This is a genomic window from Rhizobium sp. AN6A (assembly GCF_900215635.1).
In the GTDB taxonomy this organism is placed as follows: Bacteria; Pseudomonadota; Alphaproteobacteria; order Rhizobiales; family Rhizobiaceae; genus Agrobacterium; species Agrobacterium tumefaciens.
Genome location: NZ_OCNC01000003.1, coordinates 112,486 through 170,156 on the forward strand (window position 1 = coordinate 112,486; position 57,671 = coordinate 170,156).

At 59.4% G+C, this 57,671-nt stretch carries 48 protein-coding genes and 1 pseudogene (2 of these 49 only partly in view); 19 read left to right on the forward strand and 30 right to left on the reverse strand.

The features are described from left to right. Positions 1 to 977: the 3' portion of an Ldh family oxidoreductase gene (locus CRO62_RS04475; protein ID WP_097099367.1), read on the forward strand. 61 nt of this gene lie to the left of the window's left edge; the window shows 977 of its 1,038 coding nt (coding positions 62–1,038); the start codon falls outside the window, past its left edge; the stop codon is at positions 975 to 977. A 112-nt stretch (positions 978 to 1,089) separates the two neighbouring features. On the opposite strand, the gene CRO62_RS04480 is transcribed toward CRO62_RS04475, so the two are convergent. The 3 genes from CRO62_RS04480 to ftsZ form a co-directional block, all read right to left on the reverse strand. Next, entirely contained in the window at positions 1,090 to 2,055 is a 966-nt protein-coding gene (locus CRO62_RS04480; RefSeq protein ID WP_013761087.1) for a dihydrodipicolinate synthase family protein, read from the reverse strand. A gap of 108 nt (positions 2,056 to 2,163) precedes the next feature. Beyond that, positions 2,164 to 2,862 carry a GntR family transcriptional regulator gene (locus CRO62_RS04485; protein ID WP_004431295.1) on the reverse strand — a complete coding sequence of 233 codons (699 nt, stop codon included), beginning with the start codon at positions 2,860 to 2,862 and terminating at the stop codon, positions 2,164 to 2,166. Positions 2,863 to 3,067: 205 nt separating this feature from the next. Beyond that, entirely contained in the window at positions 3,068 to 4,030 is a 963-nt protein-coding gene (gene ftsZ / locus CRO62_RS04490) for a cell division protein FtsZ (protein ID WP_019566702.1), read from the reverse strand. 377 nt (positions 4,031 to 4,407) lie between these two features. On the opposite strand from ftsZ, the gene CRO62_RS04495 reads away from it, so the two are divergent. Continuing rightward, entirely contained in the window at positions 4,408 to 4,851 is a 444-nt protein-coding gene (locus tag CRO62_RS04495) for a response regulator (RefSeq protein WP_004431292.1), read from the forward strand. A 442-nt stretch (positions 4,852 to 5,293) separates the two neighbouring features. Here CRO62_RS04495 and CRO62_RS04500 read toward each other — a convergent pair whose 3' ends face one another. From CRO62_RS04500 to CRO62_RS04535, 8 genes are all read right to left on the reverse strand, one after another. Next, positions 5,294 to 5,440 (reverse strand): DUF1127 domain-containing protein, encoded by a 147-nt coding sequence (locus CRO62_RS04500; RefSeq protein WP_097099368.1) that lies wholly within the window; start codon positions 5,438 to 5,440, stop codon positions 5,294 to 5,296. A 213-nt stretch (positions 5,441 to 5,653) separates the two neighbouring features. Further along, positions 5,654 to 6,256: a hypothetical protein gene (locus CRO62_RS04505; protein ID WP_179783989.1), complete on the reverse strand. Its 603-nt coding sequence runs from the start codon at positions 6,254 to 6,256 to the stop codon at positions 5,654 to 5,656. A gap of 213 nt (positions 6,257 to 6,469) precedes the next feature. Beyond that, positions 6,470 to 7,843 (reverse strand): alpha-glucosidase/alpha-galactosidase, encoded by a 1,374-nt coding sequence (locus CRO62_RS04510; protein ID WP_097100382.1) that lies wholly within the window; start codon positions 7,841 to 7,843, stop codon positions 6,470 to 6,472. 21 nt (positions 7,844 to 7,864) lie between these two features. Continuing rightward, positions 7,865 to 9,529: an ABC transporter ATP-binding protein gene (locus CRO62_RS04515; RefSeq protein WP_097099369.1), complete on the reverse strand. Its 1,665-nt coding sequence runs from the start codon at positions 9,527 to 9,529 to the stop codon at positions 7,865 to 7,867. Positions 9,530 to 9,541: 12 nt separating this feature from the next. Then, entirely contained in the window at positions 9,542 to 10,678 is a 1,137-nt protein-coding gene (locus CRO62_RS04520; protein WP_004431275.1) for an ABC transporter permease, read from the reverse strand. 1 nt (position 10,679) lies between these two features. Then, positions 10,680 to 11,687 (reverse strand): ABC transporter permease, encoded by a 1,008-nt coding sequence (locus tag CRO62_RS04525; RefSeq protein WP_004431273.1) that lies wholly within the window; start codon positions 11,685 to 11,687, stop codon positions 10,680 to 10,682. Positions 11,688 to 11,774: 87 nt separating this feature from the next. Further along, entirely contained in the window at positions 11,775 to 13,862 is a 2,088-nt protein-coding gene (locus tag CRO62_RS04530) for an ABC transporter substrate-binding protein (protein ID WP_097099370.1), read from the reverse strand. Positions 13,863 to 13,970: 108 nt separating this feature from the next. Beyond that, positions 13,971 to 15,437: an alpha-glucosidase/alpha-galactosidase gene (locus CRO62_RS04535; protein ID WP_013761095.1), complete on the reverse strand. Its 1,467-nt coding sequence runs from the start codon at positions 15,435 to 15,437 to the stop codon at positions 13,971 to 13,973. 197 nt (positions 15,438 to 15,634) lie between these two features. Between CRO62_RS04535 and CRO62_RS04540 the strand changes: the two genes are divergently transcribed. Together CRO62_RS04540 and CRO62_RS04545 are read left to right on the forward strand one after the other, a co-directional pair. Then, positions 15,635 to 16,528 (forward strand): AraC family transcriptional regulator, encoded by an 894-nt coding sequence (locus CRO62_RS04540; RefSeq protein WP_097099371.1) that lies wholly within the window; start codon positions 15,635 to 15,637, stop codon positions 16,526 to 16,528. A 73-nt stretch (positions 16,529 to 16,601) separates the two neighbouring features. Further along, the gene (locus CRO62_RS04545) at positions 16,602 to 17,069 is read left to right on the forward strand and encodes a hypothetical protein (RefSeq protein WP_179784456.1); all 468 of its coding nucleotides are present in this window, start codon (positions 16,602 to 16,604) and stop codon (positions 17,067 to 17,069) included. 12 nt (positions 17,070 to 17,081) lie between these two features. Here CRO62_RS04545 and CRO62_RS04550 read toward each other — a convergent pair whose 3' ends face one another. From CRO62_RS04550 to CRO62_RS04560, 3 genes are read right to left on the reverse strand one after another with little or no spacing between them, the layout of a single operon-like run. Then, the gene (locus CRO62_RS04550; protein ID WP_097099373.1) at positions 17,082 to 17,993 is read right to left on the reverse strand and encodes a DMT family transporter; all 912 of its coding nucleotides are present in this window, start codon (positions 17,991 to 17,993) and stop codon (positions 17,082 to 17,084) included. After that, the gene (locus tag CRO62_RS04555; protein WP_097099374.1) at positions 17,990 to 20,392 is read right to left on the reverse strand and encodes a PIG-L family deacetylase; all 2,403 of its coding nucleotides are present in this window, start codon (positions 20,390 to 20,392) and stop codon (positions 17,990 to 17,992) included. Before CRO62_RS04555 ends, CRO62_RS04550 begins: the two co-directional genes overlap by 4 nt. Before the next feature lie 19 nt (positions 20,393 to 20,411). After that, positions 20,412 to 21,638, reverse strand: coding sequence for an ROK family transcriptional regulator (locus tag CRO62_RS04560; protein WP_097099375.1), 1,227 nt, complete (start codon positions 21,636 to 21,638; stop codon positions 20,412 to 20,414). A gap of 244 nt (positions 21,639 to 21,882) precedes the next feature. Between CRO62_RS04560 and CRO62_RS04565 the strand changes: the two genes are divergently transcribed. Genes CRO62_RS04565 through CRO62_RS04590 form a run of 6 tightly spaced genes read left to right on the forward strand, consistent with a single transcriptional unit; the run spans position 21,883 to position 28,400 of the window. Then, positions 21,883 to 23,148 (forward strand): extracellular solute-binding protein, encoded by a 1,266-nt coding sequence (locus tag CRO62_RS04565; protein WP_097099376.1) that lies wholly within the window; start codon positions 21,883 to 21,885, stop codon positions 23,146 to 23,148. Positions 23,149 to 23,164: 16 nt separating this feature from the next. Then, a complete protein-coding gene (locus CRO62_RS04570; RefSeq protein ID WP_004431252.1) occupies positions 23,165 to 24,106 on the forward strand; it encodes a carbohydrate ABC transporter permease in 942 nt (313 codons plus the stop codon). Continuing rightward, a complete protein-coding gene (locus CRO62_RS04575) occupies positions 24,103 to 24,945 on the forward strand; it encodes a carbohydrate ABC transporter permease (protein ID WP_097099377.1) in 843 nt (280 codons plus the stop codon). Before CRO62_RS04570 ends, CRO62_RS04575 begins: the two co-directional genes overlap by 4 nt. Positions 24,946 to 24,949: 4 nt before the next feature. After that, entirely contained in the window at positions 24,950 to 26,464 is a 1,515-nt protein-coding gene (argH, locus tag CRO62_RS04580) for an argininosuccinate lyase (protein ID WP_097099378.1), read from the forward strand. Then, entirely contained in the window at positions 26,464 to 27,504 is a 1,041-nt protein-coding gene (locus CRO62_RS04585) for an ABC transporter ATP-binding protein (RefSeq protein ID WP_097099379.1), read from the forward strand. Before argH ends, CRO62_RS04585 begins: the two co-directional genes overlap by 1 nt. Continuing rightward, the gene (locus CRO62_RS04590; RefSeq protein WP_097099380.1) at positions 27,501 to 28,400 is read left to right on the forward strand and encodes a carbohydrate kinase family protein; all 900 of its coding nucleotides are present in this window, start codon (positions 27,501 to 27,503) and stop codon (positions 28,398 to 28,400) included. Before CRO62_RS04585 ends, CRO62_RS04590 begins: the two co-directional genes overlap by 4 nt. A gap of 13 nt (positions 28,401 to 28,413) precedes the next feature. Here CRO62_RS04590 and betC read toward each other — a convergent pair whose 3' ends face one another. Next, entirely contained in the window at positions 28,414 to 29,928 is a 1,515-nt protein-coding gene (gene betC / locus CRO62_RS04595; protein ID WP_097099381.1) for a choline-sulfatase, read from the reverse strand. Between the two features lie 14 nt (positions 29,929 to 29,942). Continuing rightward, a complete protein-coding gene (gene choX / locus CRO62_RS04600; RefSeq protein WP_097099382.1) occupies positions 29,943 to 30,896 on the reverse strand; it encodes a choline ABC transporter substrate-binding protein in 954 nt (317 codons plus the stop codon). A gap of 94 nt (positions 30,897 to 30,990) precedes the next feature. On the opposite strand from choX, the gene CRO62_RS04605 reads away from it, so the two are divergent. Beyond that, positions 30,991 to 31,887 (forward strand): choline sulfate utilization transcriptional regulator, encoded by an 897-nt coding sequence (locus CRO62_RS04605; RefSeq protein ID WP_097099383.1) that lies wholly within the window; start codon positions 30,991 to 30,993, stop codon positions 31,885 to 31,887. 30 nt (positions 31,888 to 31,917) lie between these two features. Here the strand turns inward: CRO62_RS04605 and CRO62_RS04610 are convergent. The 5 genes and pseudogenes from CRO62_RS04610 to CRO62_RS04630 form a co-directional block, all read right to left on the reverse strand. Further along, positions 31,918 to 32,103: pseudogene (locus CRO62_RS04610) on the reverse strand (aldehyde dehydrogenase family protein); the annotation flags it as partial. 48 nt (positions 32,104 to 32,151) lie between these two features. Further along, the gene (locus CRO62_RS04615) at positions 32,152 to 32,964 is read right to left on the reverse strand and encodes an ABC transporter ATP-binding protein (protein WP_097099384.1); all 813 of its coding nucleotides are present in this window, start codon (positions 32,962 to 32,964) and stop codon (positions 32,152 to 32,154) included. Further along, positions 32,961 to 33,995 (reverse strand): FecCD family ABC transporter permease, encoded by a 1,035-nt coding sequence (locus CRO62_RS04620; protein WP_097099385.1) that lies wholly within the window; start codon positions 33,993 to 33,995, stop codon positions 32,961 to 32,963. Before CRO62_RS04620 ends, CRO62_RS04615 begins: the two co-directional genes overlap by 4 nt. 2 nt (positions 33,996 to 33,997) lie before the next feature. Continuing rightward, positions 33,998 to 35,041 carry a FecCD family ABC transporter permease gene (locus CRO62_RS04625; RefSeq protein WP_097099386.1) on the reverse strand — a complete coding sequence of 348 codons (1,044 nt, stop codon included), beginning with the start codon at positions 35,039 to 35,041 and terminating at the stop codon, positions 33,998 to 34,000. Next, positions 35,038 to 36,048 (reverse strand): iron-siderophore ABC transporter substrate-binding protein, encoded by a 1,011-nt coding sequence (locus CRO62_RS04630; protein ID WP_097099387.1) that lies wholly within the window; start codon positions 36,046 to 36,048, stop codon positions 35,038 to 35,040. The genes CRO62_RS04625 and CRO62_RS04630 overlap by 4 nt, the downstream gene beginning before the upstream one ends. 222 nt (positions 36,049 to 36,270) lie before the next feature. Here CRO62_RS04630 and CRO62_RS04635 point away from each other — a divergent pair, with 222 nt between their 5' ends. Next, positions 36,271 to 38,391, forward strand: a complete 2,121-nt coding sequence (locus CRO62_RS04635; protein WP_097099388.1) for a TonB-dependent siderophore receptor — start codon at positions 36,271 to 36,273, stop codon at positions 38,389 to 38,391. A gap of 131 nt (positions 38,392 to 38,522) precedes the next feature. On the opposite strand, the gene CRO62_RS04640 is transcribed toward CRO62_RS04635, so the two are convergent. Further along, on the reverse strand, positions 38,523 to 39,416 hold the full coding sequence (locus CRO62_RS04640) for a helix-turn-helix domain-containing protein (RefSeq protein ID WP_210201852.1): 894 nt from the start codon (positions 39,414 to 39,416) through the stop codon (positions 38,523 to 38,525). A 252-nt stretch (positions 39,417 to 39,668) separates the two neighbouring features. On the opposite strand from CRO62_RS04640, the gene CRO62_RS04645 reads away from it, so the two are divergent. Beyond that, positions 39,669 to 39,845 (forward strand): hypothetical protein, encoded by a 177-nt coding sequence (locus CRO62_RS04645; protein ID WP_097099390.1) that lies wholly within the window; start codon positions 39,669 to 39,671, stop codon positions 39,843 to 39,845. A 55-nt stretch (positions 39,846 to 39,900) separates the two neighbouring features. On the opposite strand, the gene katG is transcribed toward CRO62_RS04645, so the two are convergent. Further along, a complete protein-coding gene (gene katG / locus CRO62_RS04650) occupies positions 39,901 to 42,072 on the reverse strand; it encodes a catalase/peroxidase HPI (protein ID WP_097099391.1) in 2,172 nt (723 codons plus the stop codon). A 216-nt stretch (positions 42,073 to 42,288) separates the two neighbouring features. Here katG and CRO62_RS04655 point away from each other — a divergent pair, with 216 nt between their 5' ends. Then, positions 42,289 to 43,209 carry a hydrogen peroxide-inducible genes activator gene (locus CRO62_RS04655; protein ID WP_025594953.1) on the forward strand — a complete coding sequence of 307 codons (921 nt, stop codon included), beginning with the start codon at positions 42,289 to 42,291 and terminating at the stop codon, positions 43,207 to 43,209. A 31-nt stretch (positions 43,210 to 43,240) separates the two neighbouring features. Here CRO62_RS04655 and CRO62_RS04660 read toward each other — a convergent pair whose 3' ends face one another. The 3 genes from CRO62_RS04660 to CRO62_RS04670 all read right to left on the reverse strand — a co-directional run bounded on the left by CRO62_RS04660 (position 43,241) and on the right by CRO62_RS04670 (position 46,552). Continuing rightward, positions 43,241 to 44,221, reverse strand: a complete 981-nt coding sequence (locus CRO62_RS04660; RefSeq protein ID WP_097099392.1) for a DUF535 family protein — start codon at positions 44,219 to 44,221, stop codon at positions 43,241 to 43,243. Positions 44,222 to 44,546: 325 nt separating this feature from the next. Beyond that, complete coding sequence (locus CRO62_RS04665; RefSeq protein WP_097099393.1) at positions 44,547 to 45,881, reverse strand: sensor histidine kinase; 1,335 nt, start codon at positions 45,879 to 45,881, stop codon at positions 44,547 to 44,549. Continuing rightward, entirely contained in the window at positions 45,878 to 46,552 is a 675-nt protein-coding gene (locus tag CRO62_RS04670) for a response regulator transcription factor (RefSeq protein ID WP_097100383.1), read from the reverse strand. Before CRO62_RS04670 ends, CRO62_RS04665 begins: the two co-directional genes overlap by 4 nt. Positions 46,553 to 46,741: 189 nt before the next feature. Between CRO62_RS04670 and CRO62_RS04675 the strand changes: the two genes are divergently transcribed. Both CRO62_RS04675 and CRO62_RS04680 read left to right on the forward strand, forming a co-directional pair. After that, positions 46,742 to 47,890, forward strand: coding sequence for an efflux RND transporter periplasmic adaptor subunit (locus CRO62_RS04675; RefSeq protein ID WP_097099394.1), 1,149 nt, complete (start codon positions 46,742 to 46,744; stop codon positions 47,888 to 47,890). Between the two features lies 1 nt (position 47,891). Beyond that, complete coding sequence (locus CRO62_RS04680) at positions 47,892 to 51,038, forward strand: efflux RND transporter permease subunit (RefSeq protein WP_097099395.1); 3,147 nt, start codon at positions 47,892 to 47,894, stop codon at positions 51,036 to 51,038. Positions 51,039 to 51,059: 21 nt separating this feature from the next. Here the strand turns inward: CRO62_RS04680 and CRO62_RS04685 are convergent, their stop codons facing one another. Continuing rightward, a complete protein-coding gene (locus CRO62_RS04685) occupies positions 51,060 to 51,602 on the reverse strand; it encodes an NUDIX hydrolase (RefSeq protein WP_038495316.1) in 543 nt (180 codons plus the stop codon). A gap of 113 nt (positions 51,603 to 51,715) precedes the next feature. On the opposite strand from CRO62_RS04685, the gene CRO62_RS04690 reads away from it, so the two are divergent. From CRO62_RS04690 to CRO62_RS04700, 3 genes are all read left to right on the forward strand, one after another. Further along, the gene (locus CRO62_RS04690; protein ID WP_097099396.1) at positions 51,716 to 52,360 is read left to right on the forward strand and encodes a DUF47 domain-containing protein; all 645 of its coding nucleotides are present in this window, start codon (positions 51,716 to 51,718) and stop codon (positions 52,358 to 52,360) included. Then, on the forward strand, positions 52,360 to 53,364 hold the full coding sequence (locus CRO62_RS04695; RefSeq protein WP_004431194.1) for an inorganic phosphate transporter: 1,005 nt from the start codon (positions 52,360 to 52,362) through the stop codon (positions 53,362 to 53,364). Before CRO62_RS04690 ends, CRO62_RS04695 begins: the two co-directional genes overlap by 1 nt. A 97-nt stretch (positions 53,365 to 53,461) precedes the next feature. Continuing rightward, positions 53,462 to 54,253, forward strand: coding sequence for a Ku protein (locus CRO62_RS04700; protein WP_097099397.1), 792 nt, complete (start codon positions 53,462 to 53,464; stop codon positions 54,251 to 54,253). 3 nt (positions 54,254 to 54,256) lie between these two features. Here CRO62_RS04700 and ligD read toward each other — a convergent pair whose 3' ends face one another. The 3 genes in view from ligD to CRO62_RS04715 are tightly spaced (at most 3 nt apart) and all read right to left on the reverse strand, a layout consistent with a single transcriptional unit that may run on beyond the window. Next, entirely contained in the window at positions 54,257 to 56,749 is a 2,493-nt protein-coding gene (ligD, locus tag CRO62_RS04705; protein ID WP_097099398.1) for a DNA ligase D, read from the reverse strand. A gap of 3 nt (positions 56,750 to 56,752) precedes the next feature. Continuing rightward, positions 56,753 to 57,583 (reverse strand): Ku protein, encoded by an 831-nt coding sequence (locus CRO62_RS04710; protein ID WP_097099399.1) that lies wholly within the window; start codon positions 57,581 to 57,583, stop codon positions 56,753 to 56,755. Further along, positions 57,580 to 57,671: the end of a hypothetical protein gene (locus CRO62_RS04715; protein ID WP_097099400.1), read on the reverse strand. The gene runs 193 nt beyond the window's last position; the window shows 92 of its 285 coding nt (coding positions 194–285); its start codon lies off the right edge, out of view; its stop codon occupies positions 57,580 to 57,582. The genes CRO62_RS04710 and CRO62_RS04715 overlap by 4 nt, the downstream gene beginning before the upstream one ends.

Below are 57,671 nucleotides of genomic sequence, written 5' to 3' on the forward strand. Positions count from 1 at the left end.
GCAAGGCGGGGCTCAATGCCGTGCAGGCGGGAGCGCTTGCACGGGTTATTGTTGCCGGTGAGCGTGACGCCTGCAAATCGCACGGCATCTACCGCATCGAAGGCGCCCTGCGCACCGTCAAGGCAGGCAAGGTTAAGCCCGATGCGATGCCGGAGGTGGCCGCAGACGACGGCACGGCGATCGTGAAAGTCAGTGCCAATGGCGGTTTTGCCAACCCCGCTTTCGAGCTTGGCCTGCCTGTTCTGGTGGAGCGGGCGAAACGCACCGGCATCGCCGCGCTCGTCATCAATGATTGCACGCATTTCTCGGCGCTCTGGCCGGAAGTCGAGGGGCTGACCGCGAACGGTCTAGCGGGTCTGGTCATGTGCCCGAGCTATTCCACCGTCGCCCCCACTGGCGGAACCAAGCCGCTGCTCGGCACCAACCCCTTCGCCTTCGGCTGGCCCCGTAAGAACACTTCACCCTATGTCTTTGATTTCGCGACATCTGTTGCGGCGCGTGGCGAGATAGAACTGCACCGTCGCGCGGGCAAATCTTTGCCTGAAGGCTGGGCCGTGGATGCCGACGGAAATCCGACGACCGACCCCGAGGCTGCGCTTGCCGGCGCCATGCTTCCGTTCGGCGGCCACAAAGGTTCGGCCATCGGCACCATGATCGAGCTTCTCGCGGGTATCATGATTGGTGACCTGACCAGCCCAGAGGTGCTGGAGTATCTCGGCACCACAACGCTTGCGCCCTTCCATGGCGAGCTGATCGTCGCCTTTTCCCCGGAAACCTTCGCCAAGGGCCGTCCGGGCGATCCTTTCCAGCGGGCTGAAATCCTGTTCGACGCCATTATCGGCCAGGGAGCCCGCCTGCCCTCCGGCCGCCGCTTCACTGCACGCGCTAAATCGGAAAGCGAAGGCATCACCTTGACCGCCGCCGAAATCGCCGGCCTCGACCGGCTGCTGGAACAGGGGATGGACGCCGTCTCCTGACATCACACCTTCGTCATGCCGAACCCAATCAGGCATGACGAAGGATAGCTATCGAACCTCATAAAACGAAAAAAGGCCCGCAAATGCGGGCCTTTTTCACTGCAGAAAGTAATCAGGCAGCCTTGCAGGCCTGAACCGCACCCGGAAGCTTGCTCCAGTCGGCGTACCAGCTGTTGAACAGCTTGAACTGCGCCTCGACATAACCGCGCTGGCTGTCGCTGAGGGCATCGGTCTCGTTGAAGTGCAGCGTATATTCCTTGTCGCCCTTCAGCACCATCATGTGCTTGAAGTAGAGAACCAGATCCGGGCCTTCATCGAAGGAGGAGAGGACGGCGAGCGCCTGCTCCAGTTCCAGCGCGCGGGCGCGGGCATCCGCATCGCCCTTGGCGGCGGCCTGCGACAGCTTGCAGAGATGGATGACTTCCTTCGGCAGGACATTGCCGATGCCCGTGATCGCACCGGTTGCGCCGCAATTGACGAAGCCGTGGACAACGGCGGTATCGACGCCGATCATCAGGGTGACTTCATCATCGCGGCTGGTGATGTTTTCAGCAGCGTAACGCATATCCGCCGGACCACCGAATTCCTTGAAGCCGACGAGGTTCTTGTGTTCCGCACGCAGCGCGAAGAAGAGATCGGCGCGGGTGGCGAAACCGTAATAGGGGCTGTTGTAGATGACAGCGGGCGTTTCGGGAGCGGCCGCGAGGATGGCCTTGAAATGCGCCTTCTGGGCAGCGATGACCGAACCGCGCGAAAGAACACGCGGAATGACCATCAGGCCCTTTGCGCCAACCTTCTGGGCATGGGCGGCGTGCGCAACGGCGGATGCGGTGTTGACTGCGCCGGTGCCGACGATGACGGGAATGCCGGCTTTCACCAGACGTTCCACGCCTTCCATGCGCTGCTCATCGGAAAGAAGCGGCCAGTCGCCCATGGAACCGCAATAGACGACGGCGGACATGCCATCGGCGATCAGCTCCTTGCCCTTGCGGACAAGCGCGTCGAAATCGGGGGTACGATCATCCTTGCAGGGGGTCATCAAGGCGGGAATCACGCCGGAAAAAATGCTGGCCGTCATTACTAGCTCCTAAGGGACAGTTTTTCGGGAATGGACGCACCTCCGCGCCACCCTTTCAACGAGCACATTACAATCTTGTATTTTATTTGTCGACAAGAAATCGACAAGCTACAGATTTATTTCCAGCCGCTCATTGCGCACCAGCAATTTCTGCACCTGCTGCACGATCTGTTCAGCATGCTCGCGGGCCAGTTTCTCGGACAGAACGGTGTCGCGCGCGGCAATCGCCGCTATGATCGCATCGTGATCGTCGACGAAACGTTTCGGCAGGCGATCATCGTAGGACTGGTAATACAGCCGCAAGATGCGCCGTCCCTCATCCAGCAGACGCTTGAACAGACTGGTGAAATAGGGGTTGCGCCCGGCTTCGGCGATGGAAAGGTGCAGGGCGGCATTGGTGGAAATCATCGCCAGCGCGTCCTGCTCTTCCACCGCAATGGCAAATTCCGCATTATGGGCGCGGATGCCGGCCAGATCTTCCGGACGGTGATATTGGGCGGCAAGCTGGGTCGTCACCCGGTACATCAGCACCAGCGCATCGAAATAGGTATGCATATTGAGGAAATCGATGTTCGACACCATGGTCGAACGGTTCGGCAGCGTATCGATCAGCCCCTCGCCCGAGAGCCGCACCAGCGCTTCGCGAATGGGCGTGCGCGACATCTTGAACCGTTCGGCAAGCTGCACCTCATCGATTGGACTACCCGGCGGCAGAACCAGATCGAGAATCTCGTCGCGCAGCAGATCGTAGACCATCTTCACGCCGGAGCCACGCTTACGCTCGGCAGAAGCAATTATATCCGTCATAACCAAATCCCTCTTGTCGACATAAAGAGTACTATTATATTTTTTCCATATCAACGCCGCGTTGCAGCACCTGCTCTTCGAATGGCGGAATAATTGTTCAAAAACAACAAAAAGCCGTCACGAAAATTACCCGCGACGGCTTCAATAATTCAATTTGTGACATAGCTGCTTTTTTTTTACAAAGCACCGCTTCGAGGTCGGGACCTCAGTTACGCAGGCCAGTGGCCACGACGGAAATCTTGAAAGCGCCGTCCAGCGTCGGATCGAAGGACGCGCCCATCACAACATCGGTCTCTTCGCTGACTGCCTCGCGCACAAGCGTCATCGCCTCGTCGATCTCGTAAAGCGTCAGGTCGTTGCCGCCGGAAATCGACACCAGCGCGCCGCGGGCCTCCTTCAGCGACGGTTCGCCGAGCAGCGGGTTGGCGATGGCGGCTGCTGCCGCCTCCGAAGCGCGTTTTGGACCCTTGGCCTGCGCCGTGCCCATAAGCGCGCGTCCGCCATTCTTCATGACGTAACGCACATCGGCGAAGTCGAGATTGACCAGGCCTTCGCGCAGGATGAGATCGGTAATGCAGCGCACGCCGAGGGACAGGACCTTGTCCGCCGTCTTCAGGGCACTTTCAAAGGTAGTGCCGGCATCCGCAATACGCAGCAGGTTCTGGTTGGGAATGACGATGACGGTATCAGCGGTATTAAGCAGATTGGCGAAACCATATTCGGCAGCACGCATGCGGCGCGCGCCCTCGAAGCTGAACGGCAGGGTGACGACGCCGACGGTCAAGATATTCTTCGCACGGCACGCTTCCGCGATGACGGGTGCAGCACCGGTGCCGGTACCGCCGCCCATACCGGCGGTGATGAAGCACATGTCGTAACCGTTGAGGTGATCCATGATCTCGTCAAGCGAATCGATTGCCGCCTGCCGGCCTACCTCCGGATCGGCCCCGGCACCCAGCCCGCCTGTAAGTTCGGAGCTGAGTTGCACGAGCCTTGGCGCGTTGGTTTTCTTCAGCGCCTGCGCATCCGTATTGGCGGCGATGAAATCAACGCCGCCGATGCCCTCGTCGATCATGTTGTTGATCGCGTTTCCGCCGCCGCCACCGACGCCGATAACAGCGATATTGGGCGTGTTGCGGGCGATTGGAGCGCGCGGAGACTGGGTCATCGTCTTATTCTCTTTCTAAACTCATAGGGTCTCGCGCCGTTTTTTAACCGCGGCACGCGAATGATCGGCAACGTTCCTGCATTTCCTTCCTGGCGCGTGAAGGATGCTGTAACGCTTTGAATTTGCATGCAAGCCTTTGCCCCGCTTGCGGCTAAGGCTTGTGCTCCAGGGGCGAAAGATGCGCTACGGCGACTGTCTCCGACCCCTTCCCCGGATGAAAACCAAACCGAATCAACTGCTTCGCTATTTAGAGGTGATAGCCGAAAAGCCGGTCCGTTTACACTGTATTCACCATGTTTATCTCACTTTGGAACGAGTTGCTTCGGCAGGTGTTTGCCTTCCGACCGCGCTAAAGCGCATGGAATGGAGGCAGTCATATGTCCGCATACATCTTGCAAAACGAACCGGGTTTCCGCACGGAACAACCGCGTGTGCTGATCGTGGAGGACGAATTTCTCATCGCCATGGATATCGAGGACTCCATTATGCAGGCGGAAGAGGAAGCTGACGTCATCGGCATCGCCAACCGCCTGGATCAGGCCGTGGCGCTCGGCAGCCGCGCAGATATTGCCTTTGTCGACGTCAATCTAGCCGACGGCCAGACCGGCCCGGAGATCGGGAGGCGGCTTTCGCAGGATCACGGCGTCGTGGTGATCTTCATGACGGCAAATCCGGAAGTGGTGGTCAATCTCGGTATCGGCGCAGGCGTTATCGTAAAACCTGTGCCGCAGGACGCTGTGGAACAGTGCCTTTCCTACGCACTTGCCAAGCGCGCAGGCACGCGGGCCGTTACGCCCATCGGCATGATGGCTTTCGACTGAACCATTCTCGTGGAGATAAAAAGCGGGTCGCCTGAAAATGGCACTCGACGCTGAAAACAAAAAAGCCTGCCGCGGGAGGAGGTGCGGCAGGCTTTTTAAAAGATTGAACAGCGATATGGGAGGAGGAAACCGCTGTCCCCGGGGTAATCCTTGGGAGGAGGAGTAGGATCACCCGCATTACCGAAAGGATGTGGGAGGAGGTACATCCGTTTCGATGATCTGAAGATATCATTTTTTTCTGCATTTCACAGACACAAGCTTGCACCCCAGACATGCATCAAACGCATGGCGATTTTTCCAACCCGAAACATCGATGCAACAGGCTGATTTTCACCTTTGCATGCCATGTCCCGTGGGAGACACAAGGGTCGACGGTTCGCCAAAAACAAAAACGCCCGCGAAGCGGGCGTTTAGGCATTCAAAAGCGGCAATAGCTGCCTGATTACTTGCCGACGGCGGCGCGGGCGACGCTGTTGATCTGGCTACGGTCGATACCGAGATCGTGCAGTTCGCGGCTGCTCATGCGGCCCAGTTCGGTGACGGTCTGACGATACTTGCGCCAGTTATTAAAGCTGCGTGCTACGTTCATGACATAACCCTTTCAAGGTGTTGGCGACGTCAGTAACGTTTCGTTCCGGCGTCCTTTGATGTCCCTTATATGCGCCTTGTCGGGACCAAAGAACAGACAGAATAAGGCAGGCCACCCATGCGCTGAATGCACGGGTCATCCTCCGAGCGACGCAGAAAAACAGAAGTGTGGCGTAAATTCAGTCATATCTTGGCCGCTACTGGCACCACGTCGTCAGAACTTGTAGCGGACGCCAAACACATTGGCATTCGTCGCGCCCTTCATATTGCCCAGCGTCTTGCCGCCGCCGGAACGGTGGTGAAGCCGCCAGAAGAACTCCGTCGAGGATTCTTCGCTAAAGGAAACGTTGATTTCCGGGCCGAGGTAAAACAGGACATTGGCGTTGCCGTTGTCCTTGATTTCTTCTTGCCGTTCCCGCCCCGGCTGCGCATCCGAGACGAGGCTCAGGCCCGCCGTGAAACTCGGCGAAACGAACAGCCGTTCCCCGAGCCTGATCCTGTCATATCGCGCAACCGGCCCCGCCCAGACTTCACCGGTGAAACCCTTGCCAAACCTGACGGCAACGCCGATTTCACCGCCCAGCTTCACATTGCCGATACGATAGGGATAGAACTGATAACCGCCACCCAGAATGGCGTTCTTCTCATAGTCGACCGGAATGAGTGCTGCGCTTTTCAGCATGTCTTCCGTGGTGAGGGCGCCGCCAAAACCGAATATCGCTTCGCTTGTTTCCGAGCCCATATCCTCCGAAGAAAGAGACGGTGTCGCGACCAGGGCAATCATGGCTGCCAGTGACAGACTTGGTGCGATATTCATTTTGCTACTCCTGAACATGGCCTCTTTTATCCACCCTCATAAGGGTATTCACGTAAGGCGAACATACCCTTACCGAACACAATTAATTTAACACATTCGGAAATGGGCGAGAAAAACCGTCCACCGCTGCCGTCGTGGGGGCATAGGTGAAACCGAAAAAGGCCGTGGATGAAACCCACGGCCTTTTGCATTCTGCAGTCCGGCGAAGCGAGCTTACACCGCGCGAGCGCGCTTCACCTCCACCTGCGTCCATTCCGGCAACCAGTCCCGGTGTGCGACAAGGAGATCATCCACCAGCGACCAGATCTGGTCGAGGTCCAGTTCCGCTGCCGTATGCGGGTCCATCATCGCCGCGTGGAAGATATGCTCGCGGTTTTCGCTCATCAGCGCCCGCACCGTCAGCTCCTGCACGTTGATGTTTGTGCGCATCAGCGCGGTCAGCTGCGGCGGCAATTCTCCGATGAAGGTTGGTTGCACGCCGTTATGGTCGACAAGGCAAGGCACTTCCGCAGCGCAATCTGATGGCAGCGAGGTGATGCAACCATTATTGCGCTGGTTGCCGTAGATGACAGACGGTTCGCCGGTCCAGACCGAGTTGATGATGGAGGAGGCATATTCCTTGGATTGCTTGACCTCGATCTTCTCGGCTGAGCGATAGGCCGCCGCCTGCCCCTTCCAGCGCTCGATCTGCTCGATGCAGCGCTTGGGATATTCATCGAGCGGAATACCGAATTTCTCGATCAGGTCTTCTCGCCCTTCCTTGATGAAATAGGGCGTGTATTCGGCGAAATGCTCGGAGCTTTCGGTGACGAAGTAGCCGAGCCGCGTCAGCATCTCGTACCGCACTTTGTTGGGGCAGCGCGGGTTCCAGCCGGGCTTCGGCGCACGGCCTTCGCGGTAGCCGCGCACGAGATCGGGATAGAGGTTCCTGTAGCTGCCATCAGGCTGGCGGTGCTCGAATTCCAGGAAAAACGCCATGTGGTTGATGCCGGCCGAACGATAGCGGATTTCCTCATAGGGAATATCGAGATCATGGGCGAGTTCCATGGCCGTGCCCTGCACCGAATGGCAGAGCCCTACCTGGCGGATTGTCGGGTATTTCTCCGCAATTGCCCAGGTGTTGATCGCCATCGGGTTGACATATTGCAGCATGATCGCATTGGGGCAGACGGCGAGCATATCCTCGCAGATCTTCCACAAATGCGGCACGGTGCGCAGGCCCCGCATGATGCCGCCGACACCAAGCGTATCGGCAATGGTCTGGCGCAGGCCATATTTGCGCGGCACCTCGAAATCGGTGACTGTGCAGGGCTCGTATCCGCCGATCTGGAAGGCGACGACGACGAAATCGGCACCGGCGAGCGCCTTTTTCTGGTCTGTAAAAGTCTCGGCTTTCGCCTTTGCCCCCAGCGTCGAAATCAGCTTGTTGACGACGATAGCGCTTTCTTCCAGCCTTTCCCGGTTGATGTCCATCAGCGCGATCGTTGCGCCGGAAAGGGCCGGACGTTGCAGCACGTCGCCGATGATGTTCTTCATGAACACCGTGGAACCTGCGCCGATAAATGTGATCTTGGGATCTCGTGCCATATTTGCCTCCGGCATCTTGAACTATGCGATTTCAAAGGCGGCCCGGACGAGCCGCTGGGTATATTCGGTTTTCGGACGGTTCAGCACCTCCTCGACGGGGCCTTCCTCCACGATCCTGCCGCGCTGCATAACGATGACGCGGTGGCAGAGAGCCCGAACGACCTTCAGGTCGTGTGAGATGAACAGGTAGCTTAAGCCCCGCTCGTCCTGCAGCTTGCGGAGCAGGTCGATGATCTGCGCCTGAACGGAAAGGTCGAGCGCCGAGGTTGGCTCATCGAGCAGGATGAATTCCGGCTCCAGCGCGACTGCACGCGCAATGGCGATGCGCTGGCGCTGGCCGCCGGAGAACTCGTGCGGGAAACGCGAGAGGATGTTGCCGGGCATGCCTGCCGCCTCCAGCGCGTCGCGCACCCGCTCCAGCCTTTCGGCCTTGGTTTTACCAAGCCCGTTGATAACCAGCCCTTCCTCGATGATCTGGCCGATGGTCATGCGTGGATTGAGCGAGGCGAAAGGGTCCTGAAAGACGACCTGCATGCGTGAGCGCAGAGGCCGCATTTGAGACCGGGTGCGGCCGTCGACCCTCTCGCCATCGAAAATCACCTCCCCTGCCACCGGCTCGTTCAGCCGCAATAGGGATTGGCCAAAGGTCGTTTTGCCGGAACCGGATTCTCCGACAATCCCCAGCGTCTCATGGCGCTTGAGGGTAAGACCAAGATCGTCGACGGCAACAAGTTCCTTCAATTCCGGCTTGAACAGGCCACCGTAGCGCATCATGAACGACACCCGCACGCCATTCGCCGTCAGCAGCACGCCGGAATTTTCCGGCAGTGGTTTGGCCGTGCCATGCGGCTCGGAAGCAAGCAGCTTTCGGGTATAGGGGTGGTTCGGCGCTGCAAACAACCGCTCAGTGGTGTTGTGCTCACGCATCTCGCCATGCTGCATGACGTAGACGTAATCGGAAAACTGCTTCACGATCGTCAGGTCATGGGTGATGAGTACCACGGCCATGCCGCGCTTCTTCTGCAGATCGCGTATGAGGTTGAGGATCTGCGCCTGGACTGTCACATCCAGTGCTGTGGTGGGTTCGTCGGCGATCAGCACATCCGGATCGTTGGAGAGCGCCATGGCGATCATGACACGCTGCCGTTGACCGCCGGAAAGCTGGTGCGGATATTGCTTCAGCCGCGCCTCGGGTTCCGGAATCTGCACCTGCCGCAAAAGATCGAGCGCCCTCGCCTCGGCCTGCTTCCTGCTCAGCTTCGAGTGGACGCGGATCGCCTCGACGATCTGGCTGCCGATCGTATAGATCGGGTTCAGCGAACTCATCGGCTCCTGAAAGATCATCGAGATACGATTGCCGCGCAACGCCCGCCGCTGGCGGCTTGAAAACTTCAGGATGTCGTCACCGTTGAAGCGCACGGTCGCGGTTTTCGAAACCGAGGCCCGCTTCGTCAAAAGCCCCATGATGGTGCGGGCGGTCACCGATTTTCCCGAACCGGATTCGCCAACAATGGCGATCGTCTCCCCCCGGTAAAGCTGGAAGGAAATGTCCTTCACTGCCTCCACCGTGCCGTGCTCAACCTTGAAAGTCACGGCAATATTGCGTGCATCGATGATGGCCTGTTCGTTTCGATCATCGGCATCGAAGCGGATGGCAGGGGCGTAGGTGTTCTGTGCAGCAACCATGTTCCGCTCCTCTCAATAGGGATCGACAGCATCGCGAAGGCCATCGCCCAGCGCGTTGAAGGCAAAAACGGTGACCAGCACAAAGCCGACCGGCGCAAGGATCCATGGATAGGAACCAATGACGGAATAGGTAGCCGTGTCCTGCAGCATCAGCCCCCAGGAGATCAGCGGCGGCTTGACCGCGAAACCGAGAAAGCCAAGGAAGGATTCGAGCAGCACGACGCTTGGAATATGCAGCGTGACGGCAACGATCACGTGGCTCATCACATTCGGCAGGATGTGCTGGAAGATAATGCGCCGGTCGGTGGCGCCGACGGCGATCGCCGCGCGGACATAATCGATACGCGCCAGCGCCAGCGTCTTGCCGCGCACCTCGCGAGACATCTGCGCCCAGCCGAGCGCCGACATGACGCCGACCACGAACAGGAGGAAAACAGTCGTCGGCGCGGTGACCGGGATGAGCGACGTCAAGGCGAGATAGAGCGGCAATTGTGGAAAGGCCAGAACCACTTCCACGAAACGCTGCACCCATGCATCCAGCGGCCCGCCGAAATATCCTGAGATCAACCCGACGCTGGTGCCGATGACGGTAACGATGGTGACGACACTGAGCGCGATGGCAAGCGAGATGCGCGAGCCATAAATGGCGCGCGACAGCACATCGCGTCCGAACTTGTCGGTTCCTAGAAAATGCACTGGCTGCCCGTCCGTGGTGCCGAAGAAGTGCCGGTTTGCCGGGATGAGGCCGAATAGCCGATATTCCGCGCCTTTCACGAAAAAGCCGAGATAAAGCGGATTGTCGTAATCCGGGCCGACGATAGGCTGGAAGGTCACCGGATCGAGCTCGTCCGTTTCAGCGGTAGCATAGACCCGAGGGAACAGGCTGATATTGCCGTCCTTGTCGGAAAACCGCACCACCTGCGGCGGGGAAAAACTGTCATTGGTTTCAAGCGGGTTCATCGGCGCGAAGAAATCGGCGAAGACTGAGATCGTGATCAGCAGCACCACCAGCACCAGCCCCACCATGCCGGTGAAAGAGCGTCTTAGGCGCCGCCATACCAGAGCGAGATAGGTCTCGTTACCCTGAACACCCCGCTCAGGCTTCGGAGCGGCAGCCGATTCATTCTTGAGTTCGTCAACGGCCACCATCTCAAGCCCTCCCGAATTCGCGCACGCGCGGGTCGAGCATGGCGAGCAGCATGTCGGCGATGATGTTGCCGATGATGAGCGTGGCGGCCAGCACCATCATGAAGGTTGCGGTGACATAGACATCGCCGACCGCCATGGACCCGACGATGGCGGGACCGACGGTCGGCAGCGCGAAGATGATCGCAGTTTCGATTTCGCCGCTCAGCATATAGGGCAGCACGACGCCCTGATACATGATGAGCGGATGCACGGCGTTCGGCACGGCATGGCGCATGATGACCGCGCCTTCCGAAAGGCCCTTGGCGCGCGCCGTCTCCACATATTGGGCGTTCAGCGTATCAAGCAGATTGCCGCGCATCACCCGCATATTATAGGCAAGTCCACCGAAGACGGCGATGGCGACCACCGGCCAGACATGGCTGACGAGATCGACGAACTTCCCCCATGACCATGGCGCACCGCCATATTGCGGCGAAAAGAAGCTGCCGATTTCCGACACGTCGAAATGAAACACCATCAGGTAGACGAGGATCAGCGCCATCAGGAAGCGCGGAATGGTCATGCCGAGAAAGGCGACGGTCGAAAGCAGATTATCGATCCAGGAATATTGTCTGGTGGCAGCCCAGATGCCAAAACCGATGCCGAGAAGCGATGAAAGAATGTGGCAGACAAGAGCAAGTGCAATGGTGCGCGGCAGGCGTTCGCCGACCACATCGGCAACCGGCTTGTTGTAATAGAAGCTGTAGCCGAAATCGCCGCGTGTGATGATACCGCCGATCCAGTTGAAATATTGCACGACGATCGGCTTGTCGAGACCGTGTTCGATGCGGTAGGCCTGCGCCTGCGCTTCCGCCTGTTCGAAGGACGCGCCGCCCTGGTTCATCAGTTGCGAGCGGATGTAGTCGGCATAGTCGCCTGGTGGCGCCTGAATGATGGCGAATGTCACCACGCTCAGGATAAGCAGCACCGGAATGGCGGAGCCTATGCGTATCGTCAGGAATCTCAGCATCGAACGGGTACCCTCCGCTTGGCTAGTCCATGTGTCTCCGGCCGCGCTTCACGCGCGACCGGTACCGGGTTTTCTCCGGGAGGAGTTCTAGTTGATCGGGCCGCCCTCACCCGGCTTGCCGGGAAGCTGCTCGGGGAAAAGCTCGTATTTCCCCTGCTTGTCGGCCGCGACCCAAAGGCGTTCGCGGATGATGGCGTCTTCAGCCCAGTTGAACATGAAGATCGGCGTGCCCTGCGGCACATTCGAGAACCGCTTGTTGACGATGAGCGCGCCGGGATATTCGGTAAGCCCGATCGTGTAGAGGTTCTGCGTGTAGACCTTCTGATATTGCTTCATCAGTTCCGCCCGCTCGGCATTGTCCTGCGAGGAGATGAATTTGCGCACGATATCGGCCATCTCCTTTTCAAACGGCATCAGATCCAGTTCCTTGCCTTCGGGTGCGCGGTGGTTCCAGCTGGTGCGCGGGCCAACGGGTGCCAGCTGCTCGGTGTTCTGCACCACGGACGAAAGCTCTGTGGAGTTGCGGCGCACCAGCCAGTCGAACTGACCGCCATAATGGGCCGCGTCGCGCTGGTTGGAATCAAGGCTGTTGATGACGAGGCGAAGGCCAAGTTTCGCCATTTGCCCGACAAGGCCTTCCGCGATGCTCTTGTCCGTCGTGTAGCCGTTATTGACCAGAAGAATGATCTCGACGTTTCGTCCGCCCAGTGTCTCCTTAGGGAAGTTCAAGAAGCCGTCGCCATCGGTGTCCTTCAGGCCGATCGATGCCAGGGCGGCTTTCGCTTCCTTAAGGTTGAAGGGGTAATAGACCGTGGAATTGCGATCGTAAAAACCGGTGCCTGAGGAAATGCCACCCGGATAGATCGCCGTGAACGGGCCCTTGACGAGCGAGTCGCCGATTGCCTTGCGATCGAGGGCCGAGGTCACGGCCTGACGGAACACCTCGTTGCGGTTCAGCTCGCGAACGGCCTGCCCGCGCTCGTCCGGATTGCCCCAGCCATTGGCGGAAAAGTTCATCTGCAGATTATAGCCGATCAGGCGTGGCCCGAAGGCAAGGCGAGCCGGCGCATTCGGGTCAGCTGCGCGTTTCAGCGAAGCGACGAAGTTTTCCGGCTGCTCGAGATTGGAGAAATCGCCCGATCCCGCCACAGCCTGCACATCGCGATCGGCCCAGGTGGAAAGCTTGTAGTGAAGCTCGTTGAGATAAGGCAGCTGCTGGCCCTTCTCGTCGACCTTCCAGTAGTATGGATTGCGCCTGAGCACGATGATGTCGTCGGGGCGATATTCCACCGGCACCCAACCACCCATGACAGGCATGTTCATATATTCCGGCGGAAAGGCGTTCTTGAACTGGTTATAGGTGTTCTTGGAATATTTCGGATGCTGTGGCTTCAGAATATGCGCCGGTCCGGGGCAGAAGCTCGGATAGGCCATGGTGTAGAGATATTGCTTCGGGAAAGCGGTCTTGAAAGTCCACTCCACCGTATAGTCATCGATCTTTTTGAGCGTGGTGCCCTCGCCGAAGGCTTCCGGCGACGCGCCGCCGCCGAGCGGCGAGACGTTGGGGTCGAGAACCGCCTCTTCCCAGTAGAACATGACGTCATCGGCGTTGAACGGCACACCATCAGACCATTTTGCACCCTTGACCAGATGCATCGTCAGCTTGTGGCCATCCTGCGACCATTCCCAGCCTTTGGCGAGATTGGGCAGCGGTTCGGTGTCCTTGGCATTCACCTGAAACAGCGGCGCTGTGCGCGTCAGGCATTCGGAAAGCGCAATATCGATGCCGCCCCAGCCCTGGCTCTGGCCGGCAATGTAGTTCCAGCCCTCGGGCCGTCCGCCGATCACATGGCGCATCGTATCGCCATAAACGCCGATGCCATCCACCATGTTGCCGGTCTTGTAGACCAGCGGCTCCTCAGGCAAGCGTTCCTTCAAAGGCGGCAGCTTGCCGGTCTTCTCGAATTTTTCGGTGATCCAGTCCGGCTCGCTGTAGCTCGGCAGGGCCTTGAATTCGAGGATCGAGTCGCGCGCCACATAATTGATCTTGCCTTCCGCCGGAAACTGCGGCGGCTCCGGCGGCGTGGTGGTTTCGAAGGCGTTCGCACTGAGTGCGATCATCGAAACACCAAGACCTAATGCAGAGATGATACCGATCTTGCGTTGAAGTTGCATCGTCATTCCTCCCAAATGGCAGCTCTTCGACCGCCCACCCTCTGTTGTCGCGATAGCCACGGTGGTGAACTCCCTTTTCACCACCGGCCTGTTCCCATGCTATTTCCTTCAAACGGCCTTTTTCAGCGCCGATTTTTCGGCCCGTAGTTCCTCGATTGAGCGCACATTGCGGCGCGCCGCACCCGCCCAGTCGCGGGTCTTGACGGTGGATTTCGCAAGCCGCTCCTTGGCATCAGGCACGGCATCCGCATATTGCGGCAGCCAGCGCGCCTGCGCGACGACCATCTCGTCCACCATCTGCCAGACCTCCTCCGGGGTGGCGACGGCGCCGACCAGCGGATCATGCAGCACGGCAAGCTTCAGAAGATCGATATCGCCGCTGACCGCCGCATGCACCGACATGCGCTGCACGTTGATAGACGCCATGCAGGTCGCTGCGCAGGCTTCCGGCAGCGTGATACCCGAGACCATATTGATGCCGAAACGATCCACGAAACCGGGCGACTCAATGATCGCATCAGAAGGAAGGTTGGTTATGACGCCATTGTTCTTGACGTTGAAGTGGCCGCGATAGACACGCCCGGTTTCAAGCGCCTCAAGAATGTGGCTCGCATGTTCGTTGGAGCGCTTCTCCGGCTCGATGGGCTTGGCGGCGGAGGCCAGGAACTGCGGGAATTCCGTTTCGAACCAGTTCCGCGTCTCGGTGGAGTGGCGCAGATAACCGCCTGTTTCGCCGTGAATCCAGTCCGACATATCGATCCAGCGGGCGATTTCATCCGGGCGCTTGCGATACCACGGCAGATATTCGGACAGATGTCCGTTGCTCTCCGTCGAATAGACGCCGAAACGCTTCAGAACGTCGATGCGCAGCTTTTCCTGCTGCGAGAAAACCGGATGCGCCTCGAAGGCGGCGACCAGCTCCTCTTTGCCGATCTTGCGGCCATTCAGCCTCAGATCGATGAACCATGTCTGGTGGTTGATGCCCGAGCAGATGTAATCAAGTTCGGACGGGGATTTTGCACCGAGAATTTCAGCGATCTGCTCCGCACCGTGCTGCACACCGTGGCAAAGACCAACCGTATCCACCTTGCCATATTCGATGGCTGCCCATGTGTTCATGGCCATGGGGTTGGCGTAATTCAGGAATTTGGCACCGGGTGCGGCGACCTCGCGGATATCCTTGCAGAAATCCAGAATGACCGGAATGTTACGCTGGCCATAGAGAATGCCGCCGGCGCAGATGGTGTCACCGACGCACTGGTCGATCCCGTATTTCAGCGGAATTCGGATGTCGTCCGCATAGGCTTCCAGACCGCCGACCCGCACACAGCTTATGATGTATTTCGCACCCTCAAGCGCGCGACGGCGGTCGGTATGCGCCGTCACTTTCACCGGAAAACCGTTAGCTTCCACGACCTTGTCGAGGATCGCCCTGATCATATCCAGATTGTGCTGGCTGATATCCGTCAGCGCGACCTCGATGTCGCGAAACTCCGGCACGCACAAAAGATCGGTGAACAGTTTTTTCGTGAATCCGACGCTTCCGGCGCCGATTATAGCGATTTTGAAACTCATAACGCCACCTCTGTTGCAAATCGAACGGGTGAAACGGGCCAAACGATCATAATAAGGCGTTGCTAGAATATACCTGTAAGAATCCCGGAAAACCGGCACTCCTGAAAAATTCTCTGCAACAATATCGCGCTGGCTGTCTCCTCGGTTCGGGATTATGCGTATAATGACGAGCGGAACCAGAGAAGGATTATGCTTTCATGGGTAATTTTGTGCTGCGCGATTTGATCGATCAGGGGCCGGGGATGCGGACCGTCTCGCTGCCCCGCGGCCGCCAGACCCTGCACACAATGCCCACCAGCAGCGGCTATGAAATCCGCACCAGTGGCAATTATGACTGGGACGGACGAAAGCGCGGACAGACACCATTTACTGTGCTGCAATATTGCATTGGCGGACAGGGAAACCTTCGTTACGAAAACCGTCATTATGTGGTGAAGCCGGGCGAAACCCTCCTCCTGCTCATCCCGCACAATCATCGCTACTGGCTGGAAGCGGGAAAGCAATGGGAGTTTTTCTGGATCTCCATGAATGGCGAGGAGGCCTTGCGCATTCACCGCAATATTCTTGCCGTCACCGGGCCGATCCTCAAGCTGCAACAGGAAACCGTCGATCATCTCGCGCATTGTTGCTCGCGCCTCGTCAACGGCGCGGAGACACCAGGGGCGGCCTCCGCCGTCGCGTATGAAGCGGCGATGACGCTTTATGACGACGTGTTCGGTTCGCATCCCTCCTTTGGCGGTGAATATCGCACCATGCAGCAGGTGCTGAGCTATATAGACGGGCATCTCGGAGAGCGTCTTTCCGTCAGCGATCTTGCCGCCGTCGCCGGCCTCAGCCGTGCGCATTTTTCCCGCATCTTCACGGCAAGCGAAGGCCTGCCACCGGCCGAATTTGTATTGCAGCGACGGTTGCGGCGGGCAGCCAAGCTTCTCACCACAGCCGAAAACATCCCCATCAAGGAGGTCTCCGTGCTATGCGGCTTCGAAGACCCGAACTATTTCTCTAAGGTCTTCCGCAGGCTATATGGCATCAATCCAAGCGAATTCCGCACCACCGGCATGTATGCGAGCGTTCAGCAGAGCAGATCGTAAAAAACAACTTCGTTTTGCCACGTTTCAGGCGATTAAGAATTGGCGATACAGCCCCTTTTGGAGACCGAATGAGGTGAACAACAAAATCAGGAAGATCCTCATCTTTCCGCTTCGGGCAATCATCGTGTTTGCCCTGATCCTCGACGGCATTTTTCGCCCGCTCTATCGGCCGATCATCAAGGCGATATCCAGACTGACATTCATCAGGAAACTGGAAAGCCGGATTGGCGGATTGCCGCGTTTTGCCATTCTTCTTCTGCTGGCGGTGCCATTTGCCATCGCCGAACCGATGAAAATCATCGGCCTCCTCCTCATCGCGCACGGTACCGTCAAGACTGGAATTGCGCTGACGATCCTCGCCCACCTCGCCACATTCCTGATAGTCGAGCGCATTTACCACGCCGGTCGGGAGAAACTTCTCACCTACGCCTGGTTCGCATGGATCATGCGATATGTGCGCTTTGCCCGTTCGTTTTACGATCGCTTCAAGCGCGCGGCACTGGGCTGGATCCGGCTGAGCGTTCTGGCGCGTCAAAGATAAAAGCGGCACCTTTCACCGCCGCCCGCGCAACTTCTTCAAAAGATATTCCGCAAATGCGGTTGCCTGCAAGGAGACGAGAATGATGGCGATGCCAAGAACAACACGGGCTTCAGGTACCTCGTCAAACAGGAAGTATCCCACAGCGGTCACGAACAAGATCGACAGATATCCAACGGGCGCCAGAACACTGGCGTCAGCGATGCGATAGGCCCGAAGGAAGCAATATTGCCCCATTTGCGCAAGCAGGCCGATGGCGAGCAGCGCCCCCCAGTCGAGCGGCATGACCGGTTTCCACGTCCAGATCGCCGGAACGGCGGTAATGACGGCAAGACCCACCGTGTAGAACACCATCATGACAGTGGTGTTTTCCTGCCGCAGCGCCCGGGTCTGGATCACCGCAAGCGCGCCGAACGCGACGGAGACGAGGACGACGAGCACGCCTGCGTTAATCTCCGCGCCGCCCGGCCCGATGACTACAAGAACGCCAACAAATGCGAGACAAGCGCCGACCCAGCGATATCGACTCACCTTTTCACCGAGAAAGAAAACCGCCATGGCCATCGTCACCAGCGGGCGTGAGAAGCCGACAGCATTGACGGTGGCGAGCGGCAAGAGGGTGATGGCGACGAAGTTGCTGGTGAGTGCAATGGCGTTGCAGCAGATTCGGAAAAGGTTGCGCCAGGGATATTTGACGCGCGCCATTTCCCCTCGGTGTCGCCAGATAAGCGGCAGGATGAAGATCAGGCCGATCATCGCCCTTATGAAGACAAGCTGGAATGCCGGATAGGTCACACCCTGCGCCTTGACGAGGGCTGTCATTCCACCCGAAACGAGGGCCATATCCATGAGCAGCCAGCCGATGCCCGCGCGAGCATCGTTTTCGCGCGGGTTTTCCTGTTTTTCACTCTGGTTCTGGCCATTCACGCGGGTTGCACAAGGTTTGCCATGAGGCGGAATGCCCCCGGCACCAGCTTGTCCATCTGGTGGTGCAGCACGAGGCTCGTATGCGTATGCCGGCCCCTGCCAATGGCCGCCGAGACCAGCGCCCCTTTCAGAGGCTGTTCATCGACATCGTGCATGGCGAGCAGGGGTTCATAAGCATCATCCCAGCGCGCAGCGAAATAGAGCCCTCTCTCCTTGTCCCAGCCCGTCCAGTCGGCAGCACCGATCGTGTTGGGCCCGACAAGCAATGGATGATCGGGCAATAGCACCGTCACCTCCGCATTCGGGTCCGTCACCCGCCAACGCAGGGAAGGCTTACCGATCTCGAGCCGCCTGACGGGCGTCGTCTCAGGGCTCCATCCGTCGGTCGGCCGGTGATAGAGCGTGACAAGATGGCCGCCTTCTTCGACGAAGCGGTGAAGCCTTTCGGTTGCCGCAGCCAGATCCTTGCGAATGCCGAAGGCGAAGATGCCGACAACAATCGTCGTGAAGGACGAGAGATCACCGCCAAGCGCCTGCGCATCGAGTTCTTTGACATCAAGACCCATGCGCGAAAGCCATGACCCGACCCGGTCGGCACCGCCGCCGACATAACCGACGCGCGCGCCCTCGGGCAGCCTGAGATCCAGCGAGAGGATTTTCAGAGCGGAGGGCGCCAGAAACCGCGCCCGGCCGATATGCGGATACGCGATGGGCGTGATCTGGAAAGCAGGTTGCGAACCGACAAGCGCTTCGATCTGGGCAAGGCCGACCGCTGCCTCACCGGTACGTTCGGCAATCCAGTCATTGCCGGTCTTGCGCAGGTTCCAGCCACCCGTACCCCTGAACGACAGCGGCGCATCGGCACCCTTTATGTGTGCCTGAAAAACATGGGAATCCTGCCCTTGTCCAAGTGGAACCAGAAGCGCATCGGGCGAAATCGTCAGCGACTGCGCCGGCGTCACGAAAAATGGCTCCTCCAGATCGAAAGCGGCCGAAACCTCCCTGTCTCCAATCCTTGCGGACAGGCGCACCGAGGTATGACCATTGCCACCTGAGGCTTTCCAGTCAGGCTGGTAAAGCCCGGAAACGGCCGCGTCCTGATCGGCGACAAGCGAGAAGACCATTGTCTGGCCACGCGACTGAACCGAAGACGATACGCCAGCCGGAAGGACCGGGATAACCTCGACGTCAAATTCAGCCGCCTTCCCCGCGAGTTCCACATAGAGAGATGACGTCCCGCCCGGAACGATCTCGGCCGGCTCGGCATAGGCCCGCTCGAAAAGATCGAGTGCCGTCAGGATAGCTGCATCGACCTGCGCCCGTTTGCGCGCGATCCGGTGCCCGTGCAACTCCCTGAAGTCCTGCGCTGCGGCCTCGTCGACCTCTTGCAAAAGAGCTGCCGCCGCCAGAAGTGACGTCGTGATCCGCTGCGTGTCTGGAAAGGCATCGGTTGCGTCAGTGATTGCCTGTTCGGCCGCAACCAGCGCCTTTACCAAATCGGCGGCCAGACCCGGAAAAGTCGAGAGGTCAGCCAGCGAGGATGGCAGACTGTCGAGGATCGAGCTTTCCTCACCGCCCGCGACGTTGGAGAGCTCGAGATGCAGTGGCCATGCTTCCTGCGCCCGCTTCGGCCAATGTCCCATTCCCTGTGAGGCATGATAATAACGCGACCATTCGCCGATGCGGTCATATTGCGCGCCGGTTGCCCGCTCCTTGCCCACCGCATTGACTGTCAGCGTCGTCTCCGGCGGGGGCACTTCGTCATCATAGGTGTCGCCACCACCAGACCATGCGGGAAGATAATACTTGGCCACCTTCCACGGCTTCAGACCCTCGGAGAAATGCTCGGGATAGGCGGCAGGATCAGCCGCCAGCGCGATTGCGCTTTTCGCCGCGCGCGTCATGGCGCGGTGGTGCCCGTGTTGTCCCGGCACATCGAGAAATGTCGGGATGACGATATCGGGCCGCTCCTTGCGATAGGCTCGCACCAGCCGCTCGACGATGCGCTGCTGCCCCCATCGACCGAAGGTCTGGTCGCCATCCTTGGAGAAGCCGAAGTCGTGGATGATGTCCGCCGGCCCATGGCCGAGCCAGCTTATGTCCGTATCGATGATGCGGGCCGCCTCCTCCAGCTCCCGCGACCGGATGACGCCAAGGGCGCCCAGCCGCTCCGGCCCAAGCGCATTCTGCCCGCCTTCACCGCGCGTCGAGCAGGCGATGATGATCCGCATGCCCAGTTCCATCCGGAAATAGGCGAGAAGCCCGTTCTGCTCGTCGTCCGGATGCGCACCGGTGTGCATGACGGTGGCGGTGGATTTCAGTGCGCTCAGTTTACGGTGCAGACGCACGAGCCATGGATCGGCCATCTGCCGTTCGATGCGCTCCCGGGGGTTAAGCATGGGCGGTCTCCTCCAATATTCAGCCGGGCACCTGCGCTGCGGCGCCCAAGGACGTCTCGAGTTTTGGTGTGACGATGTCGAACAGCGGCAAGGCGGCAGCACCAAGCGCCGCCGTCAACTGTCCGGACTTGCCGTGGATGACGCGCGGCAACTCTCTTTGCCGCCGGCTCGCGACCGAAGTCGGCAGATGCCCCATCCGAGCAATTATCTCGCTGATGATGATTTCAGGCAGCGCACCGCCGAGAATGACCGTCTGCGGATCGAGAATGTTTTCGAGCATCGCCACCATCGGCGCCAGATGGACGGCTGCCTCGTCGATCCATTCCATCACGACAGGATTGCCCGCGCTGAAAAGGGCTTCAAGATCGTCAAGCTCCGTGTCCGCAACACCGGCGCAGACAAGCTTTTCCTTGAGCACATAGACGGAAGCATAGGCTTCCAGGCAACCTCTTTGCCCGCAAGACGGGCAAGGCCTTCCCTTGGGCGAGACGGTCACATGGCCGATTTCGCCGGCGTTGCCGAAAGCGCCGCGATAGGGCGAACCATCCTGGATGATGCCGAGACCAATGCCGACGCCGAAATAGATCATGCAGAAATTCGGGATAGCCAGCCCGGCGCCGAAAAGGCGCTCGCCGACGGCAGCGGCCGTCGCATCGTTTTCCACCACGACCTGTTGGCCGCAGGCATCGCTCAGCATCTGGCGGGCATCGATACCCACCCAGCCGGAGAGCGTCGTCGGACCGACCGAGGTCATGCCGTCGATCTCGAAAGGCCCGGGCATGACGACGCCGGTGCCGAGCAGCCTGCACCCGACATTCTTCGCAACCGCTGCATGCTCCGCCGCAAAGGTTTTGAGTATGGCGTCCGGCGTGGTGTCCTTGAGCGGGGTGACGCGCTGCGTGCGCAACACGCCGGCCAGATCAAGACCGACGGTGACCATATGGTCTGCGGCAATCTCCACCCCGATCGTTGCGCCACCATCCGGGTTGACGGCAAATTGTATCGGCGGCTGGCCCCTGCCGGTGCGCCGGCGACCAAGCTCTTTCAGGAGTCCCTCGCCCACCAGCTCATCGACGATATTGGCAACCGCCTGGGGTGTGAGATGCGTGATCTTGGCTAACTGGGCGCGGCCAAGCGAGCCGTGCCGCCTGACGATGTCGAGGACGACTCGCCTGTTGTGTTCGCGGCTGCGCTCAGGATTTTTTCCGATTGCTACGGGATAGGTATCCACCGTGTGCACCGTCATCTCTTCAACTTCCCGTCCGTTAGAAAATTCATAGCGTTGAAGTGAGGATAAGCGCAATATAATAATTCAAGTAAATTATGTTATTGACAAATGCTCGCCTTCAGAGAACCGTAGAGAGCGACCGGGGGTCAGAATTGCAAGGGGCGGAACGCGTAAAATTCCGCTGCCGGCAAATCGATGAGCGCGCGCGAAAGCGCGGATAAAGGGAACGATCACTCCGCATCCGGAAGACCGGACGGAGAAAATGGAGGCTTACATGCGCAGGGCAACTTTGTTCGCCGGCTTGGTCGCCGGTTTCAGCACATTTGCATTCAACGCCGCACAGGCGGTTGAAATCGAATATTGGCAATATGTCTTCGACACACGCGTCAAAGCGATGGACGAGCTTATCGCCGAGTTTCAGAAGGCCAATCCGGATATCACCGTCAAACAGGTGACCTTCCCTTATGCCGACTACCAGACGCGAGTGATTGCCGCCAACATGTCCGGTAAAGGCCCTGACGTGATGCAGCTCTTCTACGGCTGGCTCGACAAGTTTGCAGCCGGCGGCATCTTGCAGCCGCTGCCGACCGACGCTTTCCCGCATGACAAGATCGAAAGCGAATTTTTCCCCATCGTCGGCGCTATGAAGCGCGGCGACGATTATTACGGCCTGCCGACGGCGGTTCGCTCGCTCGCACTTTTCTACAACAAGAAGCTCTTCACGGAAGCCGGTCTTGACGCCGCCAATCCGCCGAAGACGCTGGACGAATTTGTTGCCGCGGCGGAAAAGATCGCCAAGCACGATGCCGCCGGAAACCTGACCGTTGCAGGCTCCACGCTCGATATGGGCGGTCAGGACCACCAATGGTGGCGCGAAGTTCTTATCCGCCAATATGGCGGCGAGCCCTACACCGACAACGACCAGAAAGTCACCTATGACAGCGAGGCGGGCATCCAGGCGCTGAAGTTCTATACGAGCCTGCAGCTTGAAAAGAAGATCGGTCAGGTGGGCTTCATGGACGAAGGCCAGGCTGCCTTCCGTGCCGGCAAGGCAGGCATGACCATCGACGGCACGTTCAGGCTTGGATCTTTCAGAACCATCAAGGACTTCGAGTGGGGCGTGACCGAGCTTCCCACCAACGACAAGAATATCCGCTCCAACTATGCCAGCTATTTCGCCAATGGCATCAGCGCCAAGACAACCGGTGAAGAACTGGAAGCGTCGAAGAAATTCCTCGCTTACATCTCCTCACCGGAAGCCATGGCGATCTGGCTGAAGACGGTTGGCGAGTTGCCGGCGCGGCGATCTGCGGCGTTGACCGAGAAGAACCTGAAAGACCCGATCTATGCACCGTTCCTGAAGGGTCTCGAATACGCCCATACGACACGGTTCATGGATGAGGCAGCCCAGCGGCAGAATGCCATCGACATGACGAACCGGATTTTGCTCGAGGGTCAATCCGTCGAGGAGTCCATCAAGCAGGCGGCCAGCGCCGAGCAGGAAATCATCGACGCGGCCAAACCGTAAAACCGCAGGTCCAATCATGACAGCGATCGATCAACAGGGGGCGGCATCCGGCCGCCCCGGCGGCTCCTTCGGGGATCGCTTTTCCATGCGCACGAAACGGCTTGTGTGGATCTGGAGCTTTCTGGCTATCCCGATCCTGTTTTACAGCATCATCCGTTTTTACCCGACGTTGCAGGCCTTCTGGTTGTCCTTCACCAACTGGGACCTGCTGCGCCCGGCAAAGTTCATCGGCGTCGCCAATTACGTCAAGCTGTTCAAGGACCCGCAATTCTGGAAGGTGTTCAAGAACACCTTCACCTATCTCATCGTCGGCACGCCCATCAGCCTCGTTCTGGCTTTCGTCATCGCTTTTTATCTGGATCGGGTGCGGATCCTGCACGGTTTCATCCGCGCGCTTTATTTCCTGCCCTATCTGACGACGGCAGCGGCAATGGCATGGGTCTGGCGCTGGTTCTATCAGCCGCCGCCGATCGGCATCATCAACGACGTGCTTGGCATGATCGGAATTCCGCAGCAGCCGTTCATCCGTTCCACCGATCAGGCGCTTTATTCGGTTATGGTGACGTCCATCTGGGCGGGGCTTGGTTTCCAGATCATCATCTTCATGGCGGGACTGCGCTCCATTCCGACGACATTCTATGAGGCCGCGCGCATCGACGGGCTTGGCGAATGGGCGATCCTTCGAAAGATCACGCTGCCGCTCCTGAAACCAACCACCGTTTTCCTGGTGGTCTTCTCGTCAATCGGTTTCCTGCGCATTTTCGATCAGGTCTACAACATGACCACCAACGATCCGGGTGGACCGCTAGGCTCAACCAAACCGCTGGTGCTGATGATCTACCAGACCGCGTTCAATTCCTATGCGATGGGTTATGCCGCCGCGCAGACGGTTGTCCTGTTCACCATTCTTCTTGTCGTGTCGCTGGTCCAGCTCTGGGTTCTGAGGGAAAAGAAATGAGCGAAGCGTTGCCACTCTCCCACGCCCGCATCCGTCCCGGCCGCATCCTCGCCTGGACGCTGCTGTTCATCGGCGGCCTGATCATGATTTCGCCGCTGCTCTTCATGTTTTCCACCTCGTTCAAGACCGCGGATCAGGTCTATGATCTCAGGCTCATTCCCGCAGCACCGACGCTTGCGAATTACATGACTGTCATGGCCGACGGCCGTTTTCTCCGCTGGTTCTTCAACTCGATGTTCGTTGCGGTCATCGTCACCGTTTCCAACTGCTTCTTCGACAGTCTGGTCGGTTATACGCTGGCCAAATTCGAGTTTCGGGGTCGCTACTTCATCTTCCTCGCGATCCTTTCCACGCTGATGATCCCGACCGAAATGCTTGTTATCCCCTGGTATCTGATGTCCAGCCAGCTTGGCTGGCTCGACAGCTACTGGGGCATCATGTTCCCGGGAATGATGACGGCCTTCGGCACCTTCCTGATGAAGCAGTTCTTTGAGACGGTTCCGAACGACTTCCTGGAGGCAGCGCGTGTCGACGGGCTGAACGAATTCCAGATCTGGTGGAAGGTAGCCCTGCCGCTGGTGACGCCTGCCCTTTCGGCGCTTGCGATCTTCACCTTCCTCGGCAACTGGACAGCATTCTTCTGGCCCCTGATCGTGACTACCAGCAAGGAACTGTACACGCTGCCGGTCGGCCTATCGAGTTTTGCGGTGGAACAGCAGATCCAGTGGGAAATGATCATGACCGGCGCTGCCATTGCGACCATCCCAACCCTTATCGTCTTCATCGTCCTGCAACGCTACATCGTTCGCGGTGTGATGCTGGCAGGCCTGAAAGGATAACACCATGGCCGATATGAACCCGCGCCTGTCGGATACCAGCAAGTTTCCCGACCCAGTTTACAAGGAAACCGTGCTGCGCCCGCTTTTCGATGGCGCCAAGAACCACCATGTCGACGGTTTCCGCCGCATCGACCGCGCCCATCTGGTCATGCTGCGCGAGACCGGCATTCTCGATGCGGACACGGCAGCGAAAATCGCCGGAGCGCTTGATGACATCGACAGGACCATCAATCCGTCGGAGCTGGTCTATACCGGCGAGGTCGAGGATTTCTTCTTCCTGATCGAAAAGGAGCTGAAAGCCCGCATCGGTGTCGATGTGGCAGGCCGCCTGCACACGGCACGCTCCCGCAACGACATAGATCACACGCTTTTCAAAATCGGCCTGAAAGACAAGATCGACACGCTCACTGCCAAGGCGCGGGTTCTGCTGGCCGCCCTGATCGACGCCGCCGAGCGCAATGAAAAGACGTTGATCGTCGCCTATACGCACGGACAACCGGCCCAGCCCACCACCTTCGGCCACTATCTTTCCGCCGCCATCGAAGTGCTGATCCGGGATATTGACCGCTTCACTGAGGCCCGGCGCATCGTCGATCTCTCACCGATGGGCGCTGCGGCTATCACCACGTCTGGCTTTCCCATCGACCGGACACGTGTCGCCGAACTTCTCGGCTTTGCGGCACCCTTGCGCAATTCCTATTCCTGCATCGCTGCCGTCGACTATACGACAGCGACCTATGGCGCCATCGAATTGATGTTCCTGCATCTCGGCAGGCTCATTCAGGACTTCCAGTTCTGGACGAGTTTCGAAGTCGGACAGATCTACGTACCGAATTCGCTGGTGCAGATTTCGTCGATCATGCCGCAGAAACGAAACCCGGTCCCGATCGAACATCTGCGCCACCTTGCTAGCCAGACATTCGGGCGGGCACGGACCATGCTCGACGTGATGCACAACACGCCCTTCACCGACATGAACGACAGCGAAGGCGAAACCCAGGGCATGGGCTACGAAGCCTTCGCCTCTGCCGGCCGGGTGCTCGATCTCCTTGCCAGCCTCGTCGGCAAGATCAGTATCGATCCGGAAAGGGTCGACCAGAATATTCGCCGTTCCTGCATCACCATCACGGAACTGGCAGATTCTCTTGTCCGCATCGAAGACCTGTCATTCCGCCAGGCCCATGAAATTGCCTCAACCGTCGCCAAAAGCGTTGTCGCGCTGAAGGGCGACCTGCCGAACGACGGTTACAAGCCGTTCCGCAAGGCGTTCGAGGAACTGGCAGGACGCGAGACCAGTGTCGATGAGGAAAAGTTCAGGCAGATCGTCTCGCCCGAGCACTTTGTCGCCGTGCGCAGCCGCTTCGGCGGCCCTGCCCCGGAGCCGATGCGCGAGGCGATTGCGGCCTATCGCGAGAAGCTTGCTGCGTTTGAAGCCGAAGCACAGCGATCCGCCGACTACGAAGCGGCAAAAGCCGCTGAGCTTGCAGAGAAATTTACCGCCCTGACGGGAGCGCGATAATGGCGACAATCGAACTCAATCAACTCGTAAAGCGCTACGGCAAGGTGGAGGCAGTCAAAGGCATCGACCTTGCCATTGAAGACGGCGAATTCGTCGTTTTCGTCGGTCCTTCCGGCTGCGGCAAATCCACGACACTCAGAATGATCGCGGGTCTGGAAGAGATTTCGGGCGGAACGCTGAAAATCGCCGGAAACGTCGTCAACGAGAAAGAACCGAAACAGCGCAACATCGCCATGGTCTTCCAGAACTATGCGATCTACCCGCATATGACGGTTCGCCAGAACATCGGCTTCGGGCTCTATACCTCAAAGCTCGACAAGGCGGAAAAGAACCGGCGTATCGAAGAGGCCGGTCGGGTGCTCGGACTTGAGGCATTGCTCGACCGTCGGCCCGCGGCTTTGTCGGGCGGACAACGGCAGCGCGTCGCCATCGGCCGCGCCATGGTGCGCGATCCGTCAGCCTTCCTTTTCGATGAGCCGCTCTCCAATCTCGACGCCCAGTTGAGATCGCAGATGCGCATTGAAATCAAGCGCTTGCACCAACGTCTTAAGACAACCACCGTCTACGTCACTCACGACCAGGTGGAAGCCATGACCATGGCCGACCGGATTGTCGTGATGAAGGACGGGCATATCCTGCAGGTCGGCACGCCCTCGGAACTGTACGAGACGCCGGTGGACGTCTTCACTGCGCGTTTCATAGGCAGCCCGTCGATGAACCTGCTGCGGGGCAAAAGAACGACGAATAGCGTTACACAGTCTGCCGATGGCGATCTGCTGATTGGCATTCGCCCCCATGATCTGCTGGTTGGAGAAGGCGAGACAACTCAAGGGTCCTTCTCGCTGGAGGGAACAGTCACAGCCGTGGAGCCGCTCGGCCCGGAAACGCTGGTTCATCTGGACACGCCCACGACCTCGGTGATCGCGACAGCAAGGGGTAAGGCCATTCCCACGGTGGGTAGCCGCTTGCAATGCGAGGCGCAGACAGGCGCGCTCTATCTTTTCGATGCCAAGACGGAAAAGCTTCTGGGCCGCGCATGATGACGACAGACACGGAAAAGTCAGCGGTCATCAGTATCGGCCGGATCTATTGCGACCTCATTTTCACCGGGCTTGACGAATTGCCGGTGCTCGGCCGGGAGCTGTTTGCCAGCGACATGGAAATCGCCGCCGGTGGCGGGGCTTTCATTGCGGCTGCGCATTTCGCCCATATCGGCCGCACGGCCACGCTGCTGGCACGGCTCGGCACCGACACCTTCTCACGCGCCATCGGCGAGAAAATGCAGCAAAGCGGTGTAGACCTGCAATTTCTGGAACACTCGGCAGATGCGGGCCCGCAGGTCACCGTCGCGACGGTGGTTGGCCATGACAGGGCGTTTTTGACACGGCGCGCCGGTATCGCCCGGCCATCGACGCTCGATGCCGCCTTTTCGTGGAACGGGGCCTGCCATCTGCACATCGCGGAATTCGCCACGCTGCACGAAATCCCCGATCTCGTATCCCGCGCCAGGGACAGCGGACTGTCCGTCTCGCTCGATCCCAGCTGGGATGCTTCGCTGATTTACGACAAGGGCCTGCTCAAGGCGTGTGATGGAGTCGACGTGTTTTTGCCCAACCTCGAAGAAGCCGAGGCGATCACAGGCCATTCTGACCCTGAGGCGGCGGCCAGAGCCTTGTCCGGATCGTTTCCTGTCGTCGCGCTGAAAGGCGGGGCAGAGGGCGCCTGGGTGTCCTCGCAAACCGGCCTCCACCATGCGGCGGCAAAGAAAGTACCCGTCGTCGACACGACGGGCGCGGGTGATGCCTTCAATGCCGGTTTCATCGATGCCTGGCTTCGGCGGGCGGACGAGAAGCAATGCCTTGAGGCAGGCGTCGCGGCGGGTAGCCTTGCCGTGCAGGCCACGGGCGGCGCGCCGAGAACGACCGCCGCCGCATAATCCCTGCCAGCGTTTATTCCCCGCGTGGAAAACGCTGGTTCTCCTCCAGGACGTTCAGGTCCATGTGGTTGCGCATGTAGCGTTCCGAGGCTTTCTGCAACGGCTGATAATCCCACGGGAAATAGGCGCCGTTTCGCAGCGCCTTGTAAACCACCCAGCGCCGCGCCTGACTTTCCCGCACCGATGCGTCGAAAACGGGCAGTTGCCAGCGTCGGCCGATTTCAGCCGAAAGCGATGACAGCACATCAGCGAATTCAGGATTGCCGGCAAGGTTTATCCGCTCGTCAGGATCAGTCTCGAGATCATAGAGCAGCGGCGGATCGACCTCGCAGACCGAGAGCTTGTAGCGGCCATCCCTGATGGCGACGAGTGGCGCGATCGAACCTTCTGCGGCATATTCCATCGGCACCGGCCCGCGCTCGCCTGTTCCCGCAGCCAAAGCCGAAAGGTCTTCGCCATCCGTCCAGCGTTTCAGTGAGGTAATATCGAGGCCTGCCAGACCGCACAGCGTCGGTGTGACATCCAGCGTCGAAACCGGCGCGTCGATAAGCGCCGGTTGCCAGCCGGGTGCTGCGATCATCAAGGGCACACGGGCCGAGCCCTCGAAAAAGCACATCTTGAACCACAGGCCGCGCTCGCCCAGCATGTCGCCATGGTCGGAGAGGAACAGGATGATCGTGTCCTCCTCCATCCGCGTCGCCTTCAATACGTCGAGAATTTCGCCGACCTTCTCATCGATATAGGAGATATTGGCGAAATAACCGCGCCGCGCCCGGCGTATCTCGTCGGACGAAATAGCGAAGGCCTGATGATCACAGGCTTCGAGCAACCGCTTCGAATGCGGATCCTGCTCCTCGAAGGGAAGCGCCCGTATCTGCGGATCGAGTGCCGGGCAATCCTCATAGAGATCCCAGAATTTCCGCCGTGCCACATACGGGTCATGCGGATGGGTGAAGCTGACGGTCAGGCACCACGGGCGGTCATCGAGCCGGCGCGACAGATCGTAGAGCTTTCGGGTTGCGTGATAGGCAACCTCATCGTCATATTCCATCTGATTGGTGATTTCGGCAACGCCCGCGCCGGTGACCGAACCGAGATTGTGATACCACCAGTCGATCCGCTCGCCCGGCTTGGTATAATCAGGCGTCCAGCCGAAATCCGCTGGATAAATATCCGTCGTCAGACGCTCTTCGAAGCCGTGCAGCTGGTCCGGTCCGACAAAATGCATCTTTCCGGAAAGGCCGGTGTAATAACCCGCCGCCCGCAGGTGATGCGCATAGGTCGGAATATCCGACGCGAATTCGGCGGCATTGTCGTAAACCCGCGTCCGGCTGGGCAATTGACCGGACATGAACGAAGCCCGGGCCGGCGCGCAAAGCGGGCTTGCCGTATAGGTATTGGCGAAACGGACAGACCGCTCCGCCAACGCTTTCAGATGTGGCGCATGGAGAAAGTCGGCCGGGCCATCGGGAAAGAACGTCCCGTTGAACTGGTCGGCCATCAGGATCAGGATATTGGGACGCGGCATTTCACCCTACAGTCTCAGAGGCCAAGCTTGCCTTTGACGGCATCCGCACCCGGCTTGCCATCCAGCGTGGTAACGCCCTGCAGCCAGCCATCCAGCGCTGTCGGATTGGCCTTCAGCCACGCCGCTGCCGCCGCCTTGGAATCCTCGCCACCGAGAATGGAACCCATCAGTGCATTTTCCATGCCGATATCGAATTTGAGGTTCTTGAAAAGCGTCGCCGCATTCGGGCATTGCTGCGGCCAACCGGTACGGGCAAGCGTATAGACCTCGGCGCCACCGAAATTCGGGCCGAAATAGGCGTCACCGCCGGAGAGATAGGCGATATCGATCTTCTCGTTCATCGGGTGCGGCGCCCAGGCGAGGAAGACGACCGCCTTTTTGTCTTTTCCGGCCCGTTCCACCTGCGCCAGCATCGCCTGCTCGCCGGATTCGACAAGCTGCCAGCCCTTCAGACCGAAATCATTGGCATCGATAATCTTTTGAATGTTCTGGTTGGCAGGTGCGCCCGGCTCGATGCCGTAAATCTTGCTTTCAAATTCGTCAGCGTGTTTGGCAAGATCCGAAAAATCCTTCACGCCCTTTTCGGCCATGTAGGAAGGCACTGCCAGGGTGAACTTGGCGCCTTCAAGGTTTTTCGTCATCACGTCGGCCGCCTTGGCGGCGTTGAGGTCGTCAACGAAGGATTTCTGGGCGGGCATCCAGTTGCCGAGAAAGACGTCGATCTCGCCGTTTTTCATGGCCTGATAACCGATCGGCACCGATAGCGTCTTGACGTCGGCCTCATACCCCAAAGCATCGAGCAGAACCGAGGCGACGCCATTGGTGGCGGTGATGTCGGTCCAGCCGGGATCGCTGAGGCGAATGGTCTTGCAGGCCGCATCATCGGCGGCATAAAGCGGGCTGGAGAAGGCCGCCACGGACAAAAACAGACCGGCGGCGATGCGGTGCATGCGAGAAACGGTTTTCATTGCGGCTCCCCTTTTATTAGTCCAGTTTATTGAACACCACATTGTTTTTGCCTGTGAAGCGGGTATTTTTCGATGACTGATATAAGGAATTTCTATGACAGAGCGGCCGCTCGATCTTGGATGGATGCGCATTTTTACCGAGGTCGCCCGTCGCGGCAGCCTGACGGCAGCGGCGGCATCCCTGCGGCTGACCCAGCCAGCCGTCAGCTATCAGATCCGCCGGCTGGAAGACGATCTGGGTGTTGCGCTGGTCCGGCGTAAACATCGCGGCATCGAGTTGACGGCCGAGGGGCAAAAGCTGTTCGAGATCGTCTCGCGCAATGTCGATGCCATCGACCTTCTGGCCCAGCAACTTCGCCGAACGGAGGAACGGCAGACGATCCGCCTGCACACGGACTATGCCTTCTCCTCTCTCTGGCTGATCCCGCGCATGCATGGTTTTCGCGCGCTCAATCCTGACATCAACATCCAGATCGTCGCCACGCAGGATCCGCTCGGACAGGGCAAACACGACAGCGACGTGATGATCATCTTCGGCACGCGGCAGGATGCCGGCGACGGCGCGGTGCTGCTGCTTTCGGAGAAGGTCACGCCCGTCTGTTCGCCGGCGCTTTTGGCGGAGCAGTCGGCACCCGAAACCGTCAGTGATTTTTCACGGCTGAAACTCATCCACCTCGAAAATACCTCACAGGCGCACTGGTTCGACTGGGCGTCCTATTTCAAGCATTTCGGCGTGCTGAGAGGCGCGGAAAACGAAAGCGGAGACATCAGTTTCAACAATTACACCATGGTGGTTCAGGCAACGATCGGCGAACAGGGTTTTGCCCTCGGCTGGGCCGGACTGGTCGATCCGCTGGTCGAGGCAGGCGTGCTGGTGACCGCAGGCCCGAGTCTGGATGCGCCGGGTCGCGGCTACTGGTTGCTGAGGCCGAAAAGCAGCGACAGTGCGGTCAGAAAACTCACCGGCTGGCTGATCGACGAGAAGCGTTGACGTGACCAGCCAGCCGGTGATGCTTCCGGGTTAAATCGGGTAATCCAACGGTCCGTCCTGCAGCGTGACCCATCGCAGTTCGGTGAATTCCGCAATGCCCGCCGTGCCGCCGAAACGGCCGTAACCGGAGGCCTTCACCCCGCCGAATGGAATCTGCGCCTCATCGTGAACGGTGGGTCCGGTGATGTGGCAAATGCCGCTTTCGATGCGTCCGGTTAAGACCACCACCCGTGGACGCAGACGGTCACCGCAAAAATAGATGTATTACTGCGCTCGTTGCGCCGCCGTCCTGTGCCGCCCGATCGGCAGCATCATTGGTTTGCCCGACGTCGGGTCTTCGATGACACGGCTTTCTATGCCGAAGACGTGCCGCACGTTTTCTTCCGTCAGCACCTCCTCCGGCGTGCCGCAGATATGTAGCTTTCCACCGGTCATGGCGACCAGATGATCGGCGTAGCGCGCCGCGAGATTGAGATCGTGCAGCACCATGACGATGGTGGTCTGACGGGCATGGTTGAGGTCCGTCAGAAGATCCAGCACTTCCACCTGATGGCTGATGTCGAGGAAGGTGGTGGGTTCGTCGAGCAGCAATATCTTGGTCTCCTGGGCGAGCGCCATGGCGATCCATACGCGTTGCCGTTGCCCGCCGGAGAGTTCGTCCACCGGCCGCTCGGCAAGTTCGACCGTATCGGTGGCGACGAGGGCTGCGGCCACGGCCTCATCGTCCTGGCGCGACCAGCGCGCGAAAAGGCCGTGATGAGGATGCCGGCCGCGGCTGACCAGATCGGCAACGACGATGCCCTCAGGCGCAATCGGTGACTGCGGCAAAAGACCCATCCGTCTTGCAAGTTCGCGCGAGGGAAGACGGTGGATCGACTTTCCGTCGAGCAGGACCTGACCGGCGCGGGGAGAGATAAGCCGCGACATGCTGCGAAGAAGCGTGGACTTGCCGCAGGCATTGGCACCGACGATGACGGTGATCTGGCCGCGCGGAACGACAAGATCCAGCCCTTCGATGATGAGGCTTTCACCGTATCCGGCAGAAAGACAGTTCACGGAAAGGGAGTGGCTGGTCATAACGAGCCTCCGCTGCGGTTTACCCGCACGATAAGGTAGATCAGATAGGGCGCGCCGAGCGCGCCGGTGACGACGCCGACCGGGTAACGGCCCGGCAGCAGGAACTGGCCGCAATAATCGCCCACCAGCACCAAGGCTGCCCCAACCAGCGCGGCCGGAATGAGCAGCGACCCGTTGCTGCCAACGATGCGCGCGGCAATCGGCCCGGACAGAAAGGCGACGAAAGCAATCGGCCCCGAAACTGCCGTGGCAAAGGCGATCATGCCGACGGCGGCGATAATCACGATGATGCGCGTTCTCCCCACCTGGACCCCAAGCGCCGCGGCCGTATCATCGCCAAGCCTCAATGCCTCGAGATCGCGCGCGCGACTGAGCAGCAGGCCGCCAAAAAGGATGAGCGCAATGAAGAGCGGCAGCGTCTGGGCAAGTTTTGCGCCGTTGACGCTGCCCGTCAGCCAGCGCATCGCCTCCTGCAGCGTCCAGGCCGGTGCAACGGACAGGATATAGGCGATGAAACTTTCGAGCATGGCCGAAATGCCGATGCCGACAAGGATCAGCCGCGTTCCGGCAACGCCGTTGCGGAAGGACAGCAGATAGACCAGCAATGCGACGCCAAGCCCGGCGACGACGGCGAAAACCGAAACGAGCGGTCCACTCAGATGCAGGACGACGATGGCAAACACCGCTGCCACACTTGCGCCGGAACTGATGCCGATAATGTCAGGGCTGGCAAGCGGGTTGCGCAGCATGATCTGGAAGGCGACACCACCCAGCCCGAAGCTCAGACCCGCGAGAACGGAGAGCAGCGCGCGTGGCAGGCGCAACTGCCCGACCGTGAAAGTGACGCCGGCAATGTCCTCTCCGAGCAGTACCCGCAGGACGTCGCCGGGCGGCGTGAAGGATTGTCCCAGCATCAGCGTCAATGCGAAAACCGCGATCAAAAGAGCTGAAAGGGCTGCAATGACAAGGCGACGCCGGCGCTGGCGGTCGTGACGATTGGAAACCAATGTTTCCATGACGGACGTGTGCATGTTCACAGTTCGCGTACCCGCTGACGTCTGACGATCCAGATGAAGAAAGGTGCGCCGACAAGGGCGGTGACGATACCGACATCGAGTTCGGACGGCCGCGCCACGATGCGCCCGACAATATCGGCCGCAAGCAGCAGACAGGCGCCGCCGAGCGCGGAAAATGGCAGAAGCCAGCGATTGTCGACGCCAACGAGCAGGCGGCAGAGATGCGGAACGACCAGCCCAACGAAACCGATTGGCCCGCAGATGGCAGTCGCCGCGCCGCAGAGGAGGATGGCACCAAAGGATGCAACGGCTCTCGCGACCACGACATTCTCGCCAAGACCGGCGGCCAGCTCATCACCAAGCGCCAGAGAATTCAGCTTGCGTGCCGAAAGAAGGCTGATGGCAAAACCGGCGGCGAGAAACGGCAGCACGGTCTCAATCCGCTCAAAGGTCGCACCACCGACACCGCCGATCTGCCAGGAACGGATGCCGCCGGCAATATCGCTGCGCGGCAGCACGACGGCAATGACGAGTGAGGAGAAGGCGACAGAGGTGGCGGCACCCGCCAGAGCGAGTTTTAGCGGCGTTGCCCCACCCCGTCCGAGCGAACCGACGACATAAACGAAGACCGCAGCCGCACCTGCCCCGACAATCGCCGTGATGATAAAGGCCTGCGCCGAGGCAATGCCGAACCAGACGATGGCGATAACGACGGCAAGTGAGGCGCCCATATTGACGCCAAGGATACCGGGATCGGCAAGCGGATTGCGCGTAACACCCTGCATGATGGCGCCAGCGAGCCCAAGCGCTGCCCCGGACAGCAGGGCAAGCAGCGTTCGCGGCAGGCGAACCGCAACAGCCGCTTCCGCCACCGTCTCCACGCGACCGGCAAGCGCTGCCGTGATGTCAGCGAACGTGACGTCACGGGTGCCAATCGCGACGGAAAGCGCACATAGCAGCGCCAGAAGCGCCAGCACGGCGATAAGCCATGCGGTCCGCATGCGGTTGGAGCGGCCACCTGGCAGCACGGCCGGACCTTTGGCAGGCCCTTCCATTGTCATTTCGCTTTACCGGAGGACTTATCCGCTGCTTTCGCCAGAAGATCGGCGTAATCCTTCAAAACCCAGGAAATCGACAGCGGTGTGGGATTGGATGCGGTGCCGAGCGGATCACGCCCCAGCATGACGATGGCGTCATGGGCAACGGCGGGCATTCGGGCAAGCAGCGGATCGGCCCGCATCGCCTTGAGCAGTGGCTGGCTGCCATAGGTCACGACGATATCGACATCGTCAAAGGCATCGACTCGCTCGGCGCTGACGCCGGCGGCGAATTGCCCCGGTTTCGTCGCCTCCGCCACGCTCTTCGGCGAAGTCAGCCCAAGATCGGTGAAAAATTTCACGCGGCTGTCATTGGCGGTATAAAAATTGACGACGCTGAGATTGGTGGCGTCGAGATGGGTGACGAACATCGCCGACTTGCCCTTCAGCTGCGGATGGCCCGCAACCACCTGCGCGATCTCACCCTCGATGCGTTTGATCAGCGCCTCACCTTCCGCCGCCATGCCAAGCCCGGCACTGTTCAGCCGGATCATCTCGCGCCAGTCGGTTGCCCACGGGGACACGGGATAGGCAACGACCGGTGCGATCTGGCTTAGCGTATCGTAGTCGGACTGGCTGAGACCGGAATAGGCGGCGAGGATGACATCCGGCTGCGTTGCCGCCACGGCCTCGAAATCGATACCATCACCCTCATCGAACAGAACGGGCTTTGCAGCACCCAGGGTGGAAAGCTGCTTCGCCACCCAAGGCAGCAATCCATCACCGTCATCATCGCCGAAATTGGCCGCGGCAAAACCGACGGGTACGATGCCGAGCGCCAGCGGCACCTCGTGGTTTGCCCAGGCGACGGTCGCGACACGCTGAGGCTTTCTCGCAATCGTGGTCGTGCCGAAGGCGTGTTTGATGACGACGGGATAGCGCGTCGCCTCTTCCGCCGAGGCAATGGTCGGCGCGATCATCGACAGGAAAAACACGAATGCCGGCGCGAGGCAGCGAAACAGGAAAAGCATGGGCGAAGCTCTCAACGGTTCAAAAGTGGACTTGAACTCTCAGCTTCACATGCCCCCGTCAACCCCGGTGAGGAAATGCCGCCACAACAGTGGTGAAATTTCCGGGGTTTTGTACAAAACCGCAAAAAGTTACAATACCGGACAAACTTTCTCAAGTTATTGGGCGCTTCGAGAGCGGGCCGTGGAAGCGGCGATTGGGGCATCAACTTCTGGAATTTAGCAATGAACACTGAAATGAATGGCGTCAACGGCAGGACCGCGCGACTGCGCTACGGGCAGGCAGCCCTTCTTGCCTGCACGGCGCTTGTGACGGTACTGCCCGTTCGTTCGCTGGCGCAGGAGGCTGCCAATACGGGCGGAAGCACGGTTCTCGAGCGCATCACCATCGACAGCGGTGACAATGACCAGAAGTCGATCGTCGCCACCCGCACGACAAGCGGCAGCAAGATGGCAACCGACATTCTCGATACGCCGGCTGCCGTTTCCGTCATCACCGCCAAGGAAATGCAGCAGCGCGGTGTGCAGACCGTGGAAGAAGCCTTGCAATACACGGCAGGTGTGACCACGGATTTCTACGGCTCGGACGACCGTTTCGACTATTTCAAGATTCGCGGTTTCGACGCCTACACCTATCGCGACGGGCTGACGCTCGGCCGGCCCTTCGGCGCGCTGCGCGAAGAGACCTATGCCTATGAGCGCGTGGAAGTCCTGAAGGGCGGCAATTCCACGACCTTTGGCGTTTCCGATCCCGGCGGTTCGGTGAACTACTCGACCAAGGTTCCCAAACGCAGCCGTTTCGGTGAGGCCTATGTAACCGGCGGTTCCTATAGCCGCGCAGAAACCGGCTTCGATTTCGGCGACAACATCACCAGCGACGACACACTGTCATACCGCCTGACCGGCAAGCTCAGAAATGCCGACGCGGAATATGACTATTCCCGCGACGATGAAAAATTCTTCATGGGCGGCCTGACATGGCGGCCCACCGACGCCACCAGCCTCACCGTCGTTTACGATCATCTCAACAAGGACGGCGTTCCCGGCGGCGGCGGCCATCCGGTCGGCTCGCATTTCGACAGGAGCCGTTTCTTCGGTGAACCGGACTATAATTACCGCGGCACCAACCGCAATTCGCTGAGCGTGATGTTCGACCATGATTTCGGCTCTGGCCTGACGCTGAGTTCGAACGCGCGCTACAGCAAGGCAAATACCGATTTCGGTTATGCGTATATTTCGTCCACACCGACCAATGGCTCGACCATCGCCAACCGTTCCTATTTCGGCAACGAGACCGAAACCGAGAATTTCCTGATCGACACCCGGCTACAATATGACACGACGTTCGAAAGCGTCGAAAGCCGCAGCCTTGTTGGCGTTTTTTATAACGACTACTCGTCCGGCAGCAAAAGCTACTTCGGTTCTGCGCCAGGCATCAACTGGCTGAACCCGGTCTATACCGGTGCACCCGCCTCAGTGCCGCTCTACGCCAGCTCGCTGACGGATCAAAAGACAAGGGCACTCTACCTCCAGCAGGACCTGACCTTCTTCGACAGGCTGACCGTCAGCGCCGGTCTGCGCAATGACTGGATCGACACCGACCAGACCAACAGGCTGAACGGCACGACGGCAAGCGGCGATATCAGCGAACTGACAAAGCGCATCGGCGTGTCTTACAAGGTCACGAATGAGATCGCGCCCTATATCAGCTACGCCGAATCCGTGGTGCCGGCCTCGGGCCTGACCGTCGAGCCCGAACGCGGCGAGCAGATCGAGCTTGGCGTGAAGTATCGCCCGGATGCCTTTCCTGCCCTGTTCACGGCATCGATCTACGACCTGAAGAAAAACAATATTACCGTCACCAGCCCGATCACCACCCTGCCCACCACCATCGGCGAGGTGCGCGTGCGCGGTCTCGACCTCGAGGCCAAGGCGGAAGTTACCGACGAGTTGAGCCTGACGGCGGCCTATTCCTATCTCAACGCGGAAATTACCGAAAACGGCACCGCCGGCAATGTCGGCAACCGCCCGCAATTCGTGCCTGAACATCAGGCCTCGCTTTGGGTGAACTACACGCTGGCCGGCAACGACAAACGCGGCGACATGACCTTCGGGCTCGGCGGACGCTTCACCGGCGCGTATTACTTTGATGATGCGAACAAGGTTTCGACCGGCAGCAGCGTGACCATGGACGCAGCATTCAGCTACAAAATCCAGGAAACCACCTCGCTGGAGGTGAATGTTTCCAACCTCTTCAACGAGAAGCACGTCTCTTACGGCGGTTTCGGCGCAGACTTCTACAACCCCGGCCGAGCGTTCTCGGCTACGCTGCGCAAGACGTGGTGAGAATAAGTATATCCTTACTTTTCAAAATATTACATAACCACCCTAACGTTCTACGTCATCCCCTGGGGTGACGTAGAACGAAGCTCAAGGCATGCGCCAACCCCGCTCCGCGCAGACGGCAAGGCGACCATTCAAAGCAGCCTGTGCATGCGCCGCCAGGCGGCTGGCGTATTGCCCACGGACTGGCGGAAGGCCTTGGTCAAATGGGCCTGATCGGAAAAGCCTAGCTGGGCGGCGATATCGGCCACGGTGAGATCGCCTTCCAGCAACAGTTTCTGGGCAAGGCTTATCCGCCGCTCCAGTTGCCATTGCAGCGGCGTCTTGCCCGTTGTCTGGCGGAACACGGTTGCGAACCAGCTTTCCGAAAGCCCGACGATGTCGGCCATTTCTGCAACCGTCATGCGGTCGTCGCCGCGGCTTTCGACACGGGCAAGCAGCTTGTTCATATGCGCCTGCGTCAGCCTGCCATTTACCTGTTCCGGCGAAGATCCGGGAATATCGAGAAGACCGGCAACGATGCTGCCAACAAGGCTTTCCGCATAGACCGCATGTTTCGAAGGCTCGGCGAGTTCATCGACGAGCAGTCCAGCCAGTGTTTCGACCGAGCCGATATCCTGTATCTCGACCGGGCGGCGCAAGGCTGTCATCGCCGCCGAACTGCCGACCGATGGCGACAGGAAACGCAGCAGGCGGTCCTTGTGGATATGCAGATTGAGATGCGAAAACCGGTGCGTGGCATTGCTGCTCGTCCACATCGGAACACCGGCCGGCACATAGACCGCCCGCGTCATGGGGCGGGAATGCTGCGTGAACTCGCCGTCGCGGTTGGAAATGCTGATGCGCGACGAGACATCGTTGAAAAATATCATAATACGCGGATCGGCGGCCAGGTAATAACCCTTCGCGCCCATCTGGCTCTCTGCCTCCCAGAAAGCGCTGACGAGCCCGTCCAGCTGGCGCCATTTGACCGGCGCAGTGACGCTGATCCCTTCCGTGTGCCAGGTCATGGAGTGCCAGAAACTCAATGCAGGTACCGTTCAGTTGTCGAGCCGAGGTTGAAGCCATGTAAGACATGCGCGTCACGATAACGGCGCCGCACGCTCCACCATATGAGGCCGCAATAACATGACTTATCAATTCATGTTAATAGCAAAGATGGTTGTAATGCAAAACATTGCTGTGCTGCCAGTCGATCCCGCAACAATGTGAGCCTTGGAACCTCTGCCCCGACCAGCCGTTTGATCTCCAGACAAATGAAATCACGAAGGGAGATCAGTATGAACGACAAAAAGGATCCCGGCGATTTCGCCGACAAGAAGCGCGAAGAGCAGGGCCGCGGCGTCATCGTCGCTGGGCCGGATGCGCATGAGAATGAAAAGGGCGGCAAGGCGCCGGGGGATAGTGGCGAAAAGCCATCACCCGAAAAACCGGTTCCATCCTCAGACCGCAGATAGAAAATTGCCCCTCCCTGATCGCTCAGGGAGGGGCTTTTTGGACTAGTCAGCCTTATCAGACAAGGTCAAAACGGTCGGCGTTCATGACCTTTGTCCAGGCGGCGACGAAATCACGCACGAACTTTTCCTTGTTGTCGTCCTGCGCATAAACTTCCGCGTAGGCACGCAGGATGGAGTTGGAGCCGATAACGAGGTCCACGCGGGTCGCCGTATATCGGGTTGCTCCGGACTTGCGATCGCGAATCTCATAGAGATTTCCGCCGGTCGGAACCCAGGAATAGGCCATATCCGTCAGCGTTGTGAAGAAATCGGTGGTCAGAGCACCTGGGGTCTGCGTGAACACACCATGTGCTCCGCCGCCGTAATTGGCGCCAATGACGCGCAAGCCACCGATGAGAACGGTCAGTTCCGGCGCCGTGAGGCCCAGAAGCTGAGCGCGGTCCAGCAGCAGTTCTTCAGGGCTGACGACATAGTCCTTCTTCACCCAGTTGCGGAAACCATCCGCCAGCGGCTCGAGCGGGGCAAAGCTGTCTGCATCAGTCTGCTCGGCTGAGGCATCGCCACGACCGGGTGCAAAAGGCACGGCGACATCGAAGCCGGCTGATTTCGCCGCCTGCTCAACACCGTAGTTGCCGGCGAGAACAATGACATCAGCGATGCTGGCGCCGGTTTCACGGGCAATCGGCTCCAGCACCGAAAGCACATGGGCCAAACGGGCGGGCTCGTTGCCTTCCCAGTCCTTCTGCGGCGCAAGGCGGATGCGCGCACCATTGGCGCCGCCGCGCTTGTCCGAACCACGGAAGGTACGGGCGCTGTCCCATGCGGTCGAGACCAGATCGGCGACCACCAGACCGGAAGCGGCGATCTTTGCCTTTACGGCAGCGACATCGTAGCTCGTGGAACCTGCCGGGATGGGGTCCTGCCAGATCAGGTCTTCTGCGGGAACATCCGGGCCGAAGTAGCGGGACTTCGGACCCATGTCGCGGTGGGTCAGCTTGAACCATGCGCGGGCAAAGACCTCGGAGAAGTGGTCCTGGTCATCCTTGAACTTCAGCGAAATCTCGCGGTAGATCGGATCGACCTTCAGGGCCATGTCGGCATCGGTCATCATCGGGATGGTGCGGATCGAGGGATCCTCGACGTCAACAGGCTTGTCCTCTTCGGCAATGGTGATCGGTGCCCACTGGGACGCGCCAGCCGGGCTGTGCGTCAATGTCCACTCATGCTTGAACAGCATGTCGAAGAAGCCGTTGTCCCACTTGGTCGGTTCGCTTGTCCAGGCACCTTCAATGCCGGACACCACGGTGTCACGGCCGATGCCGCGACCCTTGGTGTTGATCCAGCCGAGACCCTGATATTCGGGGCCTGCTGCTTCCGGATCGGGGCTGAGGTTCGCGGCGCTGCCATTGCCGTGCGACTTGCCGATGGTGTGGCCGCCTGCGGTGAGCGCGACGGTTTCTTCGTCATCCATGCCCATGCGGGCAAAGGTTTCGCGCATCTGCGCGGCTGTCGCCAGCGGATCGGACTTGCCGTTGACGCCTTCCGGATTGACGTAGATAAGACCCATCTGCACGGCGGCAAGCGGATTTTCGAGCGTCTCAGGCTTGGTCACGTCACCGTAACGACCATCGCTCGGTGCCAGCCATTCCTTTTCGTCACCCCAATAGGTGTCCTTTTCGGGAGCCCAGATATCCTCGCGGCCGAAGGCGAAACCGAATGTCTTCAGACCCGCGACATCATAAGCGATCGTTCCGGCAAGCGCGATGAGATCGGCCCAGGAAATCTTGTTGCCGTATTTCTTCTTGATCGGCCACAGCAGGCGGCGGCCCTTATCGGTGTTCACATTGTCAGGCCAGGAATTGAGCGGTGCAAAGCGCTGGTTGCCGGTGTTGGCACCGCCGCGTCCGTCCGTCACGCGGTAGGAACCGGCTGCATGCCAAGTCACGCGGGCCATCATGCCGACATAGCTGCCCCAGTCGGCCGGCCACCAGTCCTGGCTTTCCGTCATCAGGGCGCGCAGATCGGCCTTCAGGGCCTCGACGTCGAGCGTCTTCAGCGCTTCGCGGTAGTTGAAGGAGGTGCCGAGCGGATTGGTCTTGGTGTCGTGCTGATGCAGGATATCGAGGTTCAGCGCGTTCGGCCACCATTCGGTAACCGATTTACCGGAGGCCGTATTGCCTCCATGCATGACGGGACACTTGCCAGCCGGTTTTGAAGTTGCGTCCATTTCGCCCTCCGATGGGTTTAGTAATTAAACGAAATAATCAATTCGACATGTGCAGCATGTTGGAGCCACAGCCCACAGCGGGTCACCCTTATGGAAACCGCGCAGTGACGCTGGTGATACCGAACAGTTACATCCTCTTTCTGTCATGACGATGACTAACAGCCGGGTTCCATAATTTCCAATTGTATATTCTAAAGGCTGCGATATGCTCAGCTTATGATTGGACTATCGATGAAACACCTGCGTTATTTCGACGCCTTGGCGAAGATCGGCCATTTCGGGCGGGCAGCGGAGGCGTGCTCCATTTCCCAGCCAGCACTTTCGCTACAGATCAGGGAACTGGAAGAGCTGATCGGCGCACCGCTCGTCGAACGGGGCAGTCGCCAGATCAGGCTGACCGCTCTCGGCGATGAATTCGCCGAACGCACCCGCCTGATCCTGCGTTCGGTGGACGAATTGCAGGATTTGGCGAGGGCAAGGCACGGCCCGCTCAGCGGTCGCCTGCGCATCGGCGTCATTCCTACCGTCGCACCCTATCTTTTACCGCAAGTCATCAAGACGCTCACCCGGCATTATCCGGGACTGGAAACGCGCCCGCGCGAGGCGGTAACACAGAAACTGATCGAGGACCTCCTGGAAGCCAGGCTGGACATGGCAATCGTCGCGCTTCCGGTGTCTGAAGCGTCGTTGGAAGAGGTTCCGCTGTTTTCCGAGGAATTCATTCTGGTCCGGCCGATGGAGGATGCGGGGATGCCGGTGCCGAGCGCTGGCAAGCTCGGTGAAATGCGCCTGCTGCTGCTCGAGGAAGGCCATTGTTTCCGCAATCAGGCACTGTCTTTCTGCAGTACGACGAACGCGCCGCCGCGCGTGCTGATGGAGGGCAGTTCGCTCTCGACGCTGGTCCAGATGGTCGGCGCCGGCATCGGCGTCACGCTCATTCCGCAGATGGCTGTCGATATGGAAACGCGGCAATCCACCGTCTCGGTATTTCGGCTGGCAGAGCCAAGACCATCCCGCACCATCGGCATGGTGTGGCGCAAGAGCAATCCGCTCTCGGCGCAGTTTACCCATATTGCCGAGATCGTCCGCGAATGCGGCCTGCAAAAACTCGGCCGCGTTGCCGATGCAGCGGCGTGACGGTGTCGAGGGCCAACTGGGATCTGCGGTCTCAACTCTTCGCAGCACTCCCAGCGTTGCCCTCGCAAAGCCGGGCAGCCATCGCAAAGAAGGCAAGCTTCATCTTGCTGCGCTTGTCCGCGCCCTCGAGGCTTGAAACCGGCACCTGAAAACCGAACATGTCGTCCGGCTCGGCGGAACGTTCCCGCCAAAAAGCGTCTATGTCGGAAAGCAACATTTTCTGCCGCCGCGCGCGACGATAATTGATCGGGTGTCGGGCGTGGGAGACGGCGAAATAGGAACCCGCTTCCGTCTCGATTAGGCCTTGCAGCAGCATCAAAACGGCATCCTTCGGGCGAAGACCCGCAAGGTCGCGCGTTACTGCCACCATCTCCTGCTTTGCGGCGCGTGGCCCCTGCATGCCGCCAACGGCAATCGTCCTGTACCCGCCCTCATCCTGCGTCACGAAAATAAACTTCGTCGTCCACAAGGTGACGTCGTCACGGGTTCTGATCAACCGAACCGCGAGAGCGCCTTCGTGGCGGCCGCCACATAAATCCGCAAGAGCAAGCGTGCAGCGATATTCGTTAGCACGGCCGCCTATGGTGCCGATTGCGATCGTTTTTCCACTCCAGAGCGCAGCCATAACCTCTCTGGAAAAACAACCGCTGGCGATGATGAAATTCTCCATGAGAAACTCCAGCCGTCTTCCATAGGAGATTTTGCCGACGAGGAATTTCGACAGGGGTTTCTGAAGAAGCTCGTCATGTGGTGGTGGCAGTTTTTGCGTCGCCGAGAATCGGGACAGAAACCGCCACCACCGCAGCGTTACAAGCGGATGAGCCAAAAAACGCATCCAGAAAAGGAAGCCCCGTTTCCAGTGGGCGCGCATAACGAAGGTCGCAACGCTCCAGGCCAGGGGAAAACGGAGGAGTTCCAGCCCATCGCCAGTCATGGTTTGCGCAGCGATGACCGGCTCGGGTTTCGCCGAGTTTCTTTCCGCAGCGAATGCGGCGATTTCAGTATGCGACATCGTAAAATTCCGGGGAGTATGACTGTTTGGACTGGGGCGTGGGTGATTTGGCCGGGACTGTGCGCGCCCAGAATGAACCGAATATGAAATCGGATTGGTGCTCTGCTGCGATCAATGGCGCTGCAGCAATGCGCGAGGTTCCGGGCCGGCGACGCGCTTTCTACGCGCCGTCTTCTCGCCGGAAATCCGGAAGAAAACGATCCGGTGGATGCGTCACTGTGTGTACTCCGGTTGGCACGGTTGATCCCGTGCCCATACATTATGACTGCGAACGTTGCGGCAGCATTACAATCGCCGCGACCGGTCTACAGAGCGCAAAGCGCAATCAGAATCGAACCCGGAACGTGCTCCCAGAGGGGTTACTTTCCAGCACTATACGGCCGCTATGATTGGCGACGATCTTCTTGACGAGGCTGAGGCCAAGTCCGGCACCCGTGCTTTTCGGGGTGACCCGATAGAAAGGTTCGAATATCCGCTCCTGGTGGTCCTCGGGTATGCCCTGCCCCTCGTCGGAAATCGCGATTTCGCCGTTTGCGAGAACCGAGACATGGATCAGCCCCTTGTTTCCACCATGGTCGATGGCGTTGCGCACGATATTGCTGATGGCGCGCGGCAGGGCAAAGGGATTGCCTTGCATGTCGTATTTTTCGATCTGCGTTTCGAAGGAGATGTCGTAACCTGCCGAAAGCGCAAGCGGCGCGAGCTCTGCCACCACCGTGCGGGCGATATCGACAAGGTCCACCACCTCGCGCCGGTCGTTCACCTGATCGTTTCGCTCAAAGGCCAGAAGCTGCTCGGCGGTTTCACCGAGCCGCGCGACATCCCCCATCAGGCGCTGCTGGTCCGGTCCGGGCAGGCCCTCTATCCGGGTCTGCATGATCGCAATCGGCGTCCTCAATTCATGCGCGGCATCGATCAGAAAACGTTGCCGCGCCTGGAACTGCTCTTCGAGCCGCTCGAGAATGCTGTTGAAGGAAACGATCAACGGAACGACTTCGCGCGGCACATCTTCGACGGGAAGCTTCGAACCCGGTCGTCGCGGGTCGATCTCCGGTGCTTTTTTGACGACGGAACTCAGGCCGGCAAGCGCCCGGCGCACGATGTGCGGCACGGAGAAGAACACCGCAGGCAAAAGAACCGCCAGCAGGGGAACATAAATCGGATAGGTGCCGGCAAGAAGCGTCAGAAACGACGCTCGTGCATTTGAGGTTCCGCCAAACATGATCCTGACGGGTCCCGATGTCGTCTCGATACTTTCAGCCGAAGCAACCTCGGATATGCCGCTGCCGCCGCGAATATCGGCGTCCGTCATCAGATGAACGTAACGCGCCAGTTCGGCATAAACGGCGGGCACGGTTCCGAAGGTCGCCGCGTGACCGTCAGGCGTCGAGACCACGAACCACAACGTCTCATTCTTCGCCTTCAAGGCGCGTAATGCCGGTCCTTCTGTAATGACCAGACCCTTTTGCGGATCAAGCGAAAGCGACTCGTCAAGCGTCGCCGACAAATCGTTCCAGAGCCCGATATTGGGCGAGAGCTTCATCACCCCGTAAACGCAGAGTCCGACGATGACGACAGCGATCATGGAGGAGACGACAATGCTGAGCTGCCAGCTCAACTGCCACCACAAGGACGGATTGGACTTGCCCTGCGCTTTCATGTGTCTTCCCTGAGCAGATAACCGATGCCGCGAATATTATGCACGCTGACCCCGGCCGAAGCGTCGAGCAGGCGTTTGCGCAGTCGCGATATATGCGCATCGAGCGCATTGGACTGGATTTCTTCCTCGTAATTGTAGACAGCGGCCTCGAGCGTCGAGCGCAGCACGGATTTGCCTTTTCGTTTCGCCAGCGTGATGAGGACCATCAGCTCGCGCCTTGGCAGATCGAAGGGAAGCGAGTTGATCGTGACGCTGAGATGAAGCGGATCGATCACGATGCGGCCTGCGGAAATCTGCGACGGGGCGATGCTTGCCGGTCGTCTCAAAACCGCGCGCAGCCGCGCCAGCAGTTCGCCGACGAGAAACGGCTTGCCGAGGTAGTCGTCGGCGCCGCCATTCAGCCCCTCGATCCGCTCCTCCGGTTCATTCATCGCCGTCAATAAGATGATCGGCGTATCGATACCGACGCGGCGCAGCTTTGGAATGAAGGTAAGCCCCTCCCCGTCCGGCAGACGACGGTCGAGCAGAATGGCATCATAGACATGCTGGCGCGCCAGCTCCATCGCATCGCCGAGCCGCATCGTATGGTCGATGACGATCCCCTGCTTGCCGAGCGTCGTCGACAGCGCATCCGCCATTTCCTTTTCGTCCTCAATCAACAGAAGTCTCATTTGCCACCGTCCCTTCGCCCCCTCCTTGTCTGCCAGAAAGGTTGCGGCAGTATTGCGGCGCAGAAGATGCGGGCGGGTAATGCTGCTGCAATTATGAACACTTATCCAGAAGACATCAGCCTGCACGACAGGCGACATGACCGCTCGATCGGCGGTCACAGGATGAGTTTTGCCTGGAAGGATTATGTTATGTGGGTGAAAAGAACGATCAAGGCGGGGATCGCGCTTGCGGGCTGCGCTCTCGTCGTCACGGCTCTCGATCCGGCGCGCGGAAGCGTCGATGCGAACGAGCGCGTGAAGGGGATCGTGGCGTCAACCTCGATGAGCCCGGCCGGTATCCCGTTCGAACTGACGGCTGCGGAAGTCGCAAGGATCGGCACACGAGCGATGGCGGAGCGGCTCAGCATCAGCGGCGAACTTCAGCCGGTCAGCCGTGTCGTGATCCGCGCCCGCGAGGCTGGAAAAATTCTGGATATGAACGTCCGGGACGGACAGGCGGTGCGGGCGGGCGACCTGCTCGTGCGGTTCGAAACCGAGGAACTGCAATCGACGCTTCTGCTGCGGCAGAGCGACCGGGATGCGGCCGAGGCCGAACTGACACTGGCGATGCAGGCCCTCACCCGAACCGAACAGCTAGCGTTAAAAAACATCGCATCGGCGGAACAGCTCGATAAGGCGAAGAGCGATGTCGTTGTGAAAACGGCAAGGCTGCAGAGCCTTTCGGCGCAGGTGGATATCGCCCGCCTTGCCCTTCGCAATGCCGAAATCCGCGCGCCTTTTGATGGCACCATTACCCGCCGGCAGGCAGAAGCCGGCTCCCGCGTCAGTGCCGATGGTGAACTCATGACGCTGGTCGATACAAGCATGCTTGAGGCGAAGGTTCTCGTTGCCACGCGCGACATCCCACGTGTCGCCGTTGGCCAGACGGCGGAACTCGATATTGACGGCATCGGCGGCCAGTCTCTAAGAAGCACCGTTGACCGCATCAGCCCGGTTGCCGAAGACGGGACGCGCTTCGTTGCCGTCTACCTGCGGCTTGCCAACCGCGACGGCCGGCTGTGGGGAGGAATGTTCGCCAGCGGGTCCATCCTCGTGCGCGAAAAAAACGATGCGCTTGTCGTTCCTGCAATCGCACTTCGCAAAGACGAAACCGGCTACCATGTCCTTAAAGTCCTGAACGGCCATCTTCGCCGCCAGACGGTGGCGGTGGGATCGCGCTGGAACGACGGCAGCCTGATCGAGATCGGCGCCGGTCTACAGGACGGTGAGACGATCCTGACTGCACCGCTTCCCGAATTGCAGCCCGACATGGCTGTCACGGTCGACAAGGCAGGCTGAGATGTTTCTGACCCGCATATCCGTCTCCCATCCCGTTTTCGCCACCATGATGATGGTGGCGCTTCTGGTCATGGGTCTTTTCTCGTTGCAGCGGCTGGGGCTCGACCTCTACCCCAATGTCGACGTTCCGGTCGTTGTGGTGTCCACCGCTTATCCGGGCGCCACGCCCGAAACGGTGGAGACAGAATTGACGCGCCCGGTCGAGGATGCGCTGAACGCCATCGGCGGTCTGGACGAGATCACGTCAACCTCCTACGAGGGACGCTCTGTCGTCGTCGCAAAATTCAAGCTCGAGGTTAAGAGCGCAACCGCGGCACAGGACGTGCGCGACAAGATCGCCGCCATCGACGCGAATTTCCCGCAAGAGGCCAAAAAGCCGGTCATATCCCGGTTCGATCCCGCCGCCGAGCCTATCCTGTCGGTGGCGATAAGCTCGACGTCGCTCGACGTACCCGCACTCACCACCCTTGCCGACCAGAAGGTGGTGCGGCAACTGACGACTGTTCCCGGCGTCGGGCAGGCAACGCTGGTTGGCGCCCGCAAGCGGCAGATCGACATCACGATCGACGACACCCGCATGCGCGCGCTTGGGATCGGCATCAACGAGGTGGTGAGCGCGCTACGCACCGGCAACAGCAACAGCCCGGCTGGAAGCCTTGTCGATACCGTTTCCGAACGCACGATCCAGGTGCAGGGCCGCATCGCAGAACCGCAGGCGCTGCTGGACATGGTCGTCGCCCGGCGCGGTGGCGTAGCCATTTATCTTCGCGACATCGCCGCGCTCTCCGAAGGGGCTGCAGACCCCGAAAACCGTGCCCTCTATAATGGCCAGACTGCGCTGGCGATCGACATCGTCAAGGTTCAAGATGCCAACACGGTTCAGGTTGTCGCGGATGTGAGAAAGCGCCTCGACGCCCTCAATGCCGACCTTGTTCCGCAAAACGTGCAATTGCGAGTCATTACGGACACATCCATTCCCATCCGGGAATCCGTCACGCAGGTGCAGACGACGTTGATAGAAGGGGCGGCACTTGCCGTAGCCATCGTCTTCCTGTTCCTCAATTCCTGGCGCAGCACCGTCATAACCGGACTGACGCTGCCGATCGCGATCATCGGCACGCTGGCGGTCATTGATGTTATGGGCTTCACGCTCAATACCCTGAGCCTCCTGGCGCTGACGCTTTCCATCGGCATTCTGGTGGATGACGCCATCGTCGTGCGCGAAAACATCACCCGTCACCTTCACATGGGGAAATCCCATATCCGCGCAGCACTCGATGGCACGAACGAAATCGGACTTGCGGTGATCGCGACAACGGCGACAATCGTGGCGGTCTTCCTGCCCGTCGCTTTCATGGACGGCATCGTCGGCCGGTTCTTCTACGAATTCGGCATCACCGTTTCAGCTGCCGTGCTGATCTCGCTTTTCGTCGCCTTCACGCTCGATCCGATGCTATCGAGCGTCTGGTACGATCCGGATGCGCAACCCAACACCCGGCGCGGTCCGGTGGGCCGGCTGATCGCCCGTTTCGATCACGCCTTCGAATGGCTCGCCGATCAATATAGGCACGTGATCGGCTGGACATTGCGCCACCGGCTCGTCACCCTGCTCGTCACATCAGGCATTTTTGTCGGTAGCCTGCTGATGGTGCCGCTGGTGGGTGCGGAATTCGTACCGAATACGGATGAAGGCCGCTTCCAGATCAACGTCACGGCACCGGTCGGCTCCTCGCTGGAGTACACCACGGCAAAGGTGCGGCAGGTCGAGAAGGCACTCCAGGAATCCCCGGAGGTCGAGATGCTCTATTCCACCGTCAATACCGGCGGCACCGTCGGTAAACATCGCGCCGCCGTTCTGGTGGGACTGGTGCCGCTGGAGATGCGCACCCGAACTCCGGTCACGCTGGCCGATCCAATCCGCAAGCGCCTGTCGGCCATATCGGGCATAGAGGTCGCGATCCTGCAAAACGGTCTCGGCGGTGGCGAAAGCCCCGTACAGCTCAGCATTCTTGGCGACGACCGGGCGATCCTTGAAAAGATCGCCGACGGTCTGATGGAAGATATGAAAAAAATCCCCGGCCTCGTGGATGTGACCTCGAGCACCCGCGACGTGACCTCCATCCTTTCGGTACGCCTGAAACGCGAGGCGGCAAGCGATCTCGGCATTTCCCGATCCGACCTTGCCGCAGCGCTCTCGCCGCTCATCGCCGGTGAGAACGTGTCGAAATGGACGGATGCGGGCGGTAACAGCTACGACATCGTCGTGCGCCTGCCCGGCGAGCGGCGTGCCGACACGACGAGGATCAGCGAGTTGATGATCGCCACCGGCCGCACGGCATCCAACGGCTCGCCCCTGATGGTACGTCTGGATCAGGTCGCCGATATCACCACCGTGGAAGCACCTACCGAAATCCGCCGCATCGACAATCGCCGCGAGGTGCTGGTTTCGGCCAACATATCCGGACGAGCGCTTGGCGAAGTGACAGACGTGTTGAAGACCCTCACCGCCGCCCGCGACCTGCCGGACGGCTACCATATCCGCTTCGGCGGCGACGCCGAAACCATGGAGGAGACGGTCGGCCACATGGTAACCGCGCTCGCAATGGCGGTCATCTTCATCTACATCGTGCTCGCCTCGCAATTCGGCAGTTTCCTGCAACCGCTCGCCATCATGGCGTCGCTGCCGCTGTCCCTCATCGGCGTCCTCGTCGGGCTCTTGGTTGCCGGCAGCACGATCAACATGTTCTCGCTGATCGGCTTCATCATGCTGATGGGCCTCGTTACCAAAAACGGCATCCTGCTTGTCGATTTCGCCAACCGCGAAAGGAAGCGTGGACTTTCGCTCAACGAAGCGCTGGCAAGCGCCGGTATCATCCGCTTCCGCCCGATCATCATGACGACGCTTGCGATGATTTTCGGCATGATTCCGCTCGGGCTGGCCGTGGGCGGTGGCGGGGCGCAGCGCGCGCCAATGGCGCACGCAGTAATCGGCGGCCTCATCAGCTCCACCCTGCTCACCCTGATCGTCGTGCCGACAATCCTGTCTTACATCGACAGCGTCACCCGGCGTTTCGCCCGCCTGCTACCGAAGGCACCGGACGAGATGGGAGAGACCGGATCGGTCGAACGACCAGCATCACCATCCTAGGTTCGCTGCTGGCGTTTGCCGTCAGGACTTTTCCTCGGTCAGGCGCTTCCTCTTCCCCCTCGGGCGGAAGTCGACCAGAAGCGATTTCAATTCGATTTCTCGGACGCGCCTTGCTGCCTCGTCCGGGCGAACCCATTCCAGAAGGCGTTCGCCGCGCTCCTTGAAACTCGTTTCCTCCCCGGTGATCTCGATCTGGAAGACATCGACAACGCAGGGAACGACATCGCCATTGTCGAGCATCTTGAGATAGGTGTAGCGGCCAACGGCGTCCTTCCTCACGCGGCCGCGAACGCCCGCTTCCTCCCAAGCCTCGATCGCGGCAGCCTCATGCGGCTTCTTGCGTTTCATCGGCCAGCCGCGCGGAATGATCCAGCGTGCGCTGGTGCGAGAGGTGACAACAAGGATTTCGATCTCTTCACCGCTTCCGGTATAACGGAAGCATAAGGCGGCATATTGCTGCCGGAAAGAGCCGGTGAACAGCTTTTCGGGAACAGCAGCAAGTTGCTGGAGCAATGTCAGGGAACGCGCCGGACGGGCTTTCCGGCTTTTCTTCGTGGATTTCATATCCGTTGATACTGCCGATTTTCCGGGTTGCATCAATGCCCCGCGTGCATTTATGACAGTTTTATGACAATCACCCCCCACAACTAATAAAGCGCCATTGAGGGCCAATTCGCATGATGAGCATTTTTCGCAAGCTGATGCCGCGCGAGGACCGTTTCTTCGACATGTTTAGCAAACATTCGGAAACGGTCGTCAAAGCCGCCGCAGCTCTAGACCACCTTCTGAGCGGCGTCGACGTCGAGAAAAACTGCGACCTTATCGTCGCCCTCGAAGACCAGGCGGATGATATTACCCACGACGTTCTGCTTGCGGTTCGCCGCAGCTTCATAACGCCCTTTGATCGTGGCGATATCAAGGACCTCATTCAGTCCATGGATGACGCCATCGACATGATGCACAAGACCGTCAAGACGATCCGGCTGTTCGAGCAAACCGAATTCGACCCGCTGATGCGCGAGATGGGCCACGAGATCGTACGCGCGGCAAGCCTCGTCGCCGAAGCCATCCCGCTTCTGGAAAAGGTTGGCACCAATGCCCAGCGCCTGTCGGTGATTGCCGAAGAGGTCACCCGCGTCGAAGGGCGCTCCGACGAGCTTCATGACCAGGGCCTGAAGGACCTCTTCCGGCGCCATGGTACGACCGGCAATGCCATGGCCTATATGATCGGCAGCGAGATCTACGGCGAACTCGAAAAGGTCGTCGACCGCTTCGAGGACGTGGCGAACGAGATCAGCGGCATCGTTATCGAGAACGTCTGATGGATGTCGCGCTTGCACTGCCGCTGCTTGTCGGCCTTATCGCCATCGCGCTGTTCTTCGATTTTCTGAACGGTCTCCACGACGCCGCAAATTCCATCGCCACCATCGTCTCCACCCGTGTATTGCGCCCGCAATATGCGGTGGCATGGGCGGCCTTCTTCAATTTCATCGCCTTCCTGTTCTTCGGCCTGCATGTGGCCGAAACGCTCGGAACCGGCATCATCGATCCGGCCATCGTCTCCCCGCAGGTCATCTTCGCGGCATTGATGGGCGCCATCGTCTGGAATATCGTCACCTGGATCTTCGGCATTCCCTCCAGCTCGTCACATGCCTTGATCGGCGGTCTCGTCGGTGCGGGCTTTGCCAAGGTCGGTTTCAATTCCATCGTCTGGTCGGGTCTTCTGAAAACCGTGGGCGCGATCTTCATGTCGCCGGCCATCGGCTTTTTCCTGGCACTGCTGCTGGTGCTTGCCGTCTCCTGGCTGTTCGTGCGCCAGACGCCCTTCGCCGTGGATCGCACCTTCCGCATCATGCAGTTCATTTCCGCCTCGCTCTATTCGCTCGGCCACGGCGGCAATGATGCACAGAAGACCATGGGCATCATCGCCGTGCTGCTGTTCAGCCAGGGGCATCTTGGAGAGAGCTTCTACGTGCCGTTCTGGGTGGTGATCTCGTGCCAGTCGGCCATGGCGCTCGGCACACTGTTCGGCGGCTGGCGCATCGTGCACACCATGGGGTCGAAAATCACCAGGCTGAACCCGATGCAGGGGTTCTGCGCCGAAACCGGCGGTGCGCTGACACTTTTCGGCGCGACGTGGCTCGGCATTCCGGTGTCCACCACCCATACGATCACCGGCGCCATCATCGGCGTCGGTGCCGCGCGTCGCGTCTCGGCGGTGCGTTGGGGCCTTGCGGGCAATATCGTCATTGCCTGGGTCGTGACCATGCCCGCCGCTGCCCTGATATCCGCATCTGTCTATGGTCTTACATCGCTGTTCGGCTGAGACAGAGACCCGCCCTCTCTGCCAAAGCTCCCGGAACAAAAGCCACCCTGTGGTTGTTGATCCGGGAGACAATAGGCGACAAGGCGGATCTCGGATCATGGCACGGCAGGTCTTCTGGAAGGGCTATCTGAAGCTGTCGCTGGTGACGGCAGCAGTTTCGCTGACGCCTGCCACAACCGAAAGCAACAAATACCGCTTCCACGTTCTCAACCGCAAAACCGGCAATCGCGTCGAAAGCCGCTATGTCGACAGCGTTACCCACAAGCCGGTGGCCGCAAAGAACCAGGTGAAGGGGTTTCCCCGCGCCGAAGACGATTATGTGTTGCTGGAGGATGACGAGATCGATGCGGTCGCGCTCGAAAGCACCCGCACCATCGACATCCAGACCTTCGTACCCACAGGCTCTATCGACTGGATATGGTACGACCGGCCGCACTTCCTGCGCCCGGAAGACAAGATCGGCACGGAAGCCTTCAGCGTGATCCGGGAAGCGATGCGGGCAAACGGCGTTGTCGGCATTGCGCGGCTTGTTCTCTATCGCCGCGAAAGAGCGGTTCTGCTGGAACCGTCAGGCAAGGGCATCATTCTGTGGACCCTGCATTATGGCGAGGAAGTGCGCGAAAGCATCGACGCGCTGGACCCGAAGATGAAAATCGAAAAGCCGCTGCTGGACGCGATGGAAAAACGCATCGGCAAACAGATGACGGGATGGAAACCGGCGCTGGTTCAGGATCCGATCCAGAAAAAGATCAACGCTTTGCTGAAAACCAAGAGCAAGACCGTCTCTTCCCCGGAAAAGAAGACCGGCACGAAAACCCGGACCGGCGGCAACGTCATCAACATCATGGATGCCTTGAAGAAAAGCCTTGCCTCGGACAAGAAAGGCTGACGCTCATCGGGCCTTTTTCGGCAGGGGTCGCGCGGCAGCGAAAAAGCCGTCCCATGGATCCTTCTTCAGGGCAGAAAGGCGCGCGCCGATATTGCTGACCGTGAAGTGTGCCGGACCTATCTCATCTGAGAGTTCCGCCCATTCGATTGGCGCTGAAATGGCGGCTCCCGGTCGGGCACGTGTCGAATAGGGCGCAACAGCCGTATTGCCCCTGCCATTACGCAGATAGTCGAGGAAGATGCGGCCCTGGCGTTTCGCCTTGGTTGCCACCGCAAGATATTTCTCCGGCTCTGCCTTGGCCATGTCATCCGCCATGGTCTTTGCAAAAGCCTTCAAGGCTGGCCATCCCGCTTCCGGTTTTAAAGGTGCCACGACATGCAACCCCTTTCCGCCGGAGGTTTTCACGAAAGCGGCCAAACCGGCATCTTCGAAACGCCGCTTCAGTTCCAGTGCCGCATCGATTACCTCCTGCCATGACACGTCCTCGCCGGGGTCTATATCCATGGTGATCATGTCGGGCTTTTCCCAGTTCGCGGTTGTCGCCCCCCATGGGTGGATTTCAAGCGCAGCGGACTGGACCAGCGCCATCATGCCATCGAAATCCGTAATCCGGATCAGCGGTTCCCCGCCCTTGTCCTTCGGATCCTTGATCTGTTCTATCGTCTTGTTCACACCGCGCCAGGCGTGTTTCTGGAAGAAACGCTGCCCATCAATCCCTTCAGGACAACGCAGCAGCGCCAGAGGCCGGTTGACTACAAAGGGGGCCATATAGCGCCAGACCTGCGTATAATAATCGGCAAGCCCTTCCTTGGTCACGCCATCGCCCGGCCAGTAAAGCCGTTCCGGATGGGTGAACTTGATCTTTGACTGCGGCGTCCCTTGTTCCGACACTGCTTTATCCTCGCGTTCGATTTCGTCCACCGGCTTGTCTTCCCGCAAGCCCCGGAATGATGCATGGCGCAGATTGCCATCTCCGGACCAGGCACGAAACTCCACTTCTGCAACCAGTTTCGGCTTGACGAAATAGAGGTCGCGGCGCGCAAGTGCCGTGAGCTTTTCGCCGAAAGGGCTATCATCGATGCCCAGCGGTTTCAGGCGGCCAAGCAGCATTTCGGCAACATCAGCGGTATAGCCGGTGCCGACGCGGCCGACATGACGCAGCTTGCCTTCCTCATAAACGCCGAGCGCCAGCGAGCCGAGGGCATTGTCCGACGCGGATGACAGCGTGTAGCCGCCGATGACGAACTCCTGCCGCATCGAGCACTTGGATTTCACCCAATTTCCCTTGCGACCCGAGACGTATTTGCTGTCCTTGACCTTCGAGATAACGCCCTCGAGGCTGAGGCGGCAGGCATGATCGAGAACAAGCCCGCCGCTTTCCTCGAAATGTTCGCTGTAGCGAAGATGCGGGTTGCTGGCGGGCAGCAGCTTTTCCAGTAGCGCCTTGCGGTCCGTCAGCGCCGCCCCGCGCAAATCCGTGCCATCCAGATACAGGAGATCGAAGGCATAAAAAACGAAGCGGTCGCTGCGCCCTTCGCTCAAGTCCTGCTGCAAGGCAGAGAAATCCGAGGCGCCGCTGTCCCGTTCTACCACGATTTCACCGTCGATCATCAGCGTTTCGGCCGGCAGCGACTTGAGCGCTCCCGCCACGGCATCGCCGAACTTTTCGGTCCAGTCCAGTCCGCTACGGGTCAGAAGCTGGAGTTTGCCGTGGTCGATACGGACCTGCAGGCGATAGCCGTCGAACTTGATCTCATGCAGCCAGCGGGAGCCTTCCGGTGGCTTGGGTTTCAGCGTCGCAAGTGCCGGCGGCACGAAGGATGGCAGCGCCTGTTTGCGGGCACCTTTCGGCAGGGCATGCGCCTGTTTTTGGCCCGAGGAAGAACTAACGGTCTTTTTCGATACAGGCTTCGAATTCCAGGTGTCCTTCGGCTTGGCGGCAACTTCTTCAACACTTCGGCCAGTCTTCACGGATTCCGGCCGCTCCTCCAGAATATCGGCGCCGCCATCATGTCTTGCCTCTTCGTCGTCGCCCTTGATCAGCAGCCAGTTTTCACGGCTTTCACCGGGCTTTCCATGCATACGTACAAGATGCCAGCGGCCTTTAAGCTTTTCGCCCTCAAGTTCGAATTCGAGATGGCCTTTGCGGTAGCCTTTCTTCGCGTCGCCAATCGGGCGCCAGACACCACGATCCCAAAGAATGACGGTCCCGCCGCCATATTGACCTTTCGGGATTACGCCTTCGAAGTCGCCGTAGCTTAGAGGGTGGTCCTCGACGTGCACCGCAAGGCGCTTGTCCTCCGGGTCAAGGCTCGGCCCGCGCGTTACCGCCCAGCTTTTAAGGACGCCGTCCATCTCCAGCCGGAAATCGTAATGCAGCCGGCGGGCATCGTGCTTCTGTATGACGAAACTCGATCCCTGCGCATCGACCTTGTCGCCCTTCGGCTCCGGCGTCTTGTCGAAACTGCGCTTGGCGTTATAGCTCTGCAAACCCATGGATCAGCTCGCTTTCCGGGAGGATTTGCGCCCCGCACCAGCGGTAGATTTTCCGCTGTCGCCGTCACCGGCGCTGCGGCGCAAAGCCTCCTTCAGGTCGATGATGTTATCTTGCTTGCGCGGCGGCTGTTTGCTGATTTCCCTGCCCTCGATCTTCGCCTTCACCAGTTCCGCCAGCGCATCATTGTAACGATCGGTATATTCCGCCGGATCGAATGTGCCTGCCCGTTTCCCGATGATGTGACCGGCAAGTTCCAGCATCTCTTCATCGAACTGAATATCGGGAATGGACTTGAAAACGGTGGTTTGCGAGCGAACCTCGTAGCCGAAATTCAAAGTAGTCGCCACGAGCGCCTTGCCGCTTGGACGGATCAACAGCACGCGGTTTCGGCGAAAGAGTACCGCTTCGCCAAGTGCCGAGACCTTCTCGTCGTCCATGGCTTTTGCCAGCAGCGTCAAAGCCTCTTCGCCACCCTCCTGTGTCGGCGCCAGATAATAGGATCTATCGAAATAGAGCTTGTCGATCTCGTCGTGGCTCAGAAAATGCCTGACGCGAATGACCTTGTCGTTTTCCGGCATCAGCGTTGCGATCTCATCTCCCTCGATGACGATATGGTCGCCATTGTCGAGTTCATATCCCTTGACCTGATCCTCGCGGTCGACAGCATCGCCGGTATCGCTATCGACATATTGCCGTTCGACGCGATGGCCGGTCTTTCGGTTGACGATGTTGAAGGAGATCTTGTCCGATGAGGTGAGCGCGGAATAGAGGCCGATTTCACAGTTGAAATCGCCGAATATCAGATGACCCTTCCAGCTCGCTCTCCGGTTCATGATCGCCGCCCATGGTCGTTGTGAGAGGATTGCCCTCTGCCCCGGTCCGCAGCAAGGATTCGCTCGATAGCGGGAACGTCCGCCTCCG

Bases quoted from the DNA above. Each gene is read 5' to 3' on its own strand.
- CRO62_RS04605 (WP_097099383.1), top strand. From the start codon at position 30,991: ATGACAGAGCGGCCGCTCGATCTTGGATGGATGCGCATTTTTACCGAG.
- CRO62_RS04520 (WP_004431275.1), bottom strand. From the start codon at position 10,678: ATGGTGGCCGTTGACGAACTCAAGAATGAATCGGCTGCCGCTCCGAAG.
- CRO62_RS04665 (WP_097099393.1), bottom strand. From the start codon at position 45,881: ATGAAAGCGCAGGGCAAGTCCAATCCGTCCTTGTGGTGGCAGTTGAGC.
- CRO62_RS04570 (WP_004431252.1), top strand. From the start codon at position 23,165: ATGACAGCGATCGATCAACAGGGGGCGGCATCCGGCCGCCCCGGCGGC.
- CRO62_RS04505 (WP_179783989.1), bottom strand. From the start codon at position 6,256: ATGAATATCGCACCAAGTCTGTCACTGGCAGCCATGATTGCCCTGGTC.
- CRO62_RS04510 (WP_097100382.1), bottom strand. From the start codon at position 7,843: ATGGCACGAGATCCCAAGATCACATTTATCGGCGCAGGTTCCACGGTG.
- CRO62_RS04535 (WP_013761095.1), bottom strand. From the start codon at position 15,437: ATGAGTTTCAAAATCGCTATAATCGGCGCCGGAAGCGTCGGATTCACG.
- CRO62_RS04480 (WP_013761087.1), bottom strand. From the start codon at position 2,055: ATGACGGCCAGCATTTTTTCCGGCGTGATTCCCGCCTTGATGACCCCC.
- CRO62_RS04515 (WP_097099369.1), bottom strand. From the start codon at position 9,529: ATGGTTGCTGCACAGAACACCTACGCCCCTGCCATCCGCTTCGATGCC.
- CRO62_RS04635 (WP_097099388.1), top strand. From the start codon at position 36,271: ATGAACACTGAAATGAATGGCGTCAACGGCAGGACCGCGCGACTGCGC.
- CRO62_RS04555 (WP_097099374.1), bottom strand. From the start codon at position 20,392: ATGCTTAACCCCCGGGAGCGCATCGAACGGCAGATGGCCGATCCATGG.
- CRO62_RS04560 (WP_097099375.1), bottom strand. From the start codon at position 21,638: ATGACGGTGCACACGGTGGATACCTATCCCGTAGCAATCGGAAAAAAT.
- katG (WP_097099391.1), bottom strand. From the start codon at position 42,072: ATGGACGCAACTTCAAAACCGGCTGGCAAGTGTCCCGTCATGCATGGA.
- CRO62_RS04565 (WP_097099376.1), top strand. From the start codon at position 21,883: ATGGAGGCTTACATGCGCAGGGCAACTTTGTTCGCCGGCTTGGTCGCC.
- ftsZ (WP_019566702.1), bottom strand. From the start codon at position 4,030: ATGACCCAGTCTCCGCGCGCTCCAATCGCCCGCAACACGCCCAATATC.
- CRO62_RS04585 (WP_097099379.1), top strand. From the start codon at position 26,464: ATGGCGACAATCGAACTCAATCAACTCGTAAAGCGCTACGGCAAGGTG.
- CRO62_RS04620 (WP_097099385.1), bottom strand. From the start codon at position 33,995: ATGCACACGTCCGTCATGGAAACATTGGTTTCCAATCGTCACGACCGC.
- CRO62_RS04540 (WP_097099371.1), top strand. From the start codon at position 15,635: ATGGGTAATTTTGTGCTGCGCGATTTGATCGATCAGGGGCCGGGGATG.
- CRO62_RS04710 (WP_097099399.1), bottom strand. From the start codon at position 57,583: ATGAACCGGAGAGCGAGCTGGAAGGGTCATCTGATATTCGGCGATTTC.
- argH (WP_097099378.1), top strand. From the start codon at position 24,950: ATGGCCGATATGAACCCGCGCCTGTCGGATACCAGCAAGTTTCCCGAC.
- CRO62_RS04695 (WP_004431194.1), top strand. From the start codon at position 52,360: ATGGATGTCGCGCTTGCACTGCCGCTGCTTGTCGGCCTTATCGCCATC.
- CRO62_RS04660 (WP_097099392.1), bottom strand. From the start codon at position 44,221: ATGTCGCATACTGAAATCGCCGCATTCGCTGCGGAAAGAAACTCGGCG.
- CRO62_RS04485 (WP_004431295.1), bottom strand. From the start codon at position 2,862: ATGACGGATATAATTGCTTCTGCCGAGCGTAAGCGTGGCTCCGGCGTG.
- CRO62_RS04690 (WP_097099396.1), top strand. From the start codon at position 51,716: ATGATGAGCATTTTTCGCAAGCTGATGCCGCGCGAGGACCGTTTCTTC.
- CRO62_RS04500 (WP_097099368.1), bottom strand. From the start codon at position 5,440: ATGAACGTAGCACGCAGCTTTAATAACTGGCGCAAGTATCGTCAGACC.
- CRO62_RS04495 (WP_004431292.1), top strand. From the start codon at position 4,408: ATGTCCGCATACATCTTGCAAAACGAACCGGGTTTCCGCACGGAACAA.
- CRO62_RS04530 (WP_097099370.1), bottom strand. From the start codon at position 13,862: ATGCAACTTCAACGCAAGATCGGTATCATCTCTGCATTAGGTCTTGGT.
- CRO62_RS04625 (WP_097099386.1), bottom strand. From the start codon at position 35,041: ATGACAATGGAAGGGCCTGCCAAAGGTCCGGCCGTGCTGCCAGGTGGC.
- CRO62_RS04615 (WP_097099384.1), bottom strand. From the start codon at position 32,964: ATGACCAGCCACTCCCTTTCCGTGAACTGTCTTTCTGCCGGATACGGT.
- ligD (WP_097099398.1), bottom strand. From the start codon at position 56,749: ATGGGTTTGCAGAGCTATAACGCCAAGCGCAGTTTCGACAAGACGCCG.
- CRO62_RS04670 (WP_097100383.1), bottom strand. From the start codon at position 46,552: ATGAGACTTCTGTTGATTGAGGACGAAAAGGAAATGGCGGATGCGCTG.
- CRO62_RS04630 (WP_097099387.1), bottom strand. From the start codon at position 36,048: ATGCTTTTCCTGTTTCGCTGCCTCGCGCCGGCATTCGTGTTTTTCCTG.
- CRO62_RS04680 (WP_097099395.1), top strand. From the start codon at position 47,892: ATGTTTCTGACCCGCATATCCGTCTCCCATCCCGTTTTCGCCACCATG.
- CRO62_RS04575 (WP_097099377.1), top strand. From the start codon at position 24,103: ATGAGCGAAGCGTTGCCACTCTCCCACGCCCGCATCCGTCCCGGCCGC.
- CRO62_RS04700 (WP_097099397.1), top strand. From the start codon at position 53,462: ATGGCACGGCAGGTCTTCTGGAAGGGCTATCTGAAGCTGTCGCTGGTG.
- betC (WP_097099381.1), bottom strand. From the start codon at position 29,928: ATGCCGCGTCCCAATATCCTGATCCTGATGGCCGACCAGTTCAACGGG.
- choX (WP_097099382.1), bottom strand. From the start codon at position 30,896: ATGAAAACCGTTTCTCGCATGCACCGCATCGCCGCCGGTCTGTTTTTG.
- CRO62_RS04685 (WP_038495316.1), bottom strand. From the start codon at position 51,602: ATGAAATCCACGAAGAAAAGCCGGAAAGCCCGTCCGGCGCGTTCCCTG.
- CRO62_RS04675 (WP_097099394.1), top strand. From the start codon at position 46,742: ATGTGGGTGAAAAGAACGATCAAGGCGGGGATCGCGCTTGCGGGCTGC.
- CRO62_RS04655 (WP_025594953.1), top strand. From the start codon at position 42,289: ATGATTGGACTATCGATGAAACACCTGCGTTATTTCGACGCCTTGGCG.
- CRO62_RS04525 (WP_004431273.1), bottom strand. From the start codon at position 11,687: ATGCTGAGATTCCTGACGATACGCATAGGCTCCGCCATTCCGGTGCTG.
- CRO62_RS04590 (WP_097099380.1), top strand. From the start codon at position 27,501: ATGATGACGACAGACACGGAAAAGTCAGCGGTCATCAGTATCGGCCGG.
- CRO62_RS04645 (WP_097099390.1), top strand. From the start codon at position 39,669: ATGAACGACAAAAAGGATCCCGGCGATTTCGCCGACAAGAAGCGCGAA.